We start from the raw sequence: 57,017 nt of genomic DNA on the forward strand, positions 1-57,017 counted from the left end.
CTGTTGGGGCAGCTATCGTTGTTTTTTGTGATCTTCTCCCTGCCGTCTGGTTACCTGGGCAGCCGCATCGGGCGGCGCGTGACCATCTCGATTGGTATCCTGATCATGACCGCTTGCATGCTCTCCATGTTTGTCTTGCCGATAGAGACACTCACCACTGTGCTCACGAAATTGCCTGTCTTAGGTGAGGTTCCTGTAGTTGGCCTGGTTTTGATGTTCGCAGGCATTGCCTGGGCGTTTATCAATATCAACTCCCTGCCGATGGTCGTTGATATGACCACACTCGCCCGAGTTGGCACTTACACCGGCTTATATTATCTATTCTCCACTCTGGCTGCGATTGTAGGTCCGAACGTCAATGGCCTGATCATCCAGTTCTCGGGCAACAATTACAGCATGACCATGCTCGCTGCACCGTTCTTCATGATCCTGGCGTTTATCATGATGCTGGGCGTCAGGCGGGGTGAAGCTCTCCCTCAATCACCCGCAGTTGAAGGAGGCTTGGTCAAATAGCCTGGTTTTTAAATGAGTTTTCTGCAGGCTGATATCCCGGTGCTTTTTTGCGACGAAGCCCTGCTGGTAATTAATAAACCAGCAGGGCTATCCACGCTGCCCGATGGCTATGATCCAAGCCTGCCGCATATCCGGGCCTTGTTGGAAAGCCAATATGGTCGCTTGTGGATCGTCCATCGCCTCGACAAGGAAACCAGTGGGGTTTTGTGCCTGGCTCGCTCAGCCGATGCCCATCGTTCGCTAAACACCCAATTTGAACAGCGCCTGGTTTCTAAAATCTATCATGCTCTTGTTGCCGGTACCCCGGTATGGCAGGAAAAGACCGTCGACCTGCCGCTACGCATCAATGCCGACCGCCGCCACCGCACGGTGGTTGACCCTCAGAATGGATTGCTCGCCTCCACTTCCTTTACCGTCTTGGAAAGGCTGGGCAGTTACAGTTTGCTGCAGGCTATTCCAGCTACCGGTCGCACCCATCAGATCCGCGCCCATCTGGCTGCATTGGGGTTGGTCATTGTTGGTGACAGGTTATATGCCCGCAAATCACCGGCGCGAGAGGCTGGTGGTGAACCGGTTTCCCAGTTGCCCACTGACGCATTCATCGACCAAGTTGGAAGCATGTTACTGCAAGCCCTGTCCCTGGAGATCACTCACCCCATCATACGGCAACGGATAAAATTCACTGCACCTTACACAGATAAGATGATCGCTATTTTGCAGCAATTACGCTCGCAGTATTGAGGAAGATGTGCACTACGATTTCTATGGGGTTTAGTTGACACCAGGGCTTATTCGCTGAAAATTTCCTTCTCAAATTATGCATGCCATGTTATAATCCTGCACCTCGCCGCCCCTGGCGGCTTTGTGTTGAATAAAAGCAATTATGAGTTATTTTTGAAAGGTGGAATACCATGAACGATCTAATGAAATCTGTCGAGGCAGCCGACAACCCCAACATCCCCCAGTTACGGCCGGGTGATATGGTGAACGTCCATATTCGCATTAAGGAAGGCAACACCGAGCGTATCCAGGAATTCCGTGGCACCGTCATCAGAGAGCGAGGCCGTGGTAATGATGCCAGTTTTACCGTCCGACGTATTGCCAGCAATGGCATTGGTGTTGAGCGTACTTTCCTCACCCGTTCGCCCCGCCTTGAAAAAGTGGTCATTCAACGCCATTCACAGGTTCGCCGGGCCAAGCTGTATCACCTGCGTGAGCGCACTGGGAAGAATGCCCGCTTGAAGCAAAAATTTAACGCCTGATTCATAAGTCTTCATCAAACTTACAAGGTGCGGTTGATAAAGCCGCACCTTTTCTTTTAACGTATAATTTGGTTCAAGATATTCTTTTTCATAAATTCACTGTCAGCTCGGAGGAACCATGCCTCGTGCCCTCTACTATAATGCGAGTAGTGATATCTTGACCGAAATCAGTCCAGACAATTACACACATGCCCTGCAGGACAATGCTGGAGTGCTGTGGGCTGATTTCACTGGCGAAGAGCCAAAACCCGCTGAAGAGATCCTGTTAAGTACTTTTGGGTTTCATCCCCTGGCTGTGGATGACGCGCTGCAAGAAACCCATGTTCCCAAAGTAGACGATTGGGAAAAGTACCTGTATATTGCCATGCATGCCATCAGTTATAAAAGTAGCAGCGAAGATATCGACACGATTGAGCTGGATATCTTCCTGGGTGAGAATTATATTGTCACCCACCATGACCTTCCAATTCAGGCATTGGAGCGGGTGTGGGATATCTGCCACAAGGATGTCAGATATTTTAAACGCGGTGCCGATCATGTGCTTTACGAGATAACAGATGGCTTGATCGTGGACTATATGCAGGTCGTGGAAGCCCTGGATGAAGAGATTGAACGCGTCGAAGACATCATATTCGACAACTCTTCCGCCAAGATTGTCCAGCGTATCTTCACTTTGAAACGCACAACGCTGCATCTACGCCGTGTCCTTTCACCTTTGCGCGAGGTGCTAAATAAGCTGGCACGCGACGATTATGCTGTGATCGATGCGCGTGACCGGGTGTATTTTCGGGATGTCTATGATCATCTGGTGCGCCTGCATGATATCTCTGAGAGCTTGCGTGACTTGGTGGGAGGCGTTCTGGATACCTACCTGTCGGTGATCAACAATCGCATGAACGATATCATGAAGACTCTCACCATGATTACCACGATCTTCATGCCCATATCATTCCTGGTAGGCTTCTATGGGATGAACTTCTTCCAACCGACTTCGGGTCATTTAATGAGATGGACGGGTACCGCCGCCTTTATCGTAATGATGGCGGTGATGATCGGCACTCCCATCCTGATGTTCACCTGGATGCGCCAGCGCAGGTGGATGTAATGAGCTGATTTAACAAGCCAAAGGAGATAAATGTTGCCTCTACCTAAAAGTGCGGCTAAAGTGCAGGCAGCTCTCAAGGAATCAGGCCTGCCCTTGGAGGTTATCGAGCTGCCCGACTCAACTCGCACGTCAGCAGAGGCTGCTCAAGCCATCGGCTGCCAGGTGGGGCAGATTGCCAAATCCATCGTTTTTCAAGCCATCCCGAGTGAACGCCCGATACTGGTGATCACCAGTGGTTCCAATCGTGTGAATGAAGGCGTTATTTCCAGGCTCACCGGTGAGATGGTAAAGAAAGCAAACGCAGATTTCGTTCAACAGCAAACTGGTTTTGTGATCGGGGGTGTCCCACCCATTGGCCATAACGTGCCTCTGGATACATATATTGACCAGGATTTACTGCAATATTTGCAAATCTGGGCCGCAGCTGGCACCCCGCATGCTGTGTTTCGATTAACCCCTGCTGATTTGGTACGTATCACGGGTGGTATGGTGCTCAAGATCACCGGATAAGGAAAACCACATGTTTCGAATCGGATTGGAAAATAATGCGGATGGGCGCTCACAAGCCTGGGTATTGGGTCATCCCGGGTGTTTTGCTTACGGCTCAGTTGGAGATCAAGCTTTGCTAGCTGTTCCCCAGGCGATTCGTGACTACCGGGCTTGGATTTCAAGCCATACAAAAGAAAGCTGGTTTCCTGAAGGTGAGGAGTTTCTCCTGGAAGAGACCTGGGAATGTTACACGATCAGCGATGATTTTGAGATAGCCCAGGAAGGGTACGAGGTAAATGCGTGGTTCCACCATGATTGGAAACCACTATCTGAAGAAGATATCCAGCACGGCTTGCTTCTTCTAGCCTGGGGTAGAGAGGAGCTATTAAAAATCGCCGGTTCATTAGATCTCGAAAGCCTTGAGCGCACCTATCCGGGAGAGCGTTGGAGCATTTCGGGCATCCTTAAGCATATTGGGGGTGCCGAGTGGTGGTATCAAGACCGCCTGGGATTGGCTTTTCCACGCTCGGAGGTGCCTGAGGACCCGTTCCAGCGGCTGGAAAAGGTGCGCACCAACCTGATTGAAAGCCTGCCTGGCCTGATTGGCTCCAGGCAGGTGATCGGTGTCAGCGGAGAGTTTTGGAGCCCGCGCAAACTGCTGCGACGGGCAGTCTGGCATGAGAGCGACCACATCGCCCATATTCGCAAATTGATATGAATAGTTATGACTATGCTCACCGTTCAGGAGTGCAGCGGCTGAGCTGGGACGATTTTGCATCGCTCTCAAGGTGCCTTGCGGAGATGCTAGAGCCTCAGCATCCGCATGTGATCCTGGGTATTGCCCGGGCGGGATTGTTCCCTGCCACTGCCGTGGCGTGCGCCTTACGCTGTGAGCTGTTCCCCATCCGCCTGACACGCCGGGTAGCCGATCAGGTTGTATATGCATCCCCTATCTGGAAGGTACCCATCCCAGCTGATGTAAAGGGGAAGATCGTGGCGGTCATCGATGAAATTGCTGATACCGGACAAACCCTGGTCATGGCCAGGCATGAAGCCCTGACCTTGGGAGCTGAGCGGGTGTTCACAGTCTGTCTGGTAAACCATTCGTGGGCCAACCCGGTCCCAGATATTACCGCCCTGGTCAGTGACGAGTTCGTCATCTTTCCCTGGGATGCTCAGGTGCTAGATCATGGGAAGTGGGTTGTCCACCCAGAAATTGAGTTGGGCATCAAAGCCCAATCCAGATAGCAATCGGTTTAATGCTATAATGTTTTTCTTACTGGTAAACAAGAGTGAAGCATGGCACTAGATCGCTACGGAAGACGACTCCATTATTTACGAATCAGCCTGACTGATCACTGCAATTTACGCTGTTTATACTGCATGCCGGAGGAAATGATCTTTCGACCCTCGGCGGAGCTGATGCAAGACGACGAAGTCCTTTCCCTGGTACGCTTATTCGTCAGCCTGGGTTTCGATAAGATCCGCCTGACGGGTGGTGAGCCCACCATCCGCGCCAACGTGGTAAACCTGGTACAACAGATCGCTGGCATATGCGGTGTCAACACCCTCACCATGACCACTAACGGTGTGCTGCTCGCCAAGCTTGCCTTACCCCTGGCCGAGGCAGGTTTGCAACGTGTCAACATCAGCCTCGACACCCTGGACTCGGAAAAATTTCAGACCCTCACCCGCTGGGGATCTGTGGAAGACGTCTGGTCGGGTATCCAAGCAGCCGAAGTAGCTGGTTTGGTGCCGATAAAGATCAACGCTGTGGTGGTGCGCGGCTATAACGAGCAGGATATGGCTGAACTGGCCCGTCTCACCCTGGATCATCCCTGGCAGATTCGTTTTATCGAGATGATGCCATTTGGTGGAAACAATGATTTTCAGATGAGCCAGCTGGTAACCGCTTCTGAAATGCATGCGATTATTGAAGCCTCACTTGGGCCGATGGAGCCACTGAATGAAGGTGATCTGAATGGTGAAGCGAACATTTTCCGCCTGGCAAATGCGCGCGGGGATGTTGGTTTTATCTCTTCTGTCACTACCCCATTCTGTCACTCGTGCACGCGTGCCCGTCTAACCCCCGATGGTCACTTGCGGCTTTGCTTGCTTCGTGAAGGTGAAGTAGACTTGCTCACGCCCTTGCGCGCCGGTGCCAGCACCCAGGAGCTAGGTCGAATCGTCCTGGATGGCTTATGGCAGAAACCATGGGGTCACGGCCTGGCGCAGGGAATCATTCCGCTAAATCGCGAGATGAGTGAAATTGGTGGTTAACCAGGCTCGATCACCTGAGCAGGAACCACAGTCCAGCTGCCACCAGCGCTCCCATCAAGGAACACGCTAAATTCACGACATCATTATTAAACCAGTGCCAACCGCGTAGCTGGGTTGTCTTGCTGCCACACGAATGGCTCGGATGCCGCTCGGTTTCTTTTTCACAGGTTGGGCACCAGTAAATCGCCTGCACTGTTGCCCCCAGGATAGAATCGAACAACGACCCTGCCAGGCCTCCCAGGATGATGATGACCAGATAGCGAAACCAGGTTGTATCCAGGGAGAACAGGATTGCTACAATCCCCACCAGGGCTGCACCTCCCAGGGCTGCCACCGTCCCCAGCTGCGTAATGCCGCCTGAAGTACCCCGCTCGACTTGCTTGCCAGTGGTGATCATGCGGGGTGGGACCTTGCTCAAAACACCCAGCTCGGTTGACCAGGTGTCGGCGTTCACTGCTGCCATGGCACCTGCATATGCCAGCCAGATCCACTCGGGTTGGGGTAGGATAGTATAGGCTATCACCAGGCAAGCCCCCAGGCCTCCGTTGGCCAGCACCTGGCCCCAATCCCTGCGGCTCCCCTTGGAAAATTTCTCCGCCAGGCTGGCTTTTCGTTTTCCGAAAGCCCTGGATAAGGCACTGGATGAGATAAAAAAAGTCAGCAGTAAAACTGCCCAGGCAAACCCTCCCAGGCCAAAGATCAGCCCGCCGGTCAGTACTGCCGCCCAGGCTCCACTTTTCGAGAGCGCCCCAGCCCGCCAGGCTAGGGTCGCAACGAGGATTGCCAGAATTAAACCGATCAGGATTTGCTGGTATTGTGCCATGGTTCCAATCGACTATGTTGCTTGAATAATAAAGTACACTGCGCCTAAAAATAACAGGCTGGTAAGCGCCGAGCTGGCCCACATCAGGTACCCCAGGGATTGCGTGTCCTTCCTGCGATAGAAAAATAGCCCCAGGAGCAGGTCAGCGATGAAGAAAAAGGTGTTTAATACCGGGAGCAACAACAGCCGAAGTCCCGGCACGAATTCGACCGCTTGCCCCTCCGGGGTCAGGCGTAAAGCGGTCGCGGCGTGGTTGGGAATCACCAGGCTAACCCATACAATCAATGCCAGTGCCAGGAATGCGCTGGTAAATAACAAGATGCGGGCTGGGCGGTCAGCCCACGAACGGGAAAGCAGGAAAGTTGGGTAGATCGAAGCCGATTCGATAGGTGCCAGAGATCCAAATTCCGATAGCCTGCGATAAGTATTCAAAAAATTAGGGACATCGGCCGGTGAGATGGCAAACAGCCGGTCAATAGTGACGATCATCACCAGGTTCGTATCGCGCGAGGCAAGGTATTCAACCTTCTTGCCATCCGGCTGGGTTTGGGTACCCAAGACCGCGCCCGGCAGGCGGATCAACGGTTTGGCAAGCGCTATACGATTCTGATCTGTTGAGACCACCCACGCGATTGTGTTGATGGGTATTTCTTCCCGGCGAAGCCCCCAATACAGGCTGATGCCATCCCTTGCCAGGATGTAGCGTGCCTGCTGGAGCGCATACATCCTGTAGATCAACCCAGGCAGGATGGCAATCGCCACAATTGCGATTAACAAATATAAAAGGAATGTGGGTCCGGTTTCGGAAAGTGACGCCCTCCACACTCCGAAGGTTCCAATCAAGCCAAGCAGGATCACGCCACCACCGTGCAGGAGCATGCCATTACGGCGGGGTGGGCGAAAAATAAATACCTCTCTCACGAGAGGTATTATAGTCGAGATTATTTTGGGTATCAATTTGATGAGATTATTTGATTCCGTACGTCACACCTACTGATACGGTCAGAGTTAGCTGACCAGGGGAGATGGGTACGTTGGCTCCACCACCCGCAGCTGCAGCTTTGTTGTCGTAGTAAATCGGGCTGGGTGAGCTGCTGTAGTAGCTGATGTTCTGAACAGCTCCCAGTTTCACACCGGCGCCTGAAGCCAGTTGCTCGGCCTGGGCTTGGGCATCCGCCATAGCCTCATCGCGACCGGACGCCATGGCTGCTTCTTTGTTCTGGACATCGAAGGTGATGCCATAGATGCTGTTCGCACCGGCTTTGACACTTGCATCCAGGATGGTGCCGATCTTGGCGATATCCCGCATCGTCACATAGACGGTGTTATCGGTCATGAAGACAGTCCCTGTCACTTCTCCATTGGGTGAAGTCTGTTGCTGCTGGTAAACACTGAAGTTGGTGGTCTGGATATCTTTGGCATCCACACCCTGCGCTTTAATGGCCTCAATCACGGCCTGGGTTTGGGTATTGTTGGCAGCCACTGCCTCAGCAGCACTTGCAGCCTCACTGTGCACACCAATGGATACATAGGCAATATCAGGCGTCATGATCACTTGTGAATTACCAGTAACGTTGATCGTGCGCGGTTGGGCTTGGCCAATTGAAATTGAGGCGCTGCAGGCGCTCAGAGCCAGGGCAGCGATGATAAAAATTGATGGGATTAATAGTTTGGTACGCATTGTTACCTCCATGTAACTTGTTATGTTTCAATAAGACGATGGACTATTGCAGAATGTTCCTGTGATCCCTATTATTAAAAAATATGTAAAGGTTACCTCTTGCCTTCATCCAGCCGTGGTGCTATACTTTTTAGGTTGTAAACAAAAATCTATGACAATAACTATTTTGATGGACCATAACCAAGAATCAACGTTTGAAAGTACTAGCTCGATCGGTATCAACCTGCAAAACAAACTAGAGGATGACGACCGCCCTCCGAGTAGTCGGTGCACACTAAGGTGTGCGGTTAACAACGTGATTATACCTGCAGGGAACAGGAAGGCCTAAAAGGGTAAGTTAATTAATCATTAACTTCCCGGAAGTGGCTTGTTCTTAGCCATGCCTTCCGGGAAGTTTTTTAACCCCACACCTCCTGGGCCTGCTGTTGAATATTGGATGATCCTGTATAGTTCAGGAGGTGTATGATGTTATTCGCCAGTGAATTCATTGGGCGCCCCGTTGCTGATGCTGACGGCAAGCGCATCGGTAAGCTTAAGGATTTGCTCGCTGTCCGCCATGGTGAAGTGCCTCATCCTCAGCTGGTGGCTATTGAAGTGAAGCAAGGCAATACTTCGCTCTTTATCCCCATGCACGATGTGGCCGCCCTGATCTCTTTGGCTATTCCACTAAAGAAAAAAATATCGGATATCACCCCCTATGAGCCAGGCCCAGACGACTTGCACCTGGTGCGTGATGTTTTGGATAAACAGATCATCGATACGGATGGCATGCGGGTGGTGCGCGTTAATGACCTGGAGCTCACCCGGGTCAATGGCAGCGTGTATGTTGCCAATGTGGATATCAGCGGAGCTGGATTGATCCGTCGCCTCGGGTTGGCCAACCTGGCTGACAAGCTAAAGGCCCATCCTCGCACCACTGACTTACCCTCCATCATTTCCTGGGACAATATCGAGTTGCTCTCAGTGGATAAGCCGATGCGTTTGAAAGTACCTTCCTCCAAAATGGCAGACCTTCACCCGGCAGACCTGGCAGAGATCCTGAGCGACCTTACCCGCCAGGAAGGTAGCAAAATCCTGGAAACACTGGATATCGAGACACTGGCTGATACATTGGAAGAAGTAGAGCCCGAATTTCAAGCCAGCCTGATTGAGCGCATGCCTGATGACCGGGTAGCCGATGTGCTGGAAGAGATGGCACCTGATGAGGCCGCGGACTTGCTTGCCGAGCTGCCTCAAGATCGTAAGCAGGACCTGCTCGAGCTGATGGAGGACGATGAAGCTGAAGACGTCCGCAAGCTGCTGACCTACCCAGAAGACACTGCAGGTGGCCTAATGAACACCGAATTTTTTGTGGTGCAATCCCAGTATCATGCCTCACAGGTGCTGGAAAAATTACGCGAGACGGCCCCTGAAGCTGAAACCATCTACTATATCTACGTGACTGATCAGGATGAACACTTATTGGGTGTTTTTTCCTTACGCCAGCTCGTACTGGCCCAGCCAGAGGCCCAGGTGATGGATTTTATGGAGAAAAGGGTAGTGACGGTGGATCTGAATGATAGCCAGGATGATTGTGCCCAGGTAGTCTCCAAATATAACCTCCTGGCGGTTCCCGTGGTGGATGATCAGAAGCGCATCCATGGCATCGTGACCGCAGATGACGCCCTGGATAAGATCATCCCCACGGCCTGGAAGAAACGCCTGCCCCGTTTTTATCAATGATGGAGGGCTTTTAGCCGTCAGGATCGACCCTGGACGAAACGCCAATCTTTTGAGTGAGGGTTATGATTATGAGCCTGTGGCAGAGATTGAGACCATTCCGCACCCGCCTGGCACTACTGCTGGCCGTGGTCGGCCCCGGCATAATTACCGCTAACGTTGACAACGATGCCGGCGGGATCACTACGTATTCTGTCTCTGGCGCCCGCTATGGTTATGGGCTGCTATGGATGATGCCGCTGGTGTTGGTTGCCCTGATCATCGTGCAGGAGATGAGCGCCCGTCTGGGTGTGGTGACTGGTAAAGGCCTGGCAGATTTGATCCGTGAGCGCATGGGAGTGAGGATCACTGCAGTGATCCTGGCCTTGCTGCTCTTTGTAAACCTGGCGAACACCGTCAGTGAGTTTGCCGGGGTGGCTGCCAGTATGGAAATCTTCGGCGTCAGTAAATTTATTTCGGTGCCCATCGCGGCAGTTTTGGTGTGGCTGCTGATCGTTAAAGGCAGTTACAAGGCTGTGGAAAGGGTGTTCCTGGTGGCCAGTGCGATATATCTCACTTACGTTGCTTCAGGTGTGCTTGCCAACCCCGATTGGCAGGATGTGACCCAGGCCCTGGTCACTCCCTCCTTCCACCTTGATATCGGTTATGTAACCATCTTTGTGACCATCATTGGCACGACCATCGCACCCTGGATGCAGTTCTACCAGCAGTCCTCCATTGTTGATAAGGGCGTGCAGATTAAGGATTACGCTTACGAACGCGTGGATGTAGTGGTGGGTTCACTGTTTGCGGTCTTCGTGGCAATTTTTATCACAATTGCCTGTGCCAGCACCATCTATAAGAACGGGCTAACCATCGAATCGGCGAAGGATGCAGCTCTGGCACTCGGGCCATTGGCTGGGAAATATGCCTCCATCTTATTTGCCCTTGGATTATTGAATGCCTCGCTTTTTTCTGCAGCCATCCTGCCCCTTTCCACTTCATATACTATCTGCGAGGCTTTCGGGTGGGAAAACAGTGTCAGCCGCAATTTGAGGGACGCACCAATTTTCTTTGGGATTTACACCGCCCTGATTATCCTGGGGGCAGCCATAATTCTCTTGCCCATCCAATCACTCATTCAAGCGATGCTGATTAGCCAGACATTTAATGGGGTGTTGTTGCCGGTCATCCTGGTTACTATGCTCTTGCTGATCAATGATAAACGGCTGATGGGTAAGTTTAAGAATGGCCGCTTGTTCAATATCCTGGCGTGGATTACCGCCGTAGTGCTGATTCTCCTGGCGGGCATCTTAATTGTGGTTACTTTTTTGCCGGGTAAATAAACCCCCTAAAAATCAATTGCTGTCGATACAGCAGCGTCACCGATATTCATGTGCATTAAAAATAATAGAGACGCAGCATTGCTGCGTCTCTACATAAATTATCCTTTCTGCTCGTCAACTTGTATCTATTCTTTGCTGGTCGTTATGAAAATCATCGGCCGGCGTTTCGTCTCGTTGTAAATATAACCCATTAGGGTAGTGCGTAGGGTTTCTTTCAAATCCCCATTACCCCTGCGGATTGTTTCTCCGATCAGTTTATTCATCCCAGCGATCAGCTGGTCGGCATCACGAGTGACGATGAAACCGCGCGTGATGATCTCCGGCTCCTCTCGCAGCTGGTAGGTTTGGTGGTCAATTTTCAGGTTCACCAGCACAATTCCGTCACGTGCCAGGGCCTCACGTTCGCGCACCACCCCAGGGCCAATATCACCCACACCAGCGCCATCCACGAAGACATAACCGCCAGGCACACGCTCGCCCAGCCTCATCACCCCATCATCGAATTCGATCGAATGGCCGTTTTCAATGGTTGCCACACGATCCGCCGGGATGCCTAGCTCACGCGCCAGGTCAGCATGCTGGTGCAGGTGGCGCAGCTCACCGTGGATGGGGATGAAGTGCCTGGGCTTGACCAGGTTGATCAATAGTTTCTCCTCTTCCTGGCTGGCATGTCCGGATACGTGTACCGGTGCAATCGCGTCATAAATCACGCTGGCCCCTCGCCTGAACAGGCGGTTGATCGTTTTGTGCACACTTTCTTCGTTCCCTGGGATGGGATGGGAGGAGAGCACCACGGTATCTCCGCTCACCAGGTCGAACTGGCGGTTCGTACCGGTTGACAGGCGGCCGAGGATGGAAGATGGTTCTCCTTGTGAGCCCGTGCACATCAAGACGATCTCATTAGGTTTCATCTTGAGTGCCTGCTCGACGGACACTAGTAGTTTATCGGGGATTTCCAGGTAGCCCAGCTTGCGGCTGATGCGGGCGTTTTCATTCATGCTAGTGCCCACAAAGGTCATCTTGCGCCCATGGGCGATGGCAGCATTAGCCACCTGTTGCATGCGTGAGATCACTGAAGCAAAGGTTGCCACAATGATACGCCCGGGTGCCGTGCGGAATACCTGGTCAAGCGCAGGCTCGATCACTCGTTCAGAAGGTGTCCAGCCGCGTTTATCAGCATTGGTCGAGTCAGCCATCAAGACCAGCACTCCCCGCCCCGAAAATTCACCCAGCTTGGCGTAATCCGTTGGCCAGCTGTCCACGGGGGTATGGTCGAATTTAAAGTCTCCCGAGTGGATCACTAATCCGGCTGGGGTATCGATTCCCAGCCCCACGCCATCGGGGATGGAATGACACACGTGGAAAAAGTCCACACTGAATGGGCCGATCTGGGCATTCTCGCCCGCCTTGACGGTGTTCAAAGTCACCTGGCTGAGAAGCCCGCCGCGCGATAGTTTGAGCTCCACCAGACCACGCGTTAGCGGTGTGGCATAGATCGGCGCTTTGATTTGCTCAAGCAGATGATGAATGGCGCCTGTGTGGTCTTCGTGACCGTGGGTGACGATGATGCCGCATACCCGCTGGCGCTTGTCCAGCAGGTATTGAAAATCAGGGATGATGTAGTCAATCCCCAGCATATCGTTTTCAGGAAACATCAATCCGGCGTCAATGACGAGGATTTGCTCCCCGTATTCAACCGCCATCATGTTCTTGCCGACTTCCCCCAGCCCGCCCAGTGGGACGATGCGTAATTTTTTATCGCTCATGTTCTGTTGTTCTCATATTAATAAAAATTCTAAGGTGGAATTCCACCAATCAGTTCGTCAGATAAATATCCTTTTGATTGTAGCACTTACAAAACAATTCCGCAAAGGCAGTACCGTATTGTACTGGCAACGTTGCCCCATTCCCCGTTCTATTTCCCTGCCGCCAGGCGGGCTTCCAGTTTTAGCCTGACCGCAGGCCATTCCTGCGGGATCAGGCTGTAAATCACCGAATCACGGATGTGCCCGTCAGGGAGAATCATATGGTTGCGTAAGACTCCCTCTTTAACCGCTCCCAGTTTTTCGATGGCGCGCTGTGAGCGCAGGTTGCGTAGGTCGGTCTTCAGCCACACACGGATGCATCCCAATTCCTCGAAGGCGTGCCTGAGCAGCAAATACTTGCATTCGGTATTAACCAGTGTCCCCTGGTAATCCAACCCGTACCAGGTGCCGCCGATTTCGAGAGAACGGTCTTCTATCTCAATATGCAAGTAACGCGTGCAACCCACGGCTGCACCACTCGCCTGGTAAATGACCGTGAAAGGCAAGTCAGTACCCTGGGCTTGCTCCTTAAGGATATCCTGTACCCACTCAGTCAGCTGTTCGACAGTCTCAACCTTCCCATAACGCATGTATCTCCAGATCTTGGGTTCCAGGCCAACCTTCGCCAGACTTGGAATATGCTTCAGGCTGAGGGGTTCAAGCCGCACGGATTTACCAATGAGGGTGGTTGGTTCAATTTGCATTTTTAATTCTCACTGGTTCTATGGATGTACCGCCTTGGATATCTGCGGTTCACCGCCGAAGTTTTGCGATCTATTTCAGAAAATCAAGGTCACCCGGCGATTAGCCCAGGTATTATATATAACCAGGATGCGCGCATCTTCAGGCTCAAGTGAATTTCCTTGTTGAGACTGGCCTACCAGTTCTTGTCAAGCAGGTGGAGATTACGTGCCTTCCTCCCACGAGTTCAGGTATTTTTCCTGTTCTGGGGTGAGCCGGTCAATTTGGACACCCATGGCATCCAGTTTTAGGCGGGCGATCTCGCGGTCAATCTCCGCTGGCACGCTGTATACCCGTTTTTCCAGCTTGGAGGCATTTTTTACCATGTATTCCACGCTCAGCGCCTGATTGGCAAACGACATGTCCATCACACTGGCGGGGTGGCCTTCTGCGGCTGCCAGGTTGATCAGGCGACCTTCTCCCAGCAGGTTAAGCCGGCGACCATCCTGCAGGATAAATTGCTCCACAAATGGGCGGACGAGACGTTTTTCCTGGCTCATATTTTCGAGGGCTGGGATGTTGATCTCCACATTGAAGTGGCCCGAGTTGGCAATGATGGCACCGTCCTTCATCATCTCAAAGTGATGCTTGTCGATCACGTTCAGGTCACCCGTCACGGTGACAAAGATATCACCAATCTTGGCGGCTTCATTCATTTCCATCACCCTGAAGCCATCCATCACGGCCTCTAAAGCCGGCAGAGGGTCGATTTCAGTAATGACCACATTGGCACCCATACCGCGTGCCCGCATCGCCAGGCCACGTCCACACCAACCGTAACCAGCGATGACGAAGACCTTGCCTGCCAGTAAAATGTTGGTGGCGCGAACGATGCCATCGATGGTGGATTGGCCCGTGCCGTAGCGATTGTCAAAGAAATGCTTGGTTTGGGCATCATTCACAGCCATGACTGGGAACATCAAAGCCCCATCGGCTGCCATAGCTCGTAGGCGGATCACCCCCGTAGTGGTTTCCTCCGTGCCGCCCAGCACGTTCCCGAGCAGATCACGGCGCTCTTTGTGCAGGGTGCTGACCAGGTCGGCTCCATCGTCCATGGTGACGTGCGGCGCGTGGTCAAGGGCAGCCATGATGTGTTTGTAATAAGTCACGTTGTTCTCGCCTTTGATGGCGAAGGTGGGGATTTCGTAGATATTGACCAGGGCTGCGGCCACATCATCTTGAGTTGAGAGCGGGTTTGAAGCCGTAATCACCAGGTCAGCCCCGCCAGCGTGCAGGGTCTGGGCCAGGTTGGCAGTCTCGGTGGTGACGTGCAGGCAAGCCGACATGCGTACCCCTTTCAGGGGTTGCTCCTTGGTAAACCGTTCGCGGATCAGGCGCAATACAGGCATTTCACGCTCTGCCCAGTCGATGCGCCGGCGGCCTCCTTCAGCCAGGGTAGAGTCTTTAATGTCGTAGTTTTCCATATCGTTCTCCCAAGTTCCCGTTCTTGTTATTACCTATGATTTCAACAACTTGTCCAGCTGCCCATGATCAGTGAAGTGCTTCCGAAATCGGGTGACAAATTCCGTGAGCGTGTAGCAATGCCCTTGTGTACCTTCACATTCCAGGCAGTAGGTGGCAGCCAGGGTCCCCATCTGCCCGCAGATCTGCGGGTCGAGCCCATGGCTGAACCCGGTCAGGAAGCCTCCCCGGTAAGCATCCCCCACCCCTGTGGGATCGACGATTTTCTCCGGCGGTACCACAGGGATGAAATATTGGTCATCCCTGGAATATACCGTTGAGCCTTTGCTGCCTGCAGTCACCACCATGAATTGAAGGTGTTTCATCAGGTCACTGGCTGACATTCCGGTCATCTTTAGCACCAGACCGAACTCATAATCGTTAACGAACAGTGCCAGGGCTCCTTCTATACCCATTCGCAGCTCGCCCCCGGTCAATCTGACAATCTGCTGGCTGGGGTCGTAAAGGTAAGGGATACCCAGCTCACGGCATTCAGCCACGTGCTGTTTCATCGCCTCAGGGTCATTGGGGCTGATGACCACCAGATCTGGTAGTGGTCCTTGCCAACTGCGAAAGCTCAGCTGTGCGCCATAACTCATCGCTCCTGGATAGAAGCTGGCGATCTGGTTGTTTGCCCGGTCGGTGTTGCAAAAGAATGAGGCCGTTACTTCACCAGGGATAACTTTCATCAGTGTGGTGTCAACGCCATTGCTCTCCAACCATTTCCGGTATTCCTCGAAATCCTCACCCACGGTAGCCATGATGTGCGGTCGCTCTCCCAATAAGGCCAGCGTATAGGCAATGTTGGGGGCGATGCCTCCGCGCCGTTTTCGATAAGAATCAACCAGGAAGCTAAGGCTGATTGAATCCAACTTGTCGGGAAGGAAATGATCCCGGAAGTATCCTGGAAAGGTCATCAAATAATCGAATGCTACCGAGCCGGTAAGGATGATATTCATTAAAATTTCTAGCCTACACAAAAAGACGCCCTCGTGCGAGAGCGCCGGGATGTGGTGAAGCGCATAGAGTTTAACATGGGACGGCATGTTTGGGAAGGGGATTGTGTGCCCAACCCAAACAATATCCAGGCCGCAAATCAGACAAAATTGGGTATAATTGCGTTGCTTAGTTCGAAAAGAGGGAGATCATGAGCGACTTACACGATTTTTATCAGATAAACGATTACCTTTCCGCCCTGGTACCCGAACGCTCGGAAGAGATGCGGCAAATGGAGACTTACGCTGAGCAAAACAATTTTCCCATCATCGGCCCAGTGTGCGGGTACTTATGTTACCAAATTGCCCGTATGGTCGGGGCGCGGGCGGTGTTTGAAATGGGTTCAGGCTATGGATACTCAACGGCCTGGTTCGCAAGGGCCGTGGTGGAGAACGGAGGCGGCAGGGTGCACCATACCGTATGGGATGAAAAATTATCCCAGGAAGCCCGGGTTCATTTAGAGAAGCTGGGATATGCAAGTTTTATCGAGTATCATGTGGCCGAAGCGATCGATACCCTGGAACATACCCTTGGACCCTTTGATTTAATCTTCAATGACATCAACAAGGAATGCTATCCCGAGTCTGTGCCGATGATCCGCCAGAAGCTGCGCCCAGGAGGTGTGCTGATCGTAGACAATCTACTTTGGGGTGGACATGTATTTGAGCAGAACAGAGGCGATGCCAGCACCGAGGGGGTTCGTGAATTCACCCGCTTGCTGACTACAGATCCGGATTGGATTTCTACGATTATTCCCATTCGGGATGGGATGCTGCTGGCTTTCCGTTGCTGATCCGTTGCCACCGTCAAGGCCTCTTGAAATCCGGAGAAAGAGTAGTATAATTCAGCAATTCATCATATCGCGTTGACCGGGACGAGTATCTGGCAGGTATCCGTCAGAGATGGGAGACCAGTGGCTGAAAATCTCCCTCGGTAAGTACCAGAGAAAACCTCCCGCGAGCGTAAACCCCAAAGACGCAGGTCCAGTAGGGTAAACGGCTGACCCCGTTATCGGTCTAAAGAGATGTGCCAGATAATCTGGCATAAATCTGGGTGGAACCGCGTGAGACATCTCTCGCCCCAGTTGGGCGAGAGTTTTTTTTATTGTCAGTGTGAGGAGCGATTGGTTCAACGAAGCAGTCTTCATCATGAATATTACAAGAACAGATTGCTTCGGGGAAGAACACCCCTCGCAATGACGTTAAAATAAGAAGGAGGCACAAATGGCAGAGACAAAGAAAGAACGTTATGAAGATTCAGATCTGTACCGCATCCGGCACTCAGCCGCCCATGTGATGGCAGAGGCCGTGCTTGAGTTTTTCCCGGAGGCCAAGTACACCATCGGGCCACCCATTGAGAACGGCTTCTACTACGACTTTGACCTGCCGCGGCCGCTGACCCCTGAAGACCTGGAGAAGATCGAGAAACGCATGCGCCAGATCATCGCCGGTCATCATAAATTCGTCCGGCAGGTGGTTTCAGCCGACAAAGCCCGTCAGATTTTTAAGGACCAGCCGTATAAGCTGGAACTGATCGATGGGCTTGAGCAGGGCGGTTACGATGAATATGGCAATCCTCTGGAGGGCAAGCCGGAGATATCCCTGTATACCTCCGATACCTTCATCGACCTGTGCCGCGGCCCGCATGTGGATAATACCGGGCAGATCAACCCTTCTGCGATCAAGCTGCTCAGCTCATCCGGAGCATACTGGCGCGGCGATGAGCACAACCCGATGTTACAGCGCATCTACGGCACAGCCTGGAAGACATCCAAAGAGCTGGAGGAATACCTGTGGCAAATCGAAGAGGCCAAGAAACGTGACCACCGCAAGCTGGGAAAAGAGCTGGAGATATTCACATTTGATGAAGAAGTTGGTCCCGGACTGCCCCTCTGGTTGCCACGCGGTGGGGTAATCATCGATGAGTTGGAAAAGCTGGCCAAGGAGCTGGAAGACCGGGCAGGATACCTGCGAGTGCGCACACCGCACCTGGCTAAGGAAGACCTATTCCTGCATTCAGGCCATCTGCCTTATTATGCTGAGAGCATGTACCCGCCCATGGAGCTCGAAGGCGTGAAGTATTACGTCAAGCCGATGAACTGCCCCATGCATCACAAGATATTTGGCTCAAAACCACGCTCCTATCGCGACATGCCCATCCGCCTGGCGGAATATGGTACCTGCTACCGTTATGAGAAGAGCGGCGAGCTGTTTGGGTTGATGCGCGTGCGCTCGATGCAGATGAATGATGCCCATATGTATTGTGCGGAGGACCAATTCGAGCAAGAGTTCATGGGCGTGATCGACTTGTATCACCAGTATTTCGATATCTTCGGCGTTGAGAAATACATTATGCGCCTGAGCACGCACCACAAAAGTGGCCTGGGCAAGAAATATGTGGACAACGAGCGCTTGTGGCTGAAGACAGAAGAGATGGTACGGCGTGCCATGGATAATGGCGGTGTTCCCTATGAAGAGGTGCCGAACGAAGCGGCTTTTTACGGCCCCAAAATCGACGTGCAAATCTGGTCAGTGATCGGGAAGGAGTTTACTCTGGCCACCAATCAGGTGGACTTTGCTGTTCCACCTCGTTTCAACCTGACCTTCATCAACCGGGATGGCCAGGAAGAGACACCCCTGTGCATCCACCGCGCTCCTCTCAGCACGCACGAGCGTATGATCGGGTTTCTCATTGAACACTATGCCGGGAACTTCCCGGTGTGGCTCTCCCCCGACCAGGTGCGAGTGATCCCCATCACCGACGTGCACAACGACTACGCCTTGCGCCTGGTTAGCCAGATGAAGGAGCTCGGCATCCGGGCAGAAGCCGACCTATCCAATGACCGCATGAACGCCAAGATCCGCCAGGCGCAGCTCTTCAAGGTGCCTTACATGCTGGTGGTGGGCGAGCGTGAGATGGCGGAGGGCACCGTCTCGCTGCGCAAGCGGGATGGCTCCCGCCAGGACGGTATGCCGGTGAATGGATTGATCGATCTGGTAATAGATCGGATCAAGAGTCGTTCACACGAGTTGTGATTAAACAAACAGCGAGATTGGGGCAGGCCACAAGCCTGCCCCAATTTGCTTCACAGCGCCATGATAAACATTCATTCTGTAAAGACACCGAACAAAGGTGTCTTCCATGAAATGCGGGCCAATTTACAATCAGACGGGTAATTATTAATCTTTAACAGACTGTTTCGAGGATAGTTTCTTGTTATTATGATCACAGGATGGTGTTCCACCGGGTTGGGATGCTCATCCTCAGGCAATTGTGCCTCATTCTTGCACGTACGCTTGCGTGATTACCGCCGCTGGTGGGGACGTGGGAATGCGGAAAGCCACTACCGTAGAAGCGCTCTGTATGAGCGCTTCTACCGTTTTGAGGGCTATTTTCTCAAAAATGTTGACGATTATGATAAACTCATGGTATTATCGGGCACGTTAAATACAAAAATACGGTATTTAGCGTAATTAATTGTTTATATTGAAAGGAGCGACATATCAGCGCGACCCAATATAGAATCAACGAGGCTATTCGAGTCAAAGAAGTCCGCCTCATTGGCGCCAATGGTGAAAACGTAGGTGTGGTACCCATCCAAGAAGCCGTGCGGTTAGCCAACGAAGCCGACCTGGACCTGGTAGAGGTAGCCCCGAATTCCGAACCACCCGTTTGCCGGATTATGGATTTCGGGAAGTTCCTCTACGAGAAGACCAAGAAAGAACGCGACGCGCGCCGGGCACAAACCAAGATCGAAGTTAAAGAGATCCGCCTGAGACCCAAAACCAATATCTACCACCAGGGCTTTAAGGTCCGTGATGCCCGCGGTTGGCTGGAAGAGGGGAACAAGGTGAGAGTGCGCATCCGTTTTCGTGGTCGTGAAATAGACTATGTTGACCTTGCGCTGAATGACCTGAAGAAAGTTGCAGAAGAGCTGGCCGATGTCTCGGCGATCGAACAAGCACCCATGATGGAGGGTCGCAGTGTAGTCATGGTTCTGGCACCTTCCAAGGCGAAAAAGAAGTAAACCAATTTTATAAGCAGAAATTATCCCGCGGGTATGAGAGCGCAAGCCTCACAGGCTTGCGCTTGTGCCCCCTACGGGGTTTTGTGTGAGAAGGAGTGAATGAAGTGCCTCGCAAGCAAACAACCGAGAAGTACAAACTGAAAACCCATAAGGCGACCTCGAAACGTTTCCGTGTCACTGGGACGGGCGTGGTGGTACGCACCAAGGGTGGCAAGAGCCACCTGCGTCGGCGCACCCCCAAGCGCGTCAAGATGTTATTGGCGGAAATGGTCCCGGTCAAAGGACGCGGAATTGTTAAGCGCGTCCATCGCCTGGCACCCTACCTGAAAAAGGCAGAGTAGCTTATCCTATCCACCTGTATAGTGCGGCCGTTGGGTGCACACAACTGGTAGAGCTGTTCTACCGGCGCCCAGGGGTTCGCAGGAGAGAAAACAATGGCTCGTGTAAAAACTGGTCCTTATCGACACCGTCACCACAAGAAAATCCTCAAGATGAATGCTGGCCAATTTGGCACACGCCACCGCCTGTTCAGGCGCGCCAATGAAGCCATGCTCAAGTCATTATGGTATTCCTATCGTGACCGGCGCCAACGCAAACGCGATTTGCGCCACCTATGGATCGCCCGAATCAACGCGGCAGCCCGATTAAACGGCCTGTCCTACAGCCGCCTGATCCACGGCATGAAAACCGCCAATATCGCCATCAACCGCAAAATGCTGGCTGACCTGGCAGTGCGAGACCCGCAGGCTTTTGCTGCGGTGGCAACCCAGGCGAAAGCCGCCTGAGTTCTCCCAACCTTCACACAAAACTCACCCAACCCGCTCTCACCTCGAGAGCGGGTTTTGTTTTAAAAGATAAAGAAAACCTCTAAGGACTCAAAGGACCCAAAGGGAAAAAATATATATATACCTATCTTTATTCCTTCGTGAATTATTATGGGCACCTGTATGGTCGTGATACGGTTCTTTTATTTCTCCTTTGTGGATATTATCTATTCTTTTACCTTAATTATTTGCCTTTCCTTTGTGAACCTTAGTGTCCTTGGTGGTTAATTCTTTATAATCCAGCTTGCTGAGGTAAAATGAGGACTGCAGATAGGACCTTCCATGAATCCGACGATAGAATCCCACCAATTTTCCTCCGGGCAATGGCTGGAAATTGCCCAGGGGGACATCACGGCCGAGAACACCGATGCAATTGTCAACGCCGCCAATCGCTACCTGGAACATGGAGCCGGGGTGGCAGGCGCTATCGTCCGCAAAGGTGGCCCGCAGATCCAGTCTGAGAGCCGGCAGTGGGTGCTGGAGCATGGCCTGGTCAGCCATGCAGCGCCGGCTTATACCCATGCGGGGAACCTGCCCTGCCGCTATGTGATCCATGCTGTTGGGCCGGTGTGGGGTGAGGGCGATGAAAGCAACAAGCTGGATGCCGCAGTGAATGGATGTTTAGAAGTAGCAGAGCGGCTTGGCTTGAGCTCAATTGCCTTTCCTGCCATCTCCACGGGTATTTTTGGCTTTCCAAAACAGGAGGCGGCCAGGGTGATGCTCAAAAGTATCCATCATTACATAGTGACCAACCCCACCTCCAGCCTGAAGCTCATCCGCTTAGTGCTGTATGACGAGGCTACCCTGCAGGTATTCAGTGACACGTTGGAGCACGATGATCATCTCCATACATAATCCCAGGGTGCAGGAAGTCCGGAAATTATTAACCCAGGCTAAAGAACGACGCGAACAGGGTGCATTTGTCGTTGAGGGGGTGCGCCTGACGGAAGAAGCCTTGCGGGCAGGTTGGAAAGCCCGGCTGGTTTTGTATACCGCCAGGCTTGACGAGCGAGGCATGCACGTTGTTCATAGCTATGCCTCACTTGGCTTGCCTGTTGAGGAAGTAAGCGAAGGTGTGATGAAGTCCGTCAGTGAGACAGAATCTCCTCAAGGATTAATGGCGGTCTTAGAACAGAAGACACAGCCCAGCCCGCCCGCTTTGGATTACGTGCTGATCCTGGATGGCATGCGGGACCCGGGCAACCTGGGTACAATCCTGCGGACTTCGGCTGCAGCCGGAGTGCAGCTCGTATTGCTCGCTCCCGGGTGTGTGGATGCCTGGTCTCCGAAGGTGCTGCGCTCCGGGATGGGCGCTCACTTCCGCCTAGCCCTCCAAAGCCATGATTGGCAGGCAATTAAAAGGATGATAAAAAGCTCCAGGCATGGGGTAAGGGTCTATCTGGCCGATGCTGCCGGAGAAGTTCAATACACACAGGCGAATTTTCGAGAGCCGCTGGCAATCATCGTGGGGGGAGAAGCAGCTGGTGCAGGCTCTGAATCTGCTGCCCTGGCCGATGAGAAGGTATATATCCCCATGCCAGGCGGCAGCGAGTCGCTTAATGCAGCCGTTGCGGCGGGAATTCTCCTGTTTGAGGTTGCCCGTCAGCGCCTGGGATGATTATGTGTAACAAGTTATGTTAAAATTGGTTGGTAATGAGCATCCCTAAAAATTTCCCTCCTGAGCGCAACTCCCTGGTGCATGCCGAACACCGGCGTGAAGTGAAGCGCCAGATCTATATTCCGGTAATTATCGGGCTGCTGGTGATTTTGGCAGGAGTCATTGCGATCATCGTATATGGCCTTCAGGCCGGGGCAAATTTGCGTAGATGGGCGGATGTCTCGATTATCTGGCTGATCATCCCTGCCATGTTTATGGGATTGCTCCTTGTGTTGGTAGTAATGGCTGCTTTGTATGGCATCACACGGTTGTTGGGCATCCTTCCGGGCTATTCTAAGATCGTCCAGGATTATTTTGATCAGGTAGGCGCGAAAGTATCCCAGGTCACCGATGGTGTTGTCGAGCCGTTTTTGAAAGCGCGCAGTACGTGGGCTGTCGTCAAACGTAGGGACCGAATATTATCCCCTCGTGATCACGACAGGTGAAGTTTCTGGAAAAGGCTGTATCCTTATAAAAGTCATTCATTTCAAGAAAGGAATCATCCATGGATGCTCAGGATAATATCATTGCTGAACAGAACCAGCTCACAGAGGTCGATACCGCCTGGACCGGGAAAATCCTGGCTATTGGCGGGGTGCTTGGGGCACTGACCGGCCTGGCTGCAGCCTACTTGCTGGTTCAACGGTCCAAGAAAATGGGTGAGCGGCCGACTCTGGAATTAGGTGAGGGTATCAAGCTGGGGGTCTTGTTGTTTGGCTTGCTGCGCAACATCGCCTTGCTTGGCGATCGCGAATAAGCAATTCAGCTCCCAACATCAATCCCATAAGGCTCGCCTTATGGGATTTTAATTTAAACCTGCTTGACAGGTTCATAGAACGGATTAAAATATGAACGATCGTTCGTTTTATTCAGGGGAGGCCCGGTATGGCTGCTTCTGCTCTGCCACGCGGCGAGCTAACCCGTAACGCTATCTTGCAAGCTGCCCATGACCTGTTCATCCGGCAGGGATATCATGGCACTACCATGCGCCAGATCGCCCAAGGGGCTCATCTGGCCCTGGGTGGTCTCTACAACCATTTTCCCTCCAAGGAGAAGGTATTTGAGGCGGTATTTTTAACCTTTCACCCCTATCATGAAGTCTTGCCATTGATTGCCGCAGCCCGGGGTGACGACTTGGCGCAGCTGGTGCAGGATGCCTTCCAGCGCATGCGCCAGGCTTTCAAGGATCGGCCTGATTTCATGAACTTGATGTTCATCGAGATGGTCGAGTTTAATAGTATCCACGCCAGGCAGCTTTACGGCCAGCTTTTTCCTCAGGGCGTGCAGATCATGCAGCGGCTCACCAGTGCATATCCAGAACAATTGCGCCATATTTCGGCACCCATGGTGGTACGCACCTTTTTAGGTGTGTTTTTTGGTTATTACCTTACGGAAACAGCCTTCACTCCGGCAGTTCCGCTGGCATTTCAAGAGAATGCCATGCAGTTCTTTGTGGATATCTACCTGCATGGCATCCTTGCTGCAACTGATGTAAGTTGACCGATTCTCGCGCACAGTTATAAAGGCGATACTATGTTCAACTCACGGCTCCGTTCTCTCATCCGCAAAGAATTTATCCAGATTCGGCGCGACAAACGCACCCTTATCCTGGTGCTGATCATCCCGATTATGCAGTTATTCCTGATGGGCTACGCAGCTACCAATGACGTACGCAATGTGCCGCTGGCAGTATTTGATCAGGATCGCGGCTCAGAAGCCCGCTCCCTGCTGGATGCTTACCGCGCTGCCGACTATTTCACCATCACCTATGAAGCGGGTTCCGAAGATGAGTTGCGTGACCTGGTGGATCGTGGTAAAGCGCGCGCCGGGTTGATCATTCCTCCCAATTACTCCGACAAAATCCAGGCAGGTGAGACAGGCCAGGTAATGTTCGTCCTGGATGGTTCGGACCCGACCATAGCTTCCACGGCCCTTTCGTCAGCCCGGCTGATTGGCCAGGCATATTCAACCCAGATCCTGGAAGATCGCCTCGCCGCGCGTGGTCAGGCAGCCGCAATCCAGCCACCCGTACAGGCGAATACCACCGTGTGGTACAACCCCGATCTGGTCAGTGCGTACTTCATGATCCCGGGTGTGATCGGGATGATCCTGTTTGCCCTGACGTCGATCCTAACCGCCAGCGCCATTGTGCGTGAGCGCGAGCGCGGCACGATCGAGCAGCTCATTGTGACCCCCATTCGTCCCTGGGAGCTGGTGGTGGGCAAACTATTGCCTTACGTAATCCTGGCTTTTGTGAATGCATTCGAAGTGATGGCATTGGGGCATTACTGGTTCAAGGTGCCTAATAACGGTAGTTTGCTGCTGCTATTCGGGGCTTCGCTCTTGTTCTTGTTATCCAGCCTGGGGATCGGTCTGCTGGCATCCACCATCGCGAACACCCAGCAAGAAGCGATGCTGACCGTCTGGATGCTTTTGCTTCCCAGCATCTTCCTGGCTGGCTTCTTTTTCCCGCTGCAAGCCATGCCGAAGGTCTTACAGTGGATCTCGTATATTTTCCCCTTGCGTTATTATCTGGTGATCATCCGTTCCCTAATGATCAAAGGTGCAGGGCTTTCGGCATTTCGAGCAGACCTGATTGCCCTGGCGGTTTTTGGGGTTGCCATCATGAGCCTGGCCGCGATGCGCTTTCGTAAAAGGCTGGATTAATGGACTGTGTTTAGGAGGTTATTATGAAAGTTGGACGCATTGTTCTACTCATCCTTGTCATTGCAGCGATCGTGGTGGCCGCTTACTGGTATGTGACCACCCAAACTTCCCCGGCAACCATCACCGCCCTTACCGGCTCGGGCACAGTTGAGACCACTGAGGTGGCAATCTCGCCTGAGATCAGTGGAAAAGTAGTGGACGTTATGGTTAAAGAAGGTGATTCAGTAAAGACTGGCGAGACCTTGTTCAAGCTGGATGACACCTTGCTGGCTGCCCAGCGTAAACAAGCCCAAACCAACCTGGAAGCTGCTCAGGCTAGCCTGGATGCCGCCGACACCGCTCTGACCGCCACCCAGGCAGGGGTCACCACAGCCCAAGCTCAGTATGATCTGGTGCTGGCGAATGCCCGCCTTCAAGCTCAACCCGCCCAAAACTTGTCGTGGGTTCAGCCACAGCCTTCCGAGTTTGACCAGCCTGTTTGGTATTTCACCCATACTGAGGAGATTTCTGCTGCCCTAAAAGAGGTCAATACTGCTTCGGATGCTTTGAATACTGCCAAAACGAATTTCAGCTCGATGTTGTCAGGTGGTGTGTACACCAACCTTACAGCTGCAGAAGAGCGCCTGGCACAGGCTCAGAGTACTTTCCTGGATGCTAAAACTGTACGTGATCAAGCCCAGGCACAAAATAACCAGTCATTACACGATGTTGCCAAGCAAGCTTACGAATCTGCCAAGGCAGAATTGGAAGCTGCTCAACAGTCTTACGATGATCTACTCACCTCTCAGGAGGCTTCAGACGTGCTGGAAGCCCGTGCCAAGCTGGCTTCTGCTCAGCGGCGCTATGACACCGCCGTCAATCGCTATAACTCGCTGCTCACCGGTGAATATTCTTTGGCGGTAGAGGTTGCTGCAGATACCCTGGCTCAAGCCCAGGCGAATGTAACGGCCGCTGAATCAAAGGTCACGCAAGCGCAGAAGGCGATTAATCAGGCCCAATCCGCCATTGACCTGATCGATGCCCAGCTTGGAAAGTTGGTGGTTACGGCTCCTCAGGATGGTGTGGTCCTGACCCGCAGCATTGAGCCTGGTGAAGTGGTCGTTGCAGGTGCAGCTGCTCTTACCCTTGGCCAGCTGGATAACCTGAAAATCACTGTCTACATACCCGAGAACCGCTATGGCGAGATCAGGTTAGGTGATACCGCCGATGTAAAAGTTGATTCCTTTCCCAACCAGACCTTCACCGCAATCATTAACCGCATAGCCGATCAAGCGGAGTTTACCCCCCGCAATGTCCAGACCGCGGAGGGACGTCAGACCACAGTCTATGCGGTTGATTTGGCTGTCAAGAACCCGGCTGGCCAGCTTAAACCAGGCATGCCGGCGGATGTGGTTTTCAATCCATAACACTATCATTTTCGTAAACTTATGCCCCCCCATATCCTGGTCTCGCACCTCTCCAAATCTTTCGGCAGCACACATGCCGTCGATGACCTTAGCTTGCATGTGGAAGCGGGTGAGATTTTTGGGTTGATTGGTCCGGATGGGGCTGGGAAAACCACCACCATGCGCCTGCTGTGTGGTGCCTTGCTGCCCGATAGCAAGCAAGATAGAGCGCAGGCGCTGATCCATATCGTGGGGGTAGACATATTTCGCCAAACTGACCAGGCGCGTGCCCAGTTGGGCTATCTTCCTCAACGCTTCTCAATGTATGAAGAGCTGACCGTGTTGGAAAACCTGCGTTTCTTTGCGGAGGTGCGCGGCCTTTCGGAATCTGACTGGAAACCACGCTGTATGCAGATCCTGGAATTTGTCGGGCTGGCAGATTTTATTAACCGCCGTGCGGGGCAGCTTTCAGGCGGGATGCGCCAGAAGCTGGGGCTGGCTGCCGCGCTGGTTCATTCACCCAGGGTGCTACTGCTCGACGAACCCACCACTGGGGTTGATCCGGTCACCCGCCAGGATTTCTGGCAGCTCATCATCCGCCTTGTTGCGGAAGGGAGTGTCGCCGTATTGGTCAGCACCCCGTATATGGATGAGGCTGGGCGCTGTGCCCGGGTGGGGTTTATGCGCCAGGGGAAGATCCTGCTTGAAGGTAAGCCTGATGAGCTTCGCGCTAAGTTGGATGGGCGCATTATCGAGGTGCATGGAGAGCCGCTCCAGATATTGCGAGAAATAGCCCGTTCAGATCCTCGCGTAGAAGATGCCCAGATGTTTGGCGACCGGCTGCACCTGCGTGTGCAGCCTGGTTCTACCCAGGCAGTGATGGAAAACCTGCAGGTAGTCATCCCTACCAGAGGTGGTCGTCTCAGCATGCTGCGCTCAACCACCCCTCAATTGGAAGACGTTTTTATTGATCTGCTTGAAGGTCAGTCGGCCCAGGGGCTTGGTTAAAAGGAGCGGTGAGGCGTGCCAGATGAAGTGATCATTGCCCATAATCTCACAAAGCGGTTCGATGGCTTCACCGCGGTTGACCACATATCTTTCAGCATCAAGGCTGGTGAGGTGGTGGGCTACCTGGGCCCTAATGGGTCGGGGAAGACCACTACCATGCGCATGCTGTTGGGTCTGTTGCTTCCCAGTGAAGGTGATGCTTCGGTGCTTGGTTATGATATTGTGCGACAATCTGAGCAGGTACGCGCCAACGTCGGCTATATGTCTCAAAAATTTGCTTTGTACCACGACCTGACGGTTGGGGAGAACCTGGCATTTTATGCTGGTGTATACGGGGTCAATCAACCCACCCGTTTGGCTGAAGTGCTGGATCTGATCGGATTGAAGGCTCAGCAATCTGAAATGGTCAGCGACCTGTCCACGGGCTGGAAGCAGCGCCTGGCACTCGGTACGGCTATTGTCCACAAGCCGCGCTTGTTGTTTTTAGATGAGCCCACCTCCGGGGTTGACCCAACCGCCCGGCGTGCATTTTGGGATCTAATTTACACAGTTGTGGCTGAGGGAGTGACGGCCCTGGTGACCACCCACTACATGGATGAAGCCGAATATTGCGGTAGGGTGGGAATCATGCGGGACGGCCAGCTATTGGCAATGGACAGCCCTTCTGCCCTCAAGCGTAGTGCCTTACCAGGGATAGCCTGGGATGTGTTTGCCACACCGCTTCTACCTGCCTTGGATGCTCTCGAGCACTGTCCATGTGTGCTGCGCGCTGGCCTCACTGCTGATCACCTGCGAGCTATCACGGCTCACGATATAGATGCTACTATTTTGCAGCGTACCCTGTCTGAGGCGGGCATTCAGGTAGAGCGCCTTGAGCCGGTGGAACCCACGCTGGAGGACGTCTTCCTGGCCTTGGCGGATATTAAAGTCGACGGTCCCGCTGCCCCGAGCTAAATTTCCTGTGGCATTTCGCCCATAATTGAATAATATTAAATCGATACTTGAATATATTCAATTTTTATATTGAATATATTAATATAATTGTTGACAATATTCAATTATTGTGTATAATATTGAATAGAAACAGACAGCGTATACTCGCCAAAGGAGGCTGTTATGTTTGAGATGATGATAGCTGAAAAATTGGTCATGGAAATAAAAAGTTCTCGCACCATTGTTGAATCGGAGCATTTGTTGGGCAAGCCGATGCGAATCAAGGCATCTCTAACCGATCGCTTTCTTTCCAACCTCGGTCGGGTAATGGTTGATCTTGGATTCAGGCTGATCGATCGCTCCTGTGCCACGAAGGCGGCCGAGCCAGCGCCTGCTCCGAACTTCCTGATCATGCTGTAGGCTGGGAGAGAGAAACTGCCGATGGACAACATTCAAAAAGTATCCTTTGGAGGTGAATTGAGATGAATACATTACCTACGCGCTGCCCGCTTTGTGGCGGTGAACTCACCGTGACGCGCATCTACTGCCAGGATTGCGATACCACCATCGAAGGACGCTTCACGGGAGGTCCGTTCTCACAGCTCACCCAGGAACAGCTTTCCTTCGTCGAAACATTTATGCGTTGTGAAGGCAAGATAACCCGCATGGAAGTTGAGCTAGACCTTTCATATCCTACGATCCGCAACCGCCTCCATGAGGTCATCCGTGCCTTGGGGTATGAGCCGGGTGGTGAGGAGCCTATCACCGGGTTGAGCGACAAGGAACGCCAGCGCATCTTAGAAGATCTTGACCAGGGTGTCATCAGCGCTGAAGAAGCCATGCGTTTGTTACAAGAAAGTGAGAAGTGACCATGGACAAGCAATTTACCGCTACCAGTGCTTCACCTCATGTGGTGCTCAACATCAGTGGAGACCTGCGCCTCAAAGGGCAGGATGCCTCTGAGGTCGTGGCAAAGTCCGAGGATCCGGAAGCTCTTTCCATGGAGGTCAATGGCGATCAGGTGGTTATCCGCAGTACCAATGACTGCACCGTGCGTGTCCCACGTTCTGCGGTAGTGGAAGTCCAGGCAGTCCACGGGGACGCCACCATAAAAGCATTGGACGATGGTTTGTCCATCGATGCAGTTGATGGGGACCTGGAGCTGCGCAACGTGGGTACCACCCAGATCGGTAGGCTAGCCGGCGACCTGGCTGCCAAGAATGTGGATGGCAATCTTATCATCGACAATGCGATGGGAGAGGCAACCTTGCGGAGTATCCAGGGAGACTTTACCACGACCGGGCGCATCTACGGCAACCTGACCCTTAAAGATGTGGGGGGGAGTGCCAAAGCCGCCTCGAACGGAAACATCATGCTACACCTGGACCCCGCGCCAGGCCATGTATACGAATTCGACTGTTTTGGCAACCTGTTCTGCCGCTTACCCACCGATGCCAGCGTTGAGATCAGTGTACCCAAGGCTGCTCAGGTGATGGTCAGCCTCCCGGGAATCCATGCTTTAGCTCCGGTGCAAGCCCCATATGCCCTCACCCTGGGTGAGGGAGATGCCCAGCTGACCCTGACTGCCAAAGGAAACCTCACCCTAGACACCCATGCCCCTGACTGGGATATGGAGGATTTTGATATCGATGTAGACAGTGAAGTCAATGGCATGGCCGATGCAGTCAGCCAGCAGATTTCCCAACAGGTTGACTTGCAGGTCCGCATGATTGAAGACCAGCTCAATGCTCAGTTATCCAGCCTGAGCATGCGGCTGAGCGGAGCAAAATTGAGTGAAAATCAAGCCCGACGGATCGAAGAGCGTGCCCGTGAAACCAGCCAGCGGGCTGCTGAGCGTGCCCAGGAGCGCGTCCGCCGGGCACAGCAGAGAATGGAACAAAAACTTGCAGCCGCCCAACGCAAGATGGAGATGAAAGCTCAGGCTCATGAGCGTGCTGCTCGCCATAACCGGGGTGGTTGGACTTTTAGCATTCCAACCCCACCTGCCCCACCTGCTCCACAAAGTGACCCGGTGACTGAAGATGAGCGCTTGATGATCCTACGCATGCTTGAACAGAAGAAGATCGGCATGGAAGAGGCTGAGCAGTTGCTGAATGCATTGGAAGGTAAATCATAGCACGTCGAGTCTCCCGCACCCTGTCCATTCGTTGGACCATGCGGTGAAAGGTGAACGAGAAAATGCCGAACGAAGTTGAACGACTACAAATCTTAGAAATGATCGAGAAGGGCGTCATCACGGCCGAAGAGGGCGTCAGGCTGCTCAACTCGCTCCAAGATGAATCGGAAGGAGCGGAGACGCCAGAAATGCCTGCTTCCGTTTCTTCTGTAAACGAGCCTTTGCCCGAGCCTGACGTCACCGTGGAGGAACCCAGGCCGGAGACGCAGAGATCAACCGTCACAACCGATTTTGCCAGCGAGACCCGCAAATGGCGCCGTTGGTGGTGGATACCGCTCAGCATTGGGATTGTCATCACCGTAGTTAGCGGTTTACTCATGTACACAGCCTACCAGAATAGCGGGTTCGGCTTTTGGTTTGCCTGCTTATGGTTTCCCCTCCTGCTTGGTGTGATCATTATCAGCCTGGCCGCCACCAGCAGGACGACACGCTGGCTGCATGTCAGGGTCCACCAGGAACCCGGGGAATGGCCGCGCACGATTGCCATCAGTCTGCCGATCCCCATCCGCTTCACTGCCTGGATATTGCGGCTTGTCAAACCACATATCGATAACTTTGATAATGCCAACCTGGATGAGTTAGTCCTTGCCCTCGAAAAGACTTCGCCAGAACAGCCAATTTACGTCAAAGTGGACGAGGGCGATACTGGTGAAAAAGTGGAAGTGTACATCGGATAAAAAGCACTGATTGGACTTGGTTATTTTATTCAGCTGTCATGATCTAACAAGGAGGTCGGAATGGCCACAACAGAAGAACGAATGAGAATATTGCGAATGATCCAGGAAGGGAAGATTACCGCTGAGGAAGGTGCCAGATTGCTTTCAGCCTTGCGGGACAGCCGCAAAGAAGCCCGCCCGGTGGTAACCACCAGTCGTTCCGGGAAGGGCATGCTGCGCGTACGTGTCACCGACATGATCACCGGTAAAGCCAAGGTCAACGTGAACCTGCCCCTGGGCCTGGTGGACGCGGGCATGAACATCGCCAGCCAGTATGCGCCAGACGTGAACTTCAGCCAAATTGCGGATGCCATCCGTTCAGGGCAGATGGAAGGAAAGATCGTGGATGTGGTGGACGAGGAAGACGGAGAGCATATCGAAGTCTTCATCGACTAAACCAAAACCAGGGCTTCATAGTATGACTATATGTGGAGATCAATATGTCCGACGAAACCATTGATAAAACCTTTCAAGTAACCGACCCCGCCCGGTTCGTAATCTCCAACGTGCGTGGCCTGATCACTATCCAACCTGGCGAGGCAGGTTCGATCCAGGTCAGAGCTGAGCTGCATAGTAGCGTGGACAGCGATAAGAATTACGTGGAAATGATCCAGGATGCCGATGGAACCGTCAGGGTTGAAACTCGTTCATCCACAGGCTTCTTTGGGTTCCATTCTCACCACCCCCGGGTGGATTATTTCGTCCGGGTTCCTCAAGGTATTCATTTGGAAGCATCCTGCGTGAGCAGTAATCTCAAGGTAAGTGAGCTGGAAGGTGCTTTTAAGCTGAAGACGATCAGCGGAGATATCGACTTGGTCGGGATCAGCGGTCCCCTAAAGCTTGGTGCAGTGAGTGGTGATATCACCGGCTCACGCTTGAGTGGTGTGCTCGATTTGGATACTGTCTCGGGCCGTGCGCGCCTGACTGACTCGAGTTTCCCTTCTGCCGATGCCTCTACGGTGAGTGGCGACCTGCTCCTGCAAACCGCCATTTCCGAAGGTCCCTACCTGTTCAGCTCGGTTTCAGGCGATGTAAAGATGATTGTGCCTCCTGATTCGCGTTGCTCCGTAGAGCTGAACAGCGTCAGTGGCAGCATCCGTTCTTCCCTGCCTGCCACGGCTGCCCGTATGGGGCATGGATTGAAAGTCACGCAGATACAAGGTGGTGGAACCAGCGTGCGCCTCAAAAGTGTCTCGGGGGGTGTCTCCATTGAGACTGAAGGCGTTCCTGCGACAGCTGTGCCTTCTACAGAGCCTGCCATGGAAAGCACTTTCCCTTCAATTCCACCCATTCCTCCCATCCCTCCGATTCCTCTCGACCCTGGCCAACCAGCTCCAGAACCACCTGCTGAGCAGCTAAGCACCTCGGAGATCCTGCAGCGCATCGAGCGCGGTGAATTGACCGTTGATGAAGCGATCGAACTAATGAAAGGCGACTCATAACCACATCATTCTAGTAATTACAACGCCCCATAGGTTATAATTCGGGGCGTTTCTTGTTAAGTGAGTACGTTACTTCCTATGAGCCTCCCACCAACCCATCCTGAACAGTCTGCTTCGAATCGCCCTGGGGGTATGTTTGGCTTTACCATCGTCTGGATTGGCCAGATCATCTCCTTACTTGGCACCAGCATGACTGGTTTTGCCATGACCATCTGGGCATACCAGAAGACGAATTCAGCCACTGCTTTGGCTATGGTCGGGTTCTTCTTCGTTGCTCCCATGCTCATTGCCTCACCATTTGCAGGTGCCCTGGTGGACCGCTCCAACCGCAAGATGATGATGATGGTGAGTGATGTCGCCTCCGGGATAGCCACGATCATTATCCTCATACTGTATACAACTGGTCGCCTGGAGATCTGGCACCTGTTTATCACCAGTGCCTTCCAGGGTGTGTTCCAATCCTTCCAGTGGCCGGCTTATTCGGCTGCCATATCCACCATGATCCCCAAGAAGCAGTATGGGCGTGCCAATGGCATGCTCTCGCTGGCCGACACTGCTTCAAATATCTTCGCCCCTATCCTGGCCGGCGCATTGATCGGGATCATCGGCGTGAGTGGCATCCTGTTGATCGATATCGTCACTTTTTCCCTGGCCATTAGTGCCCTGCTGCTGGTGCATATCCCTCAACCCAAAATTACCGCGGAAGGTCTTAAGGCCCGTGGCAGCATCCTGAAAGAAGCGGCTTTCGGGTTTGTCTACATCTGGAACCGGCCCTCGTTGCTGGCCCTTCAGATTGTCTTCCTGATGGGTAATTTCTTTGTTGGTATTCCCGGGGCAGTTGAGGCCGCCATGATCCTTGCCAACACCGGCAGCAACGAAAAAGCCCTGGCTGCAGTAAATTCGGCCGGCGCGATCGGAGGCGTGATCGGTGGCCTGGTGATGAGTGCCTGGGGAGGTCCAAAACGGCGCGTGCACGGGGTGCTGTTGGGCTGGTTCGTTGCCAGCCTGTTAGGCAGCGTGCTGATGGGCTTCAGTCGCACTATTCCATTTTGGGTCATTTCAGCCTTTCTGGGGATGTTCTTCGCACCCATCATCAATGGTTCCAACCAGGCCATCTGGCAAGCCAAGGTGCCTCCCGACCTGCAGGGAAAAGTATTTTCAATTCGCCGGCTGATCGCCTGGTTTGTCAGCCCCCTGGCTATGCTGATCGCCGGTCCTCTGTCGGATAAAGTACTTGAGCCGGCCATGCGCGATCCCCAAAGCACTCTGGCCACTTCGGTAGGCTGGGCTGTAGGCATCGGCCCTGGGCGTGGGATGGCGCTGCTATTTATTATTGGAGGAATCATTGCTGCTTTGGTTGGGTTAAGTGGCTACGTTTTCCGCAACCTGCGCGATGTCGATACCCTGATGCCCGATCATGACACCCTGCCTGAGGTGATTCCTCCCGACACGCGTTTGCCCCGCTTGCAGCAACTGCTGGAGGAGCGCAATCAATGGGTACTCCAGCCCGCTTCACCCGAGCGCGAGCTGGCCCTGAAAGCAATTACCAGCTCCTTGCGCCAGCTTGGTCAAGGCCAGGCTGGGCAGTTGGTTGGGAATTACGACCCACTAAGCGGGGAGGACGCTTAACTTCCGCTCGAGCACCACTGCGGCGGTCGTGTCGTCAGCATGCACCGTATCGCCTTCATAGTGTACGATCGTGCGCCAGCCCATGTCGATCCAAAACCTCAGGGCTGGCCAGTTTTTTAAGCATACCTTCAGCCAGATGGCTTCATATTCCCCCAGCTGTTTGAACTGGTCCCAGATTCCATAAGCCAGTTCCGAGCCGTAGTGGTTCTTTTGGAAATGCGGGTGGACCACGAACATCGATATCCATACCCGGTGCGGCATGGGAGCGTCGTGGAAAAGGTGAAAATACCCGATAATATCCTTGCCCCCCCGCAGAAACACGCTTTGCATTTTGAATATATCTTTGGCTGTGTGATTTAACCCCAGGCTTTTCGATACCAGCTTGATAAATGCTTCCTCAGTTTCTTCGTAGAAACTGCTGTCCCATGCACCCACATATGAACACGCATTGAATACATTTTGCAGGTGGGGGACGTCTTCCATGTTCGCATCTCTTACCGTTAATCGTTCGGTTCCCCAGCTTGCCGGTAAAACTTTCATGCTCCCATCCCTCTAAAGCATTTTTATGGAATTAGCTTTTTATTTCTGCATTGCACACCACTTCACGTGTCATTGTATACCAAGATGCTTAAAATAATCTGTAAAATAGTTAAACCTTTTTCGCAACATCCATACGGCACCAGGCATATAAGGCATCATATACATCAAACTGGTGGGCCAGGTTTTCATTATCTTCGGGGAAACGCAGGCTGAAGCCGCTGGCGATCGCTTCCAGCCCGCGGGCGAGCGGGTCTGTGTCAATATCCTCACTGATGTCGGCTGCATGCACGATTTTCGCCAGCCTGAGCAGCCCTGGCTCTTTGAGCCCATATTTCAAGATGATGGACTCGAACGAACATCTGCCTTCGTGATGGCCAAGTTCTACCCCCGGTGCATCGAAGGGGATTGCATCCATCTCAGCAACCACCTTCTCAATCTGGCTTGTGGGTACAAATAAGAAGTCTGCTTCGCTATCAATGAAGCGCGTGACCAACCACGGGCAGGCTATGCGGTCAACATGAACGTGTGAACGGGTTACCCAAAGCATGGTAAACTTCCTCTCTTTTCTAGTAATTATACACTCCCCATTTTAATCATCGCAGCCTATAATGATTTTTACTTCAGCCTGAGCGCTGGAGATAATTTTTATTGTTAGTTAGGAGCTAGATTTGACCCCCATTCAGCTCGTATTATCATACGCAAAGCGATATAGGCTGGTGCTTACCATCACGATCCTCAGCACCTTGTTGCTGGTAGCTGTGCAGCTGGCTGTGCCGTTGATCATCCGTAGCCTGATCGCGGATGTCACCAACACAAACATCACTCCGGCATCCTATACACTGATCACTGCACTGGCGTTGGCTGCGCTAGGCGTTTACATTCTTCGAGGCCTCATGCAGTTCTTACGGTCGTACATGGCCCATCTGGCGGGCTGGGGGGTGGTGGCTGATGTACGAAAGCACATCTACGAACACCTGCAGGCCCTCTCTTTACGGTATTACGAAGACAAGCAGACTGGCCAGCTGATGAGCCGGGTGATTAATGATACCGAACTGTTCGAACAGCTCATCTCGCATGCCATCCCTGATGTGATTGTCTCCGTCATCACCCTAGTGGGTGTGACGGCGGTGATGATGACCATGAACTGGCGCCTGACCTTACTCTCCATGATTCCCATCCCGTTGGTTCTGCTTTCCTTAAGGATCTACGCCCGCTATGTACGCCCGGCTTTCCGCGAGCGACAGAAAGAATTAGGAAACCTGAATGCCATCCTGAATGATTCCATCTCTGGCATCCGTGAGGTCAAAGCCTTCACCCGCGAAGAGGAAGAAATGAAGCGCGTCGATCAAGGCATCAACCGCTACCGTACCAGCCTGCTCGGGGCGCTTAAGCTGATGGCCATCTTCCAGCCCTTCATCGAGTTTACCTCCTCGATGGGTGTGCTGATCGTGATCTATTTTGGTGGCAGACTGGCTCTCCAGGGCATTCTTTCTGTAGAAGACCTGGTAGCTTTCTTCCTGTACCTGGATATTTTCTACCAGCCGGTGCGTAACCTGAGCAACGCCTGGGAACAAATCCAGGGATCGCTGGCAGGTGCTGACCGTGTCGCTGACTTGCTGGCAGAGCGACCCGAGATCATGAACTCCACAGAAGCCATGTCTTTGGAAGGGCGTGCGATTGGGAACATCTCCCTCCAAAATGTGAACTTCGAGTATTCGCCCGATACACGCGTGCTCGAGGATATCAACCTGGAAATCCTTGCTCACCAGGTGGTGGCACTGGTTGGTCCAACTGGTGTAGGCAAGTCTACCCTGGTTAGCCTCATCCCGCGTTTCTATGACGTCACTTCCGGCTGCATCACTCTGGATGGCGCTGATATCCGCAGCTATACACTGGAAAGCCTGCGCCAGCAGGTCAGCATAGTCCTGCAGGATGTGTTCCTGTTCCACGGCTCGGTGCGTGAGAATATCCTGTTTGGGCGTCCGAACGCATCTGAGCAGGAAGTCATCGCCGCAGCGAAGGTCGCCAATGCGGATGGTTTTATCAACGAGCTCGCCGATGGTTACGATACTTTAGTGGGGGAACGCGGGGTGAAACTCTCTGGGGGGCAGAAGCAGCGCCTTTCCATCGCCCGCGCCGTGCTCAAGGATGCCCCCATCCTGATCCTGGATGAGGCCACCTCTTCAGTGGATACGGAGACCGAGCTGCTCATCCAACAAGCCCTGGAGCGCTTAATGGTCGGTCGCACAACCATCATCATCGCTCACCGGCTATCCACCATCCGCAACGCTGATAAGATCGTGGTGCTGGAAGGACGGCAGATCCAGCAGGTGGGCACGCATACCGAGCTGATGGCTCAAGACGGCCTCTACCGCCGCTTGAATACTGTCCAGAACCAGCTTGAGGCCCCTGATAAGCTCATTGAGCCTTACGCTATCTCCGCTTCTTGACTTTTTTGCCATTGCAAGGCTTGTTATCTAAGCTGGCTGTGACAATTTTCTCCATACAACATCGCTCAATTATGTATCGGATGTCAGCTGGGCAATCTTGTGATAGGAAGATTGCTTTGTCGTTCGGTCAGAAAATCATTGACCTCACTCCCCGCAAAGATACGCGGCTGTCATTGCGAGGCCGGCGGTTTTTGCCGGCCGTGGCAATCTCCTCTATAGAACATTGCTCAATTATGAATAGCACATCGGTTGGGCAATCTTGTTACAGGAAGACTGCTTCATCGCAGAAACCGCTCCTTACAGTGACACCAGCATCACTCCGTCCGGGTCACCTTGTGCAAAGCCCGGGGTTGGTCGGGGTCGAATCCACGCGCGATGGTTAAGTGATAAGCTAGCAGCTGCCCGGGCAGGATGGCTGGGATGGGGCTGAGCCACTCGGGAAGACCTTTGGGTACAGGGATGAAGGTATCCTGGCCTGGTTGGTGCCCTTCTAGGGGAGCGTCGCCGATGGTGACCAGCCGGGCACCTCGAGCGCGCAGGGTGGCACCCAATGCAGTCAGCTCTTCTCTGAAGGTATCTCCGATGGAGATGATGTTCACCGGGAAGCCTTCATCCACGATGGCGATCGGGCCGTGTAAGAAATCAGCCGAAGAGTATGGTTCAGCCTGGATGTTAGCCAGCTCCTTGCATTTCAATGCAATCTCATGAGCTGTAGAATAGTTAAATCCTCGCCCGATAAAGATCGTATGGTCTGATGCTGCGAGGACTTGAGCTGCTTCACGCGCCTGCGCCTCGGATTTTAGCGCCTCAGCCAGCGCTCCTGGGACTGCTTCCAGCAGGCCGAGCTGGTTCGGAGTGCCTTTCAGGCACAATGCCAGCATGGCCAGGGCGGCCAGCTGGGCTGTGTAGGTTTTCGTGGCTGCCACGCTGGTCTCACGGCCCACCCCCAGACCGATTATATATTCAGCCGTCTGTGCCAACGGCGAGTCCAGATCATTGGTGATGGCAATGGTCGGAACTCCCTGGCGGTGGCCTTCTTCGAGCACACTGACGATATCCGGCGACTGGCCTGATTGCGATATGCCGATCACCAAAGACCCTGCCAGCCGAGGTGGAGATTGGTAACGCGTGAATAGCGAAGGTGCTGCCAGAGCCACCGGAAGGCAGTTGAGCGCCCCCAGGATGTATTGGCCGTAGCGTGCAGCGTTATCAGATGTGCCGCGCGCCGCCAGCAGGGCATATGAGAAGCTGCGCGGCGAGAGCTGCTGGGAGATGCGCGTCACACGCTCCGCCTCGGTTTCCAGCATGCGTTGGATGGCTGCCGGCTGTTCATAGATTTCTTTGAGAAGCTGCGATTTTAGGGAAAGGGCGGTCATTTTATGATCTCATGCTGGGGGTGGCTGCCCAGTTTTTCCAGAACTGTGGCAGGTAAATCCGGTTGGTTACCAGCATGTCATCCAACACAGCCTGGACGCAGTCAGCGGAGGGCCCCAATGGATGGGCAAGCAGGGCCTTGAAGGCTGCAGATCTGTCGCCGTGAACGGCGGCTTCCACGGTGAGCAGCTCGTAAGATTTGACCTGTGCCAGCAGACCAAAGCATACCTCGGGCAGTGGTTCGGTTGGCATGGGATGGACACCGCTTTTATCCACCAGGCAGGGCATCTCCAGCACCCAATCTTCCGGCCAGCCTTTCACCGTGCCGCGGTGGGCAGTATTAACAATGTGGGTTTCACTCAGGTTGTTATGATGGGCGTTCAATAACTGGGTGGCGACTGTGGAATAATATGCCCCGCCACGCTGCAATAAATCGGCTGGTGGAGAGGTGAGAGATGGGTCGGCATACTGCCTGAGCAAGTCCTTTTCAATCTTGAGTACTTCTTCGCCGCGTGACGGTGGCCATTTTTGCTGTTCTTTGAGCTTATGGTCGGTAAAGTAATAATACTGCAGGTAATAGTTGGGTAGCATCCCCAACACCTCGATGGTGCGAATGTCCCACTCCGCTTCTGGGTCGGAGCGTAGCTTTTCCAGAGTGGCTTCAATTACCTGCGGCCAGATCTCCTGGCCGTCAATGGTGAAGCCCCGGTGCCAGGAGAGGTGGTTCAGGCCGAGCGTGTTCAGCTCTACCCGTTCGGGGGGGACGTCGCTGCCGACCACCTGCTTCAATTCTTCCAGAATGGCCATCTTCGTGGTGATGGCCACGTTGCATACCCCCACCGATGGGACATCAGGTGCGAATTTTTGTATCGCCTGCGTGACGAGACCGGCCGGGTTGGTGAAGTTTACCAGGAGCGCTCCCGGCTTCGCATATTGGCGTATGTCTTCGGCCACACTTAAGATGACCGGGATCGTGCGCAGCGCCTTGGCCATCCCACCTACGCCAGTGGTCTCCTGGCCGATCAAGCCGTTACGCTGACCCAGGTACTCATCCGCCACGCGGGCGGGCATCTGCCCTACCCTGAGCTGGGTGATGACATAAGAGGCATCCGTTATCGCTGCCTGCTGGTTGGTGGTTAGCATCACCTTGAACGGCGCACCCCTTGCCTGCACCATGCGCTGGGCGAAGCCACCCACGATGGACAGGCGCTTCTGGTTGATGTCCATCAGACACAGCTCGCTGACCGGCAGCGTGGCGGTGCGCTCAAGGAAGCCATTGACCAGCTCAGGTGTATAAGTAGATCCGCCACCAATGACGGAGATTTTCACCAGTTAATTCCTTGTGAATCGAAAGTAGTTATCTACTTATTAATTATTGCTTATTGCACGTTCAAGTATTTGAGTAGCTCATAAACCAAGAAAATAGGCCACACGATGCCCTTCAAGAATCCCAGCACACCGAGCCAGAATGTGGTCGCCTGGCCAATGAAATATATCCAGGCTCCGATCAGCCCCAGCCCATAGACTGCGCCACCGCCGCCATCACGGTAGATCACCTTAGGTTTTTCGCGGATGATTTGAATAGGGGTGTTGTCTGTGGTCATTTTAACCTCCTGATTTGATTTTCCTTCTCATAGAATGTATACGGTTATAAGCCCTGAAGGTTACATGAGCATGCTTTTCCATCCCTGTAAAAGTTCCAAAGGGAATCACCGTTCTATCCTTGCTGGTTCTGATTTACTTAAATTTTAGATACTCCATCCTTGACCTGGACAAATCCGCATATATCCCCCGATATTTTTCCGGCATTACCATGGCCAGCTGGTACATCATTTCATCCATGATTCGCTGGCGTACCTTTTTGGTCACCTGCTCACCCCGGGTATCCAGGTAGAATGGTTTGCCAACCGTCAGGTGAAAATCAGTGCGCTTCAGTTTACGCAGGTTAGCCGTGTAATTTTCTGCACCGAAATACCCCACGGGAATCAGTGGCGCCCCACTATGCAGTGCCAGCAACACCACACCTGGATGGGCACCTTGCAGCTGGCCATCGTGACTGCGGGTGCCTTCTGGTGCAATGATGAGCATCTCACCCCTCCCGAGGGCCTCGAGTCCCATGCGGATGGCTGGCAGATCAGCCTCGCCGCGGTGCAAGGGGATGGTCTCAGTCACGTCGAATACCCAATTCATCACCGGGATCTTCCACCGCTCCGCCAGCAGCATGCCATGTACCTTGCGTGGTTGCAGGTGGGTGTAGATGATGGGGATCTCGAGGACATTGACGTGGTTGGTGTAGATGATGAGTGGTCCGTGTGCTGGGATGCTGTACAGCTCCTGATCGTGAATTCGACAGATCAGGTTGGTGAGCCCTTTAAAGAAGATAACGACAGAGTGCTGAGAGATGCTCACGCGGCTGCCTGGGGTGGTTTGTAAATGATCTCCAACTGGCGTGGCAGGACTTCAATCTCCAACCGGGTGCCTGTTTCGCTGATGATCTCCCCGTCTGTCTGGGCTGGCAGAGGTCCGTCCTGGGCGGTGATGGTAATCCGCTTTGCCTGCCCGGTCTTAATCGTTGGCTGGGTGGCCTGGTCGCCCTTGGTGAAGTGCGGGATCATCTTGATCACGTTCAGAGAGCTCATCTGCTCGGCTATGCACAGGTCGAACAAACCGTCATCCGGCTGCGATTTGGGAGCCATGAGGAAACCTCCACCCAACCGGCGCCCGTTCATGATCGAGATCAGTAACGAGCGTTGGGTGATGGTGCTCCCGTCGAACTCGATGGCAGCCAGGGGGGCTTTGTTGTACAAGAATACGGTTTTAAGCACAGCTGCCATGAATGCCAGGTAACCTCCCCAGCGGGGAAGCCTGTGTACTTCAATGGTGGTAATGGCATCAAAGCCAACGCCCACGCAGTTGCAGAAGAAGCGCCCTTCCGGCACCAGGCCGCCCGAGACTCGGCCGATATCCACGATGCGCCGCTGATCAGCCAACAGGGCCTGGAGTCCGCCAGCCAGGTCCTCAGGGATGCCCACGCTGCCTGCAAAATCATTCCCTCGCCCCACGCACAGCACACCCATGGGAGGAATGGCCTGGCCTTCAAGCTTGCATTGCATCAGTCCATTGACCACCTCATTCACCGTGCCATCTCCACCTGCGGCAACAACCGCCCCGCAGCCTTCCTTCACCGCCTGGCGGGTCAGTTCAATACCGTGCCCGATGCCTTCCGTGAGGGTAAGCTGATAACTTACCTTAGTTTGCTTGAGTAGCTCTTCAAGCTGGGGCAGGGATTTTTGTCCGTTGCCGTTGCCTGCGGTAGGATTCAGGATGATCTTGTAGGTTTTGGTCATTCGCCGATTATATCAACCTCCCGGTGTTTAGCTATAAGAATTTCTTGCCTTCGCAGGCGTTCGGTAGTAAATTTAGACATCCGAATGAGAACGTGGAGTTTTACATTGAATAACACCCATATGCCAGTTTTGTTTCTCGGGCATGGCAGCCCCATGAATGCCATCGAAGATAACGAGTTCAGCCAGGCCTGGGAGCAGGTAGCTAAGCAAATCCCACGGCCTGAAGCCATCCTGTGCATCTCCGCCCATTGGGAAACCCGCGGCGCCCAGGTCACTGCCATGGAAAACCCCCGAACTATCCACGATTTCTACGGTTTTCCGGATGAACTGTTCCGTAAACAGTATCCTGCTCCGGGCTCGCAAGCCCTCGCTGAACAGATTATCCAGTTGTCAGGTACCTCGAAGGTGGAGCGTGACCATAACTGGGGGTTGGACCATGGGACGTGGTCGGTATTATGCCGCATGTATCCCGCCGCCGATATACCCGTGGTGCAGCTAAGCCTGGATCGCAACCTCGAACCTGCCGATCACTACCAGCTCAGCCGATACCTCAAGCCTTTACGGCATGCAGGGGTACTGGTGGTGGGGAGTGGAAATATCGTTCACAACTTGCGCGTGCTGGTGTGGGAAGACAGAGCTTTTGATTGGGCGGTTGAGTATGACTTGAAAGTAAAGCAGTGGATCCTGGAAGATGACCATGAATCGGTGATCCATTATGAGAAATATGGCCAGGCAGCTCTCCTGGCGGTGAATTCAGCTGAACACTACCTGCCCTTGCTTTACACCCTTGGGTTAAGAGAAAAAGGCGAGCCGGTCAGTTTCTTCACTGACAAGGTCACCTATGGCTCACTTTCAATGCGTTGTATACGCATCGGGTAAAAAGGCTGTACAAAACCGCACAGCCACCACTCAGCTAACCCATGCATTTTGATATGGTGCAGATGACATAAATGGGAAGCGAACATCATGCACAGCCGATCTATATGACGCCGGAGGTTTGATATGTTGTACTGGTTCTATCTACTGATTGCCATCCTGACCGAAGTGATCGGCACAACGATGATGAAGGTTTCACAAGGGCTGACAAAGCTGCTGCCTTCGGCGCTGATGTTTGCCATGTATATCATCAGCTTTGTTTTCATGGCTTTCGCACTCAAGAAAATTGAGGTGAGCACCGCTTATGCCATCTGGTCCGGGTTGGGCACTGCCCTGATCGCCACAATCGGCATCCTGGCCTTCCGCGAATCGTTTACCATTCCCAAGCTTGCAGGCATCGTATTGATTATCGGTGGCGTGGTATTGTTGAATCTAAAGGGAGCTGGGTAAAACAGTCAGAACCACTGATTACACTGATTTTGGGATTACACAGATAAAAAGATTGATTTATCTATGTAATCCATCAGTAGGAACGTAACCTTTTACTATTTATTAGACGCCGAAATTCAAGGCTTTTTGCACCAAAATTAAGCAGTAACCCTATCTGTAGCTGGTATGCCTCAAGATAGTTTATTGCCTGTGCCAGATGAACATCCTCAAGCAAAATAATAGCCTTTATCTCCACCATTACTTTATCTTCTACCAAAAAATCCACCCTGCGTGTACCAATCTCCTCACCATCATAATGGATGGGCATTTCAAGTTCTCTCTGAAATGACAATCCTTCCTTACTCATTTCTAGCGCCATCGCACGCTGGTAGATCACCTCTTGGAAACCATTACCCAATGTGGAATGTACTTTCATCGCTGACCCGATGATCCTCTTTGTAATGTCTGAATATTTATAATTTGGGTCACTCATTTATTGGTACTATTAAGTTGACTTTTATGAATAGACGGTTCAAAAATGCTGATATTAATTTGCGTAATCCAACAATCAGCTAAATCTGCGGTTCAGACTTCTCTCTCCACCGCTTGTCTCCCCTGCTCAAACGCTTGGCGGTTCAGCTCCGCATACTTGGGCGGCACCCTGCCGATGATAACCTTTAGCCAGGTATCGGCGGAAAGCTCGTCGCCGGACAGCCCCTCCCGCTCCATGAGCGCCGAGAGCGCTCCGAGCAGCACCACATTTGCTGCGCGGATATTGCCCAGCGACTGGGCGATGGCTTCTCCATCCACATAAACCACCTGGGCAGTAACCTCAGCGATCTTCTGGTGCAGGGTGGCATCATCCGGGTAGGATTGACCTCCGGAGGTGACCGTCACCGGCTCAATAGCTGCCAGGTTGACCAATGCCAGAGCCCCCATTCGTAATTGGCACAGGTTGCGCAGGGCTTCGGCTTTCTCAAAGGCTAAAAAGACATCTACTTCGCCTGCCCCCACCAAAGGAGAATGTACTGTGCGGCCCCAGCGTACGTAGCTGGTCACGCTACCGCCGCGCTGCGACATGCCATGTACTTCAGCCTGCTTGGCCTGCAGGCCTGCTGCCAACCCCACATTGACCAGTACATCGGAGGCCAGGATGGTGCCCTGACCGCCGACACCTGCCAGGAGGAAGTTGATTGAATCTCTCATTTCACACCTCTTCCATTTCCACAGGCCTGAACGTGATTGCATCGCGCGGGCAGAGTTGGGCACACACCTCACACCCGGTGCATAATGTGGCATCGATCAGTGCTTTCGGGCGCTGTAGACGGGCATCCAGCTCATCACTCTTCAGTATGGCCGGGCAGCCGATACGGAAGCACAAAGCACAGCCGTTGCATTGATCCGACAGGACCTCCAGCGGCACCCAGCGCTTGCGCACTTCAGGTAGCAGCACGCATGGTTCCAGTGTAATCAATACCGCCGGCTCGTCCTGTTTGATATATTCCTTCAGCGTGCTCTCAATTTCTTCCACGTTATACGCCGGCACCGTTTTCACATGTCTTATACCCAACGAACGCACCAGCGGCTCAAGCTCGATCACGGTAGTCGGTTTGCCCTGTAATGTAAAGCCGGTACCTGGATTCTGCTGGTGGCCGGTCATTCCGGTTACCCGGTTATCCATGATAATGGTGATGACCGGGCTCTGGTTGTAGACGGTGTTGATCAAAGCGGGGATGCCGGTATGGAAGAAGGTCGAATCACCAATGACCGCCACATGATGTTCCGGGCTGCCGGCTTTGGCTGCACCGTGAGCTACGGCGATGCTGGCCCCCATGCACCCGCAGGAGTGGATGGCACTCAGCGGTGGGATCAACCCCAGGGTATAACAGCCAATATCCCCGTTGACCGGCACCTTGAGCTTATTGAGCACATAGAATACACCGCGGTGAGGACAACCTGGGCAGAGCACTGGCGGTCGGGCTGGCAGGGGTCCAACCTCTACTTCTGGTAGCGCGACGTGCTGATTAGCAGGTAACAAACCCGCCTGGATGGCTGCCTCACGCACCACGCGTGGGTCCAGCTCGCCCATCAAGGGGAAAATACTCTTGCCTTCCACTTCGATGCCCATCAGGCGGATGGCTTCCTCCAGGAACGGATCGAGCTCTTCAATGACGATCAACCTCTTCACTGAAGCTGCGAACTTCCGAATCATTTGATCGGGGATCGGCCAGGTCATCCCCAAGTGCAGGATGGAAGCGTGCGGGAACACTTCCTTGGCGTACTGGTAGGCCACACCGCAGGTGATGATACCCAGGCTGGTATCATCCATTTCAACGTGGTTATAAGGAAAAGTCTCGGCAAAAGCAGCCACGTCGCGCATGCGTTGTTCGATTACCGGGTGGCGCTTGACCGCGTTACCCGGCACCATCACATATTTGCTCGGGTTGCGCGGGAATGGTTTGGGTTCGCTCGAAGCTGGCTCCACGCGCTCGCCCAGCTCGACCGCGCTGGTGGAATGGCAGATGCGGGTGGTCAGGCGCAGCAATACCGGGGTGTCGAAGCGCTCGCTCAGACCGAATGCTGCAATGGTCAGATCCTTAGCTTCCTGGCTGTCGGATGGCTCCAGGCAAGGCACGCGCCCAAACTTGGCAAATGTGCGGTTGTCCTGCTCGTTCTGGCTGGAGTGCATGGCCGGGTCATCCGCGGTGACGATTACCAGCCCGGCTTCCATGCCCGTCATGGAGGCGTACATGAAGGAATCTGCTGCCACGTTCAGCCCGACGTGCTTCATAGCTGCCAGGCCTCTCTTCCCGGCATAGGCAGCCCCAATAGCCACATCCACGGCCACTTTTTCGTTGGGTGCCCATTCCGTGTACACGTTGGGATAATGCACCAGGTCTTCCAAGATTTCAGTGCTGGGTGTGCCAGGGTAGGCCGAAGCCACAACAACCCCGGCTTCCCAGGCACCACGCGCAACTGCTTCATCCCCTGAGAGCATCTTGATCATGTTACCTCCGAAAATCGCTTGAATTACTGACGGCTTTGCTGGTAATTTTACCTCGTAAGCTCGGATATTTATTATCCGCTAGATGGAGGTGGGTTTATAGTGATGAATATCAGGAACATGTGGGTATTTATTCACCTGGGTATTATAAAAAAACTCCCGTGAGATTATCACAGGACGTGAAATTTCTACGAGAACCTATGATTACAAAGCAAGTACTGCCTATTTTCCGTAATTGGCTGCCAGGTAATTGACCACAGTCGTTTTTTCTTCTGAGGTGAGATTTGCGCCACGTGCGACCATCTGGTCAACCAATGCGCTCCATTCCGTCGCAGTCAGACGCATGCTCTCAACTCGCGACAAGGGGTGGCACACCGAGCAGCGTTCCTGCACAAGGGTTGCACCTTCTTGAGATGAGGTTGATGCAGGGGCGGACGTACTGTTAATTGTGCTTGAAGAGCAAGCACTTACGATGACCATGATTGCTACTAACACTATTCCTATAAACATCAATGAGTTTTTCATATTGCCTCCTGGTGATTTATTTAATCACAGCAATTATACGCAGGTACTTGTGTAAATGCTAAGTCTGATTTTAAATTAGATTAGGAATAATCATTTGTTTAGCTCGGTTGGTTTTTTTGGCTATTAAAATTAATGCTATACTAATGTGGTCTCTTGTCCAGAATAAAAACCTAATATCATTTTCCCTTAAAAAAGCCGTTATTCAGGTTGGTTACTAGAAGCCCATCTTGATCAGAGTGAATTCTAAGGAGCGAATCCGGAGGAGGAAATATACGGGAAACCTAAGTCGATTATCTAACGGGACAGATCGATTGCTTTTGCATTATCGCAGAGCGTAATATCATCAGGCGAGAACTTTGCTAAGCCTTAATCATTATATTCGAGGAATTCACTAGCACCCGTCAATCGATCAGCTGTTGGGGTGATCATCTGTCAGAAAGGGGCAAGCTATGCCAGCGATTTTGGAAGTCGAGAATCTTGTCAAGAAATACGGAGATTTTGAAGCGGTGAAAGGGATCAGCTTCAGCGTTGAGGAGGGAGAAGTGTTCGGCCTGCTTGGGCCGAACGGAGCCGGAAAAACACAAACCATCTCCATGCTTACCGGCGTGATACCACCGACCTCAGGAACGGCGCGCATTGGTGGATACGACATCCATAAGGAAGCCAATCAGGTCAAGAAGATCAACGGGTTGGTGCCTCAAGACCTCGCCGTCTATCCAACGCTAAGCGCCCGAGCCAACCTGAACTTCTTTGGGCGTATCTACGGGCTGCATGGCAAAGAGCTCAAAGAACGTGTTGATGACGTCTTGAGAGTGGTGGCACTCACCGAACGGGCAGATGGCGTGGTGGATAAGTTTTCAGGGGGGATGAAGCGCCGGGTCAACATTGCTGCTGGCCTGGTGCATCAGCCGCGTTTGCTCTTCCTGGATGAACCCACAGTGGGGGTAGACCCGCAGAGCCGCAACCATATCTTTGAGAGCGTGCAGCGCTTGAATCGCGAGCGCGGCATGAGTGTGGTTTACACCAGCCATTACATGGAAGAAGTGGAAACGTTATGCAGCCGGGCTGCCATTATCGATGAAGGGCGGATAATTGCCCTCGACACGATTAAAAACCTGATCGGCTTGTTGGGCGGAGGCGTCGTCTATGTAGGCGTCAGCCAGCTTGACGATGCCATGTTAGCCCAGATTGGTAGTCTCCCGGCTGTAAGAGAAGCCTTGCTGGTTCCCCAACCGCCCGCCCCACCAGCCCCGGAAGGCAAGGAATCCACGTTGGAAGCCAAACCGGTCATCGCCAGCCCGGTGGTCAAGATCGTCGCCGAGCAGAACCAGCAGGCCGTGGTGAATGTGTTGGGCTATCTGAATGAGCATGATATCGCTATCACCTCCCTTGAGATCATGCAGCCCAACCTGGAAAGTGTTTTCCTGCACCTCACCGGTAAAAAGCTCAGAGAATAGCCAGGGGAGAAACGACCATGAAAATACTGAGTATTGCCGGCAAGGACCTTCAGATATTATTCAAAGACCGTGGGTCTATCTTCCAATTGTTTATCCTTCCCTTGCTATTTATTCTGGTGTTTAGTGGAGCCCTGGGGGCTATCGGGGAAAGTGAGGAAGTGGTGCTTCCAAAACTTGGCGTTGTCAACCTGGATAACGGCTCTGCAGCTCAGGAGCTGGTGGGTCGCATCCAGGCAGATGGAAAACTGACTGTGCTGCCTTACACTCTGGACGAGGCACAGGCGCTCCTCGATAAAAAAGAGTTGGATTTTTACCTGGTCATACCGGCTGGCTTTACCACTTCGACCGAAGCTGGTCAGCCAGTGTCTCTCCGCCTCGTTACTGGCGCGAGTGCCAATAACCAGATGACAGAAGCAGCCCGGCTAGTGCTGGAGAGCGCTGCAGCCGACATGACCCTTGAGAGCCAGATCATTGCCAGCCTGAAACAGATGGGTGACATGCAAGCCGATTCGCCGACCGCCCAGCAGGTGTTCACCACTGAGCGTATCATTGCCCAGGCGCGTACCCAGTTTACCCGCGCCCAGGCGGAGCCATTGATTGTTATCGTCCAATCCACGCCCAGGCAGGAAGCCAGTCAGCAATCCACCCCTGATCTCAGTCTATCCACGGTGCCCGGATTTGCTGTGCTGTTCGTCTTCATGACTGCCCAGGCCACTGCCCATTCAATTTATGATGAGAAAAAAGTTGGTTCGTTTCGCCGGCTGACTGCGGCTCCCTTGAGCAAGGCTCAGCTGTTGATCGGCAAGATACTCCCCAATTTCATCATCGGGCTGGTGCAAATTGCCGTGATATTCGCTTTCGGGGCTGTGGGCTTGCGCCTCATTGGACTGACACCTTTACCAATCGAGAATTCACCCCTCGGGGCTTTGCTTGTCGCCGTGATGCTGGCACTATGTTCCAGTGCCTTCGGGATCATGGTAGCTGCCCTGGCACGCACCGAGAACCAGATAGCGGGATTAAGCACCTTGTTGTTGTGGGGCATGGGTTTGCTGGGTGGCTGCCTGGTACCGCTGTTCGTGCTGGAGCGCTTCCTCGGCCCGATCCCGATGATCGTACCGCATTACTGGGCTAACCGGGCCTTGGATGACCTGCTGATCCGTGGCCTTGGACCGTCTGTGATCGCCCTCGATCTGGCGGTGCTGCTCGGGTTCACCCTGCTCTTCTTTATCATCGGCTTGTGGCGTTTCGACTTTGAGCGCTAGGGAGAGAGGAGCATAATCATGCAATTCATCAAATACACGTTATCCGTTACCTGGAAAGAGATCCAGCTCATCTCCAAGGAGAGAGCCTGGCTGGTGATCCTGTTCCTGCTGCCGCTGATGATCGGCGCTTTCTTCGGTGGTGGTAATTTGGCTATGAACAACCCAGACGCAGACGTCATCCTGCTCAATGTTGGCCTGGTCAACCTTGACCAGGGCGTTTTTGGGACTCAGCTGGCTAAGGTGGTTAAAACGATTGACCAGTTAAATGTCACCGAATATCCGGATGCAGCCTCGGCAGAGCAACCGGTGGCGAATGGCAAAGCCGCGGCAGCCATCATCATCCCGCCTGATTTCAGCCAGAAGATTGACAGCTACATTCCTACACAATTACAAGTGATTGTCGATCCGGCTGAGCTTGAGAGCGGGAATATCGTGGCCGGGATCATGAACCAGGTGATCGCTGAATTTTCCTTGTGGGGTGAGGTCCAACATGGGGTGCGTACCATTATGGATGAGGCGGGAATCCTGGCGATGGCCAGCCAGGAGCAAGCCCGCGCCATCGAAGCCCAGAACCTGGGTGTAATCATGACACAAATCAATGAAATGCGCACCAACCCGGTCATTGTTGTGTCCGTTGAGAGCGCCCAGGGCGTGGAGAGTGGCCCCACACTGCAAGTTTTCTTCGCCTACCTGTTTCCTGGTCTCACCGTGATGTTCATCTATTTTATTGTAGGCATGTCGGGTGGCTCACTGCTTGTGGAGCGCGAGAATGGCACCTTACGGCGTTTGTTGACCGCTACGATTCCGCGTGGCGCCATCCTGGCTGGAAAAATGCTGGCCTACATGATGCTGGCCTGCGCCCAGGTGGTGGTGATGTTCACTGTCGCTGCGCTTATTTTCGGCACTCCGCTTGGGAGGTCGCCTCTTGGTTTAATCGTCATGACCCTGGTGGTGGCATTCAACGCTACAGCTTTGGGTATGCTGGTGGCAGCAGTATCCAAAACATCGAAGCAGGCTGACAGCCTCGGGGTGATCCTGGCTTTCGTTCTGGCTGGCATTGGTGGCGCGCTGGCCATCGGGACGACACCTTTCTACCGCCAGGGTGGAGTGGTAGGCTTTATTTCCAGCCTCACCCCGCAGAACCACGGTGTGGAGGGGTTCTACCGCCTGATGGGGGAAAACGCCTCATTTGTTCAGGTCCTGCCCCAAATTGGCATCCTTCTGGGAATGGGCTTGCTGTTCTTCCTGATCGCTTTGTGGAAGTTCAGGTTCGATAAATAATCGATTACTCTGGAAATCGTATGTGAGATGGTCATAGAGCGTAAGGTGGTGCAATTGTAATAACAGCTCAGTGATTTAACTTTCTACCACATCGTGCTAGATCACCTACTTGCAGGATGGTAAGCATGCTGGCAACCCTGATAACCAAAGTTGTAATCGCCGCCATTGTGCTTATCATCCTACTTGCTTTACTGGGTAGGCGAATTTTACACTCAGGAATGTTCCTTTTAGTATTTTTCTTCGTTTACTTTGCTGACAACTTTCTGATGGTGGTGACCATCCAATACCCTTCCCTGCAGTTGATCCCCGCACGTACCTGGGAAGGTTACCTGGTCAGCAACTGGAGCGGGAAGCTCTTTAGTATCCTTTTTACCCTTGTCCTGTTATATTTCAGCCGACGCATTCTATCCAGGGATGAAATTGGTCTGACGCTACGCCAAAAGGAAGGCTCGCTGCTGGCTTGCGGTCTGGTGATCCTTGTACTGGTTGGCTGGTCAACGATTGTTGGGATAAGCTCGCCGAAAGGCAAATTTGACATCCTTACCCTGGGCTATCTAGCGTTTATGCCCAGCCTGAACGAAGAGCTTGTCTATCGCGGCTGCCTCCTGGGTATCCTTAATAAGCTTTTGCCGAAAAAAATCAATTTTCTCGGAGCGTGGATGGGTTGGGGAGCGGTCATCACCTCACTCCTGTTCAGCCTGCTGCATGGCTTTGGCTTCAACAACGACCTGTCCATCCATATCGATGCGATCGCTCTGCGTAATTCGTTCATTTCCGGCTTCATTTTTGCCTGGCTGAGGGAGCGGAGCGGGAGCTTGCTGATGCCTGTGATTGCCCATGGTATTGAGGATTTCTTTTTCTTCCTGCCGCGCATGCTCTGATTTGACCACCATCAAATAAAAGGAGGAACATATGAAGAGGTTTCATCTTAGTTTTATCTCTGGAATTCTGGCCTGCGCATTCTATCTTATATTCACCCTGCTTGCTTATCTTCGTTATCCCCTACCATACTCCCCAATGGATAATTGGCTCAGTGATCTGGGAAATCCCGTGCTCAATCCGGGTGGGGCACAAGTATATAATATTGGGGTTATCTTGACCGCAATCCTGATGATGTTGTTTTTTCTTAGCCTGGGGATCTGGGGGATAAATAATCATAAAGTGCAGAGGATTATGCTACGCCTGACCCAGGGATTTGGGATTGCTGGATGCCTGGCCATGCTATTAAGCGCCATTTACAGCATAGACCAGTTCACGATCCATGCTTTCTGGTCCACCAGTCTATATATCCTGCTGTCAACCGCTTTTATCTTTTCCGCTGCAATGCTCCGATACCATCCCGGTGTGCCTCGTTGGCTGCTCGTCCTTGGCATCTCGACTGCCGTGTTGGTCCTCCTGAGCAGTTTCTTCCAGCAGATCTACCTGCTTGAATGGATCACTGTCATTTTGTTCCTGGGTTATATCTTATTGCTGGCCATCAACTCACAGTCCGCAGGACATGCCATGTCTGGATGATAGACCTGAGACTTTTTACAAGCTGAGGTACATGCCTGAGCTGGTAATAATATTTACACTGTAGTAAAAGGTAACTTCCTTACGGGGAATTTTGATACTTGAACCAGTGTGGAAATTAATCTAAAATATTCATGTATCACTTTGTTTCATAATTTATTGATATTCTTATCCGTGCCCCGGTAATCGTCCCACCCCTCTGAGGAATCCCGTAAAGCGGAGATTTTTCTAGAGGACCAATCAATTTGCTTCGCAGAGTTCATTGCTGGTTAGGAGGACTACCTATGACACACATGCCGATTCGGGGCATATCGCTTCACGTGAAAGTCATCGGGCACGGATATCCGCTGGTGTTAATGCACGGTGGCCCTGGGGGAGACCTTTACACTTTATCGGCTTTTAAACCACTCAAAGATCAATTTACCCTGGTCTTCTATGACCACCGCTGCAATGGTCGCTCGATGGGACCGGATGTCACCACCATGACGATGGAGAACCTGACCGCCGATGCCGATGCCTTGCGTCAGGCGTTGGGCTTCAATAAATGGGCGGTACTCGGGCATTCCTTTGGGGGTAGTGTGGCCCTGGAGTATGCCTTGCGCTATCCCCAAAACCTGTCACATCTGATCCTGGTCAACTCAGGTGCCGATTACATCTGGCCGAGCCAAAAAGGTCCTGAGTTATTAGCTCAGCGTGGCTTCAGCCCTGAGATTGTGGAAGTTGCCCGTCGCCATTTTAACGGTCAGTTTGAACCGGACGAGATGTTTTCCAACCTGATGAAGTTAAGAAATGCCTATGATCCCTATATGAGCTTAATCCAGGCGCTGCCCATGCTTATCGAGGGTTTACAGTCGAAGCTGCGACCCGAAGCGTGTATCTTTGCCGAAACCACATATCTACAGGGCTGGACAGTCATGGATCGGCTGAGTGAGATCAAGATTCCCACCCTGGTGATGGCAGGACGTCAAGATTTCGTGTACCCAGAGGAGTCTCAGAAAGAGCTGGCTGCGGCAATCCCCAACGCGAGATTAGTGCTCATCGACAGAGCGGGTCATAATCCACACGATGAACAGAAGGCGGAAACCATTAAGGCAGTCAGGGAATTCATGGTAGAAGTTGCGCCTGGCTCCGCTTGAGATTTCTTTGTGCGTTTGCCAAAAAACCAATCGGTGAAATCCGGAGGAGGAAATCCGATGAAAAATAAAAATCTCCTGATTGGATCAATAGCCATTGGTGCAGGCATCGCGATAAGCCGCTTGCTGTTCGCTAAACCCGCCTCGATAAAGTATTCTTCTTTACATACTAAATATGATTCCATCGATGATTACATAGAAAATCAGATGCGCCGCCTGCACATCCCTGGTGCCTCCCTGGCTATCATCGAGGGTGACCAGGTCGTGCACCAGCGCGGCTTTGGCCTGGCACGGCCGAATGGTGAAGTGCCCACTGCCCGCACCCCGTTCTTCATCGGCTCATTGACCAAGTCGTTCACTGCCCTGGCGGTGATGCAGCTTGTGGAAGCTGGCAAGGTCGAGCTGGATGCCCCCGTTCAACGCTACCTGCCCTGGTTCCGGGTGGCTGACTCGCAGGCTTCCGCACAGGTTACCCTGCGGCACCTGCTCAACCAGACCAGTGGATTCCCCGCCATCGCTGGTGAGGTGGTGCTGGAAGATTATGGTGACGGTCCGGATGCCACCGAGCGCAAGGTGCGCGGCATGGCGACGCTCAAAACCAACCCTGTCGGAGAGAAATGCGATTACTGCAACTTGAATTATGACGTTCTCGGTTTGATCATCGAAACCGCCAGCGGAGAGTCTTACCCCGATTACATCCAAAACCACATCTTTAAACCATTGGAGATGGGCCACAGCTATACCACGCGCTCAGTTGCAAAGCAAAATAGCCTGGCGCGTGGTCACCGCCATTGGTTTGGCCATCCATTCCCCGCCCCCGACCTGCCGGTGCCTCGCGCTGCCCTCCCGTCCGGGTATCTCATCAGTTGCGTGGAAGATATGGCGCATTACTTGGCTGCCCATATGAATGCAGGCCGCTATAAGGATGTACAGATCCTTTCCGCTCCGAGAATCGATGAGTTACACCAGGGTGTGCTGGAATACTTACCTATGGGTATGCCATCGGGAAAGTATGGCATGGGATGGTTCGAAATCGACCTGGGTGAAACGAAAACCTTTACCCACGGTGGGAATGTGCCTGATTTTTCTGCCTATATGGGATTTGTCCCTGCTCAGCGCAAGGGCCTGGTGGTCATGTTCAATGCCGACCCATACGGACTGCACCCCATCACCGAGGAATTCGGCATGGGTATGGTCGCCTTGCTGGCCGGGAAACAGCCTGAGCCGATCAAGTGGGGCTTCTTCCAGTGGATCTTCCGCCTCCTGCCGCTCCTCCCGTTGTTGCAGGTACTGGGCATCATCACCACCCTGCGATCCGCACGGCGAATAAGCCAGGATTCCTCCCAACGCCTCCGCGGATGGCCATTATGGGGCCAGCATATCCTGCTCCCGCTCCTCCCCAAACTATCCTTTTCAGCTGCTCTGGTCTATTTACAATCCACCGGTACTCTCAAATTTTTCGAGTTCTTCATGCCCGATCTGGCTGCCATCGCTAAAGTCAGCGGCTGGTTGGGGGGCATTTGGTCAATTCTATACACCCGCATGCTGTTTGGCGCCTTGCGAAAACCTCGCCTCTGAAACCAACACTGAAGGGACCACACTGATGGACACAAAAACCGCAGCATACCACGTGGTGGACCTCACTCCCGGTCGCCGAATGATGATTAATATGCTTAGCCTGGGGGAGCCGAAGCACAGCATGGTTGGCCTGCTGGAGGTGGACGTGACCGTGCCTCGGCAATTAATTGACCGATACAAACAGATACATGCAGAGACCTTATCTTTCACGGGTTTCCTGGCCCTATGCCTGGGACATGCCATTGAGGAGAATAAGGATGTTCACGCCTATCTGAGGGGAAGCAAACACCTGGTGGTGTTTGATGATGTGGATGTCGGCATCATGGTTGAGCATAAAGCTGGTGAGAAGCGTGGGTTGATGGGCCATGTGATCAGGGTTGCCAACCACAAGACTATCCAGGAGATCAACACTGAGATCCGCTCCGTGCAATCAGCACCACTGCCACCCAACCGGGGGCTGCCCAATTGGTTCCGTACAGCCATGCTTCTGCCAGGGCCCCTTTACAAGGTGTTCAGGGCGTTTATCCGTTGGGCCACGCGCCAGGATCCAACCATCCTCACTTCCATGGGGGGCACAGTCAGCATCACCTCCGTGGGGATGTTCGGTGAAGGCCACAGCGGCTGGGGGCTCTATCCTGTCTCTGAGCCGATTGGATTGGTGGTGGGGAGTATTGCCCAAAAGCCTGGCGTGGTGGAAGGCCGCATCGAGCCACGTGAGATCCTGCATCTCACCATGATGCTCGATCACGATGTGATCGATGGGGCTCCGGCAGCCCGTTTTGTGCGTCGCTTGGTGGAGCTAATTGAAAGCGGATATGGATTGAGCGACATAGCTGCGCAGTAAATTTTTTTTGCTAATTGAAGGGTCACAGCATGACTCAAAGTATTTCCCCCGATGATGCCCAATATGCTTTCAATGTCGTCAAAGCCATCTGCGACCAGGTCGGCCCGGGTGTGCCCGCCAGCACCCAGGAAAGAGAACGGGCAGAGTATATAAAAAAGGAATTGTCTGCACATCTCGGCCCTGAGAATGTAGTCATGGAAGAGTTCACCCTGGCACCTGGCACTCTTTTAAATACCTACCCTGGTGTAGCATGCATGCTGTTAGCAGTCTTGCTTAATATATTTGGAGGGTGCTTTGGCTGGATTTCCCCCTGGATACCCGCCCTGCTTGCCTTTCTCTTTTCCCTCTTTATGCCTGTATCGTTTATCGTTGAATTCCTGCTTAGTCGCGAGGCTCTGGATTGGTTATTCCCAAAGAAAACCTCCATTAATGTCATTGGTAAGTTACGCCATCCGGGCAGTACAGACATCAAACGCCTGCTGATCATCAGCGGCCACCACGACAGCGCCCCTGAAAACACCTGGATCCGTTTTCTCGGTTTTGGGTTTTATATCTTTTCCGGTGTGTTTTTTATCGGGGCGGTACTTATAACAGTGATGTGCCTGTTCCAGTTATTGGGTGGGGTCTTTAGCAACCAGGCCCTGATAGACCTGGGGACCATCGGATGGGTCGTGTTGGTTTTCCCAATCATCCCTGCGATGATTTATGCCCTGTTCCTTA

At 53.0% G+C, this 57,017-nt stretch carries 61 protein-coding genes (2 of these 61 cut by a window edge); 43 read left to right on the forward strand and 18 right to left on the reverse strand.

Annotated elements, in window-relative coordinates; genetic code table 11:
* From C3F13_00795 to moaA, 8 genes are all read left to right on the forward strand, one after another.
* On the forward strand, window positions 1-513 hold the 3' end of the coding sequence (locus C3F13_00795) for an MFS transporter (protein PWB56641.1). It extends 765 nt beyond the left edge of the window; 513 of the gene's 1,278 nt are visible here — the last part of the coding sequence; its start codon lies beyond the left edge, outside the window; the stop codon is at window positions 511-513.
* A gap of 12 nt (window positions 514-525) precedes the next feature.
* The gene (locus C3F13_00800) at window positions 526-1,254 is read left to right on the forward strand and encodes an RluA family pseudouridine synthase (GenBank protein ID PWB56642.1); all 729 of its coding nucleotides are present in this window, start codon (window positions 526-528) and stop codon (window positions 1,252-1,254) included.
* Window positions 1,255-1,424: 170 nt separating this feature from the next.
* Window positions 1,425-1,775, forward strand: a complete 351-nt coding sequence (locus C3F13_00805) for a 50S ribosomal protein L19 (GenBank protein ID PWB56643.1) — start codon at window positions 1,425-1,427, stop codon at window positions 1,773-1,775.
* 118 nt (window positions 1,776-1,893) lie between these two features.
* Window positions 1,894-2,880 (forward strand): magnesium and cobalt transport protein CorA, encoded by a 987-nt coding sequence (corA, locus tag C3F13_00810; GenBank protein PWB56644.1) that lies wholly within the window; start codon window positions 1,894-1,896, stop codon window positions 2,878-2,880.
* Between the two features lie 30 nt (window positions 2,881-2,910).
* The gene (locus C3F13_00815; protein PWB56645.1) at window positions 2,911-3,390 is read left to right on the forward strand and encodes a hypothetical protein; all 480 of its coding nucleotides are present in this window, start codon (window positions 2,911-2,913) and stop codon (window positions 3,388-3,390) included.
* A gap of 10 nt (window positions 3,391-3,400) precedes the next feature.
* Window positions 3,401-4,087: a hypothetical protein gene (locus tag C3F13_00820; GenBank protein ID PWB56646.1), complete on the forward strand. Its 687-nt coding sequence runs from the start codon at window positions 3,401-3,403 to the stop codon at window positions 4,085-4,087.
* A complete protein-coding gene (locus C3F13_00825; protein PWB56647.1) occupies window positions 4,084-4,617 on the forward strand; it encodes a hypothetical protein in 534 nt (177 codons plus the stop codon). The genes C3F13_00820 and C3F13_00825 overlap by 4 nt, the downstream gene beginning before the upstream one ends.
* Window positions 4,618-4,668: 51 nt before the next feature.
* Window positions 4,669-5,649, forward strand: coding sequence for a GTP 3',8-cyclase MoaA (gene moaA, locus C3F13_00830; GenBank protein ID PWB56648.1), 981 nt, complete (start codon window positions 4,669-4,671; stop codon window positions 5,647-5,649).
* A gap of 10 nt (window positions 5,650-5,659) precedes the next feature.
* On the opposite strand, the gene C3F13_00835 is transcribed toward moaA, so the two are convergent.
* From C3F13_00835 to C3F13_00845, 3 genes are all read right to left on the reverse strand, one after another.
* Entirely contained in the window at window positions 5,660-6,472 is an 813-nt protein-coding gene (locus C3F13_00835; GenBank protein PWB56649.1) for a DUF92 domain-containing protein, read from the reverse strand.
* A gap of 12 nt (window positions 6,473-6,484) precedes the next feature.
* Window positions 6,485-7,351, reverse strand: coding sequence for a hypothetical protein (locus tag C3F13_00840; protein PWB56650.1), 867 nt, complete (start codon window positions 7,349-7,351; stop codon window positions 6,485-6,487).
* Between the two features lie 88 nt (window positions 7,352-7,439).
* Window positions 7,440-8,165, reverse strand: coding sequence for a hypothetical protein (locus C3F13_00845; GenBank protein PWB56651.1), 726 nt, complete (start codon window positions 8,163-8,165; stop codon window positions 7,440-7,442).
* A gap of 450 nt (window positions 8,166-8,615) precedes the next feature.
* Between C3F13_00845 and C3F13_00850 the strand changes: the two genes are divergently transcribed.
* Complete coding sequence (locus tag C3F13_00850; protein PWB56652.1) at window positions 8,616-9,875, forward strand: magnesium transporter MgtE; 1,260 nt, start codon at window positions 8,616-8,618, stop codon at window positions 9,873-9,875.
* A gap of 68 nt (window positions 9,876-9,943) precedes the next feature.
* Window positions 9,944-11,197 carry an Mn transporter gene (locus C3F13_00855; GenBank protein ID PWB56737.1) on the forward strand — a complete coding sequence of 418 codons (1,254 nt, stop codon included), beginning with the start codon at window positions 9,944-9,946 and terminating at the stop codon, window positions 11,195-11,197.
* 125 nt (window positions 11,198-11,322) lie between these two features.
* Here C3F13_00855 and C3F13_00860 read toward each other — a convergent pair whose 3' ends face one another.
* The 4 genes from C3F13_00860 to C3F13_00875 form a co-directional block, all read right to left on the reverse strand.
* The gene (locus C3F13_00860) at window positions 11,323-12,963 is read right to left on the reverse strand and encodes a ribonuclease J (protein ID PWB56653.1); all 1,641 of its coding nucleotides are present in this window, start codon (window positions 12,961-12,963) and stop codon (window positions 11,323-11,325) included.
* Between the two features lie 149 nt (window positions 12,964-13,112).
* On the reverse strand, window positions 13,113-13,706 hold the full coding sequence (locus C3F13_00865; GenBank protein ID PWB56654.1) for a GNAT family N-acetyltransferase: 594 nt from the start codon (window positions 13,704-13,706) through the stop codon (window positions 13,113-13,115).
* A 201-nt stretch (window positions 13,707-13,907) separates the two neighbouring features.
* Window positions 13,908-15,167: an adenosylhomocysteinase gene (locus tag C3F13_00870; protein ID PWB56655.1), complete on the reverse strand. Its 1,260-nt coding sequence runs from the start codon at window positions 15,165-15,167 to the stop codon at window positions 13,908-13,910.
* A 33-nt stretch (window positions 15,168-15,200) separates the two neighbouring features.
* Entirely contained in the window at window positions 15,201-16,163 is a 963-nt protein-coding gene (locus tag C3F13_00875) for a carbohydrate kinase family protein (protein ID PWB56656.1), read from the reverse strand.
* 188 nt (window positions 16,164-16,351) lie between these two features.
* Between C3F13_00875 and C3F13_00880 the strand changes: the two genes are divergently transcribed.
* The 21 genes from C3F13_00880 (at window position 16,352) to C3F13_00980 (ending at window position 34,685) form a co-directional block, all read left to right on the forward strand.
* Complete coding sequence (locus C3F13_00880; GenBank protein PWB56657.1) at window positions 16,352-16,993, forward strand: O-methyltransferase; 642 nt, start codon at window positions 16,352-16,354, stop codon at window positions 16,991-16,993.
* 430 nt (window positions 16,994-17,423) lie between these two features.
* The gene (locus C3F13_00885; GenBank protein ID PWB56658.1) at window positions 17,424-19,235 is read left to right on the forward strand and encodes a threonine--tRNA ligase; all 1,812 of its coding nucleotides are present in this window, start codon (window positions 17,424-17,426) and stop codon (window positions 19,233-19,235) included.
* A gap of 467 nt (window positions 19,236-19,702) precedes the next feature.
* Window positions 19,703-20,227: a translation initiation factor IF-3 gene (locus C3F13_00890; protein ID PWB56659.1), complete on the forward strand. Its 525-nt coding sequence runs from the start codon at window positions 19,703-19,705 to the stop codon at window positions 20,225-20,227.
* Window positions 20,228-20,331: 104 nt separating this feature from the next.
* Window positions 20,332-20,568, forward strand: a complete 237-nt coding sequence (locus C3F13_00895; protein ID PWB56660.1) for a 50S ribosomal protein L35 — start codon at window positions 20,332-20,334, stop codon at window positions 20,566-20,568.
* Window positions 20,569-20,661: 93 nt separating this feature from the next.
* Window positions 20,662-21,012 (forward strand): 50S ribosomal protein L20, encoded by a 351-nt coding sequence (locus tag C3F13_00900; GenBank protein ID PWB56661.1) that lies wholly within the window; start codon window positions 20,662-20,664, stop codon window positions 21,010-21,012.
* Window positions 21,013-21,333: 321 nt separating this feature from the next.
* Window positions 21,334-21,906: a hypothetical protein gene (locus tag C3F13_00905; GenBank protein ID PWB56662.1), complete on the forward strand. Its 573-nt coding sequence runs from the start codon at window positions 21,334-21,336 to the stop codon at window positions 21,904-21,906.
* Window positions 21,842-22,669 (forward strand): RNA methyltransferase, encoded by an 828-nt coding sequence (locus tag C3F13_00910; GenBank protein PWB56663.1) that lies wholly within the window; start codon window positions 21,842-21,844, stop codon window positions 22,667-22,669. Before C3F13_00905 ends, C3F13_00910 begins: the two co-directional genes overlap by 65 nt.
* 35 nt (window positions 22,670-22,704) lie before the next feature.
* Window positions 22,705-23,154: a hypothetical protein gene (locus C3F13_00915; GenBank protein PWB56664.1), complete on the forward strand. Its 450-nt coding sequence runs from the start codon at window positions 22,705-22,707 to the stop codon at window positions 23,152-23,154.
* Window positions 23,155-23,213: 59 nt separating this feature from the next.
* The gene (locus C3F13_00920; GenBank protein ID PWB56665.1) at window positions 23,214-23,465 is read left to right on the forward strand and encodes a hypothetical protein; all 252 of its coding nucleotides are present in this window, start codon (window positions 23,214-23,216) and stop codon (window positions 23,463-23,465) included.
* Window positions 23,466-23,593: 128 nt separating this feature from the next.
* The gene (locus C3F13_00925) at window positions 23,594-24,208 is read left to right on the forward strand and encodes a hypothetical protein (protein PWB56666.1); all 615 of its coding nucleotides are present in this window, start codon (window positions 23,594-23,596) and stop codon (window positions 24,206-24,208) included.
* A gap of 33 nt (window positions 24,209-24,241) precedes the next feature.
* The gene (locus C3F13_00930; GenBank protein PWB56667.1) at window positions 24,242-25,375 is read left to right on the forward strand and encodes an ABC transporter permease; all 1,134 of its coding nucleotides are present in this window, start codon (window positions 24,242-24,244) and stop codon (window positions 25,373-25,375) included.
* Between the two features lie 23 nt (window positions 25,376-25,398).
* Window positions 25,399-26,781 (forward strand): hypothetical protein, encoded by a 1,383-nt coding sequence (locus C3F13_00935; GenBank protein ID PWB56668.1) that lies wholly within the window; start codon window positions 25,399-25,401, stop codon window positions 26,779-26,781.
* Window positions 26,782-26,802: 21 nt separating this feature from the next.
* Window positions 26,803-27,768, forward strand: coding sequence for a multidrug ABC transporter ATP-binding protein (locus C3F13_00940; protein ID PWB56669.1), 966 nt, complete (start codon window positions 26,803-26,805; stop codon window positions 27,766-27,768).
* Window positions 27,769-27,801: 33 nt separating this feature from the next.
* On the forward strand, window positions 27,802-28,722 hold the full coding sequence (locus C3F13_00945; protein ID PWB56738.1) for an ABC transporter ATP-binding protein: 921 nt from the start codon (window positions 27,802-27,804) through the stop codon (window positions 28,720-28,722).
* A 162-nt stretch (window positions 28,723-28,884) separates the two neighbouring features.
* The gene (locus C3F13_00950; protein ID PWB56670.1) at window positions 28,885-29,121 is read left to right on the forward strand and encodes a hypothetical protein; all 237 of its coding nucleotides are present in this window, start codon (window positions 28,885-28,887) and stop codon (window positions 29,119-29,121) included.
* A gap of 62 nt (window positions 29,122-29,183) precedes the next feature.
* Window positions 29,184-29,570, forward strand: coding sequence for a hypothetical protein (locus C3F13_00955; GenBank protein ID PWB56671.1), 387 nt, complete (start codon window positions 29,184-29,186; stop codon window positions 29,568-29,570).
* A 2-nt stretch (window positions 29,571-29,572) separates the two neighbouring features.
* Window positions 29,573-30,838 (forward strand): hypothetical protein, encoded by a 1,266-nt coding sequence (locus tag C3F13_00960; protein ID PWB56672.1) that lies wholly within the window; start codon window positions 29,573-29,575, stop codon window positions 30,836-30,838.
* A gap of 62 nt (window positions 30,839-30,900) precedes the next feature.
* On the forward strand, window positions 30,901-31,575 hold the full coding sequence (locus C3F13_00965) for a hypothetical protein (protein ID PWB56673.1): 675 nt from the start codon (window positions 30,901-30,903) through the stop codon (window positions 31,573-31,575).
* Window positions 31,576-31,635: 60 nt separating this feature from the next.
* Complete coding sequence (locus C3F13_00970) at window positions 31,636-32,010, forward strand: hypothetical protein (protein ID PWB56674.1); 375 nt, start codon at window positions 31,636-31,638, stop codon at window positions 32,008-32,010.
* Between the two features lie 44 nt (window positions 32,011-32,054).
* A complete protein-coding gene (locus C3F13_00975) occupies window positions 32,055-33,056 on the forward strand; it encodes a hypothetical protein (GenBank protein PWB56675.1) in 1,002 nt (333 codons plus the stop codon).
* Between the two features lie 132 nt (window positions 33,057-33,188).
* The gene (locus tag C3F13_00980; GenBank protein ID PWB56739.1) at window positions 33,189-34,685 is read left to right on the forward strand and encodes an MFS transporter; all 1,497 of its coding nucleotides are present in this window, start codon (window positions 33,189-33,191) and stop codon (window positions 34,683-34,685) included.
* On the opposite strand, the gene C3F13_00985 is transcribed toward C3F13_00980, so the two are convergent.
* Together C3F13_00985 and C3F13_00990 are read right to left on the reverse strand one after the other, a co-directional pair.
* Entirely contained in the window at window positions 34,665-35,225 is a 561-nt protein-coding gene (locus tag C3F13_00985; GenBank protein ID PWB56676.1) for a hypothetical protein, read from the reverse strand. The genes C3F13_00980 and C3F13_00985 overlap by 21 nt on opposite strands.
* A 109-nt stretch (window positions 35,226-35,334) precedes the next feature.
* Window positions 35,335-35,772, reverse strand: a complete 438-nt coding sequence (locus tag C3F13_00990) for a chromate resistance protein (protein PWB56677.1) — start codon at window positions 35,770-35,772, stop codon at window positions 35,335-35,337.
* A gap of 121 nt (window positions 35,773-35,893) precedes the next feature.
* Here C3F13_00990 and C3F13_00995 point away from each other — a divergent pair, with 121 nt between their 5' ends.
* Window positions 35,894-37,675: an ABC transporter ATP-binding protein gene (locus C3F13_00995; protein PWB56678.1), complete on the forward strand. Its 1,782-nt coding sequence runs from the start codon at window positions 35,894-35,896 to the stop codon at window positions 37,673-37,675.
* Between the two features lie 314 nt (window positions 37,676-37,989).
* Here the strand turns inward: C3F13_00995 and C3F13_01000 are convergent, their stop codons facing one another.
* From C3F13_01000 to C3F13_01020, 5 genes are all read right to left on the reverse strand, one after another.
* Entirely contained in the window at window positions 37,990-39,051 is a 1,062-nt protein-coding gene (locus tag C3F13_01000; protein PWB56679.1) for a glucosamine--fructose-6-phosphate aminotransferase, read from the reverse strand.
* Between the two features lies 1 nt (window position 39,052).
* On the reverse strand, window positions 39,053-40,378 hold the full coding sequence (locus C3F13_01005) for a 6-phospho-beta-glucosidase (protein ID PWB56680.1): 1,326 nt from the start codon (window positions 40,376-40,378) through the stop codon (window positions 39,053-39,055).
* Between the two features lie 50 nt (window positions 40,379-40,428).
* Window positions 40,429-40,653 carry a hypothetical protein gene (locus C3F13_01010; GenBank protein PWB56681.1) on the reverse strand — a complete coding sequence of 75 codons (225 nt, stop codon included), beginning with the start codon at window positions 40,651-40,653 and terminating at the stop codon, window positions 40,429-40,431.
* 133 nt (window positions 40,654-40,786) lie between these two features.
* Window positions 40,787-41,458, reverse strand: a complete 672-nt coding sequence (locus C3F13_01015) for a 1-acyl-sn-glycerol-3-phosphate acyltransferase (GenBank protein ID PWB56682.1) — start codon at window positions 41,456-41,458, stop codon at window positions 40,787-40,789.
* On the reverse strand, window positions 41,455-42,396 hold the full coding sequence (locus C3F13_01020) for a hypothetical protein (GenBank protein PWB56683.1): 942 nt from the start codon (window positions 42,394-42,396) through the stop codon (window positions 41,455-41,457). Before C3F13_01020 ends, C3F13_01015 begins: the two co-directional genes overlap by 4 nt.
* A gap of 84 nt (window positions 42,397-42,480) precedes the next feature.
* Between C3F13_01020 and C3F13_01025 the strand changes: the two genes are divergently transcribed.
* Entirely contained in the window at window positions 42,481-43,275 is a 795-nt protein-coding gene (locus C3F13_01025) for a 4,5-DOPA dioxygenase extradiol (GenBank protein PWB56684.1), read from the forward strand.
* 126 nt (window positions 43,276-43,401) lie between these two features.
* The gene (locus C3F13_01030; GenBank protein ID PWB56740.1) at window positions 43,402-43,722 is read left to right on the forward strand and encodes a hypothetical protein; all 321 of its coding nucleotides are present in this window, start codon (window positions 43,402-43,404) and stop codon (window positions 43,720-43,722) included.
* 73 nt (window positions 43,723-43,795) lie between these two features.
* Here the strand turns inward: C3F13_01030 and C3F13_01035 are convergent, their stop codons facing one another.
* From C3F13_01035 to C3F13_01050, 4 genes are all read right to left on the reverse strand, one after another.
* Window positions 43,796-44,194, reverse strand: a complete 399-nt coding sequence (locus tag C3F13_01035; GenBank protein PWB56685.1) for a GxxExxY protein — start codon at window positions 44,192-44,194, stop codon at window positions 43,796-43,798.
* Between the two features lie 92 nt (window positions 44,195-44,286).
* A complete protein-coding gene (locus tag C3F13_01040; GenBank protein PWB56686.1) occupies window positions 44,287-44,907 on the reverse strand; it encodes an indolepyruvate ferredoxin oxidoreductase in 621 nt (206 codons plus the stop codon).
* A 1-nt stretch (window position 44,908) separates the two neighbouring features.
* Window positions 44,909-46,708 carry an indolepyruvate ferredoxin oxidoreductase subunit alpha gene (gene iorA / locus C3F13_01045; protein ID PWB56687.1) on the reverse strand — a complete coding sequence of 600 codons (1,800 nt, stop codon included), beginning with the start codon at window positions 46,706-46,708 and terminating at the stop codon, window positions 44,909-44,911.
* Window positions 46,709-46,927: 219 nt separating this feature from the next.
* Window positions 46,928-47,230, reverse strand: a complete 303-nt coding sequence (locus C3F13_01050) for a hypothetical protein (protein ID PWB56688.1) — start codon at window positions 47,228-47,230, stop codon at window positions 46,928-46,930.
* A gap of 458 nt (window positions 47,231-47,688) precedes the next feature.
* Between C3F13_01050 and C3F13_01055 the strand changes: the two genes are divergently transcribed.
* The 9 genes from C3F13_01055 to C3F13_01095 form a co-directional block, all read left to right on the forward strand.
* On the forward strand, window positions 47,689-48,687 hold the full coding sequence (locus C3F13_01055) for an export ABC transporter ATP-binding protein (protein ID PWB56741.1): 999 nt from the start codon (window positions 47,689-47,691) through the stop codon (window positions 48,685-48,687).
* A 17-nt stretch (window positions 48,688-48,704) separates the two neighbouring features.
* Window positions 48,705-49,949: a hypothetical protein gene (locus C3F13_01060; protein PWB56689.1), complete on the forward strand. Its 1,245-nt coding sequence runs from the start codon at window positions 48,705-48,707 to the stop codon at window positions 49,947-49,949.
* Between the two features lie 18 nt (window positions 49,950-49,967).
* A complete protein-coding gene (locus C3F13_01065) occupies window positions 49,968-51,230 on the forward strand; it encodes a hypothetical protein (GenBank protein ID PWB56690.1) in 1,263 nt (420 codons plus the stop codon).
* A 116-nt stretch (window positions 51,231-51,346) separates the two neighbouring features.
* Window positions 51,347-52,111: a hypothetical protein gene (locus C3F13_01070; protein PWB56691.1), complete on the forward strand. Its 765-nt coding sequence runs from the start codon at window positions 51,347-51,349 to the stop codon at window positions 52,109-52,111.
* Between the two features lie 31 nt (window positions 52,112-52,142).
* The gene (locus C3F13_01075) at window positions 52,143-52,745 is read left to right on the forward strand and encodes a hypothetical protein (protein ID PWB56692.1); all 603 of its coding nucleotides are present in this window, start codon (window positions 52,143-52,145) and stop codon (window positions 52,743-52,745) included.
* A 281-nt stretch (window positions 52,746-53,026) separates the two neighbouring features.
* Window positions 53,027-53,878 (forward strand): hypothetical protein, encoded by an 852-nt coding sequence (locus C3F13_01080; protein ID PWB56693.1) that lies wholly within the window; start codon window positions 53,027-53,029, stop codon window positions 53,876-53,878.
* Window positions 53,879-53,935: 57 nt separating this feature from the next.
* Window positions 53,936-55,453 (forward strand): hypothetical protein, encoded by a 1,518-nt coding sequence (locus tag C3F13_01085; protein PWB56694.1) that lies wholly within the window; start codon window positions 53,936-53,938, stop codon window positions 55,451-55,453.
* Entirely contained in the window at window positions 55,425-56,297 is an 873-nt protein-coding gene (locus C3F13_01090; protein PWB56695.1) for a dehydrogenase, read from the forward strand. Before C3F13_01085 ends, C3F13_01090 begins: the two co-directional genes overlap by 29 nt.
* Window positions 56,298-56,326: 29 nt before the next feature.
* Window positions 56,327-57,017 carry the 5' portion of a hypothetical protein gene (locus tag C3F13_01095; protein PWB56696.1) on the forward strand. It continues 569 nt past the right edge of the window, so the window shows 691 of its 1,260 coding nt (coding positions 1-691); the start codon lies at window positions 56,327-56,329; its stop codon lies beyond the right edge, outside the window.

This window comes from Anaerolineales bacterium, assembly GCA_003105035.1.
Lineage (GTDB): Bacteria > Chloroflexota > Anaerolineae > Anaerolineales > UBA4823 > FEB-25.

Excerpts from the sequence above, each read along its gene's own strand:
- C3F13_00800 (PWB56642.1), top strand. The coding sequence starts at position 526 with ATGAGTTTTCTGCAGGCTGATATCCCGGTGCTTTTTTGCGACGAAGCC.
- C3F13_00805 (PWB56643.1), top strand. The coding sequence starts at position 1,425 with ATGAACGATCTAATGAAATCTGTCGAGGCAGCCGACAACCCCAACATC.
- corA (PWB56644.1), top strand. The coding sequence starts at position 1,894 with ATGCCTCGTGCCCTCTACTATAATGCGAGTAGTGATATCTTGACCGAA.
- C3F13_00815 (PWB56645.1), top strand. The coding sequence starts at position 2,911 with ATGTTGCCTCTACCTAAAAGTGCGGCTAAAGTGCAGGCAGCTCTCAAG.
- C3F13_00820 (PWB56646.1), top strand. The coding sequence starts at position 3,401 with ATGTTTCGAATCGGATTGGAAAATAATGCGGATGGGCGCTCACAAGCC.
- C3F13_00825 (PWB56647.1), top strand. The coding sequence starts at position 4,084 with ATGAATAGTTATGACTATGCTCACCGTTCAGGAGTGCAGCGGCTGAGC.
- moaA (PWB56648.1), top strand. The coding sequence starts at position 4,669 with ATGGCACTAGATCGCTACGGAAGACGACTCCATTATTTACGAATCAGC.
- C3F13_00835 (PWB56649.1), bottom strand. The coding sequence starts at position 6,472 with ATGGCACAATACCAGCAAATCCTGATCGGTTTAATTCTGGCAATCCTC.
- C3F13_00840 (PWB56650.1), bottom strand. The coding sequence starts at position 7,351 with ATGCTCCTGCACGGTGGTGGCGTGATCCTGCTTGGCTTGATTGGAACC.
- C3F13_00845 (PWB56651.1), bottom strand. The coding sequence starts at position 8,165 with ATGGAGGTAACAATGCGTACCAAACTATTAATCCCATCAATTTTTATC.
- C3F13_00850 (PWB56652.1), top strand. The coding sequence starts at position 8,616 with ATGATGTTATTCGCCAGTGAATTCATTGGGCGCCCCGTTGCTGATGCT.
- C3F13_00855 (PWB56737.1), top strand. The coding sequence starts at position 9,944 with ATGAGCCTGTGGCAGAGATTGAGACCATTCCGCACCCGCCTGGCACTA.
- C3F13_00860 (PWB56653.1), bottom strand. The coding sequence starts at position 12,963 with ATGAGCGATAAAAAATTACGCATCGTCCCACTGGGCGGGCTGGGGGAA.
- C3F13_00865 (PWB56654.1), bottom strand. The coding sequence starts at position 13,706 with ATGCAAATTGAACCAACCACCCTCATTGGTAAATCCGTGCGGCTTGAA.
- C3F13_00870 (PWB56655.1), bottom strand. The coding sequence starts at position 15,167 with ATGGAAAACTACGACATTAAAGACTCTACCCTGGCTGAAGGAGGCCGC.
- C3F13_00875 (PWB56656.1), bottom strand. The coding sequence starts at position 16,163 with ATGAATATCATCCTTACCGGCTCGGTAGCATTCGATTATTTGATGACC.
- C3F13_00880 (PWB56657.1), top strand. The coding sequence starts at position 16,352 with ATGAGCGACTTACACGATTTTTATCAGATAAACGATTACCTTTCCGCC.
- C3F13_00885 (PWB56658.1), top strand. The coding sequence starts at position 17,424 with ATGGCAGAGACAAAGAAAGAACGTTATGAAGATTCAGATCTGTACCGC.
- C3F13_00900 (PWB56661.1), top strand. The coding sequence starts at position 20,662 with ATGGCTCGTGTAAAAACTGGTCCTTATCGACACCGTCACCACAAGAAA.
- C3F13_00905 (PWB56662.1), top strand. The coding sequence starts at position 21,334 with ATGAATCCGACGATAGAATCCCACCAATTTTCCTCCGGGCAATGGCTG.
- C3F13_00910 (PWB56663.1), top strand. The coding sequence starts at position 21,842 with ATGACGAGGCTACCCTGCAGGTATTCAGTGACACGTTGGAGCACGATG.
- C3F13_00915 (PWB56664.1), top strand. The coding sequence starts at position 22,705 with ATGAGCATCCCTAAAAATTTCCCTCCTGAGCGCAACTCCCTGGTGCAT.
- C3F13_00920 (PWB56665.1), top strand. The coding sequence starts at position 23,214 with ATGGATGCTCAGGATAATATCATTGCTGAACAGAACCAGCTCACAGAG.
- C3F13_00925 (PWB56666.1), top strand. The coding sequence starts at position 23,594 with ATGGCTGCTTCTGCTCTGCCACGCGGCGAGCTAACCCGTAACGCTATC.
- C3F13_00930 (PWB56667.1), top strand. The coding sequence starts at position 24,242 with ATGTTCAACTCACGGCTCCGTTCTCTCATCCGCAAAGAATTTATCCAG.
- C3F13_00935 (PWB56668.1), top strand. The coding sequence starts at position 25,399 with ATGAAAGTTGGACGCATTGTTCTACTCATCCTTGTCATTGCAGCGATC.
- C3F13_00940 (PWB56669.1), top strand. The coding sequence starts at position 26,803 with ATGCCCCCCCATATCCTGGTCTCGCACCTCTCCAAATCTTTCGGCAGC.
- C3F13_00950 (PWB56670.1), top strand. The coding sequence starts at position 28,885 with ATGTTTGAGATGATGATAGCTGAAAAATTGGTCATGGAAATAAAAAGT.
- C3F13_00955 (PWB56671.1), top strand. The coding sequence starts at position 29,184 with ATGAATACATTACCTACGCGCTGCCCGCTTTGTGGCGGTGAACTCACC.
- C3F13_00960 (PWB56672.1), top strand. The coding sequence starts at position 29,573 with ATGGACAAGCAATTTACCGCTACCAGTGCTTCACCTCATGTGGTGCTC.
- C3F13_00965 (PWB56673.1), top strand. The coding sequence starts at position 30,901 with ATGCCGAACGAAGTTGAACGACTACAAATCTTAGAAATGATCGAGAAG.
- C3F13_00970 (PWB56674.1), top strand. The coding sequence starts at position 31,636 with ATGGCCACAACAGAAGAACGAATGAGAATATTGCGAATGATCCAGGAA.
- C3F13_00975 (PWB56675.1), top strand. The coding sequence starts at position 32,055 with ATGTCCGACGAAACCATTGATAAAACCTTTCAAGTAACCGACCCCGCC.
- C3F13_00980 (PWB56739.1), top strand. The coding sequence starts at position 33,189 with ATGTTTGGCTTTACCATCGTCTGGATTGGCCAGATCATCTCCTTACTT.
- C3F13_00985 (PWB56676.1), bottom strand. The coding sequence starts at position 35,225 with ATGAAAGTTTTACCGGCAAGCTGGGGAACCGAACGATTAACGGTAAGA.
- C3F13_00990 (PWB56677.1), bottom strand. The coding sequence starts at position 35,772 with ATGCTTTGGGTAACCCGTTCACACGTTCATGTTGACCGCATAGCCTGC.
- C3F13_01000 (PWB56679.1), bottom strand. The coding sequence starts at position 39,051 with ATGACCGCCCTTTCCCTAAAATCGCAGCTTCTCAAAGAAATCTATGAA.
- C3F13_01010 (PWB56681.1), bottom strand. The coding sequence starts at position 40,653 with ATGACCACAGACAACACCCCTATTCAAATCATCCGCGAAAAACCTAAG.
- C3F13_01020 (PWB56683.1), bottom strand. The coding sequence starts at position 42,396 with ATGACCAAAACCTACAAGATCATCCTGAATCCTACCGCAGGCAACGGC.
- C3F13_01025 (PWB56684.1), top strand. The coding sequence starts at position 42,481 with ATGAGAACGTGGAGTTTTACATTGAATAACACCCATATGCCAGTTTTG.
- C3F13_01035 (PWB56685.1), bottom strand. The coding sequence starts at position 44,194 with ATGAGTGACCCAAATTATAAATATTCAGACATTACAAAGAGGATCATC.
- C3F13_01040 (PWB56686.1), bottom strand. The coding sequence starts at position 44,907 with ATGAGAGATTCAATCAACTTCCTCCTGGCAGGTGTCGGCGGTCAGGGC.
- iorA (PWB56687.1), bottom strand. The coding sequence starts at position 46,708 with ATGATCAAGATGCTCTCAGGGGATGAAGCAGTTGCGCGTGGTGCCTGG.
- C3F13_01050 (PWB56688.1), bottom strand. The coding sequence starts at position 47,230 with ATGAAAAACTCATTGATGTTTATAGGAATAGTGTTAGTAGCAATCATG.
- C3F13_01060 (PWB56689.1), top strand. The coding sequence starts at position 48,705 with ATGAAAATACTGAGTATTGCCGGCAAGGACCTTCAGATATTATTCAAA.
- C3F13_01065 (PWB56690.1), top strand. The coding sequence starts at position 49,968 with ATGCAATTCATCAAATACACGTTATCCGTTACCTGGAAAGAGATCCAG.
- C3F13_01070 (PWB56691.1), top strand. The coding sequence starts at position 51,347 with ATGGTAAGCATGCTGGCAACCCTGATAACCAAAGTTGTAATCGCCGCC.
- C3F13_01075 (PWB56692.1), top strand. The coding sequence starts at position 52,143 with ATGAAGAGGTTTCATCTTAGTTTTATCTCTGGAATTCTGGCCTGCGCA.
- C3F13_01080 (PWB56693.1), top strand. The coding sequence starts at position 53,027 with ATGACACACATGCCGATTCGGGGCATATCGCTTCACGTGAAAGTCATC.
- C3F13_01085 (PWB56694.1), top strand. The coding sequence starts at position 53,936 with ATGAAAAATAAAAATCTCCTGATTGGATCAATAGCCATTGGTGCAGGC.